This is a genomic window from Streptomyces fractus (assembly GCF_049844455.1).
GTDB lineage: Bacteria > Actinomycetota > Actinomycetes > Streptomycetales > Streptomycetaceae > Streptomyces > Streptomyces fractus.
In genome coordinates this window covers 7,104,554-7,160,906 of sequence record NZ_JBMYHI010000002.1, presented here as the reverse complement: position 1 = coordinate 7,160,906, position 56,353 = coordinate 7,104,554, and the positions used below count along the sequence as shown (strand labels likewise).

At 71.4% G+C, this 56,353-nt stretch carries 50 protein-coding genes and 2 rRNA genes (1 of these 52 only partly in view); 13 read left to right on the top strand and 39 right to left on the bottom strand.

The features are described 5' to 3' along the window. Positions 1-192 precede the first annotated feature (192 nt). Positions 193-1,878, top strand: coding sequence for an aa3-type cytochrome oxidase subunit I (gene ctaD / locus ACP4E5_RS34445; RefSeq protein ID WP_425835632.1), 1,686 nt, complete (start codon positions 193-195; stop codon positions 1,876-1,878). Here ctaD and ACP4E5_RS34440 read toward each other — a convergent pair. From ACP4E5_RS34440 to ACP4E5_RS34425, 4 genes are all read right to left on the bottom strand, one after another. Beyond that, positions 1,875-2,750: a hypothetical protein gene (locus tag ACP4E5_RS34440; RefSeq protein WP_425835630.1), complete on the bottom strand. Its 876-nt coding sequence runs from the start codon at positions 2,748-2,750 to the stop codon at positions 1,875-1,877. The genes ctaD and ACP4E5_RS34440 overlap by 4 nt on opposite strands. After that, the gene (locus ACP4E5_RS34435) at positions 2,747-3,994 is read right to left on the bottom strand and encodes a glycosyltransferase family 4 protein (RefSeq protein ID WP_425835628.1); all 1,248 of its coding nucleotides are present in this window, start codon (positions 3,992-3,994) and stop codon (positions 2,747-2,749) included. The genes ACP4E5_RS34440 and ACP4E5_RS34435 overlap by 4 nt, the downstream gene beginning before the upstream one ends. A 166-nt stretch (positions 3,995-4,160) precedes the next feature. Continuing rightward, entirely contained in the window at positions 4,161-5,441 is a 1,281-nt protein-coding gene (locus ACP4E5_RS34430; RefSeq protein ID WP_425835626.1) for an ABC transporter substrate-binding protein, read from the bottom strand. After that, on the bottom strand, positions 5,416-6,006 hold the full coding sequence (locus ACP4E5_RS34425; protein WP_425835624.1) for an MTB12 C-terminal domain-containing protein: 591 nt from the start codon (positions 6,004-6,006) through the stop codon (positions 5,416-5,418). Before ACP4E5_RS34425 ends, ACP4E5_RS34430 begins: the two co-directional genes overlap by 26 nt. Before the next feature lie 155 nt (positions 6,007-6,161). Between ACP4E5_RS34425 and ACP4E5_RS34420 the strand changes: the two genes are divergently transcribed. Genes ACP4E5_RS34420 through ACP4E5_RS34410 form a run of 3 tightly spaced genes read left to right on the top strand, consistent with a single transcriptional unit; the run spans position 6,162 to position 10,337 of the window. After that, positions 6,162-6,629: a hypothetical protein gene (locus ACP4E5_RS34420; protein ID WP_425835622.1), complete on the top strand. Its 468-nt coding sequence runs from the start codon at positions 6,162-6,164 to the stop codon at positions 6,627-6,629. Between the two features lie 13 nt (positions 6,630-6,642). Next, entirely contained in the window at positions 6,643-9,624 is a 2,982-nt protein-coding gene (locus ACP4E5_RS34415) for an ABC transporter permease subunit (RefSeq protein WP_425835620.1), read from the top strand. Beyond that, on the top strand, positions 9,621-10,337 hold the full coding sequence (locus tag ACP4E5_RS34410) for an ATP-binding cassette domain-containing protein (protein WP_425835618.1): 717 nt from the start codon (positions 9,621-9,623) through the stop codon (positions 10,335-10,337). The genes ACP4E5_RS34415 and ACP4E5_RS34410 overlap by 4 nt, the downstream gene beginning before the upstream one ends. Here the strand turns inward: ACP4E5_RS34410 and ACP4E5_RS34405 are convergent. Then, positions 10,306-10,872: a transglycosylase family protein gene (locus tag ACP4E5_RS34405; protein WP_425835616.1), complete on the bottom strand. Its 567-nt coding sequence runs from the start codon at positions 10,870-10,872 to the stop codon at positions 10,306-10,308. The two genes, ACP4E5_RS34410 and ACP4E5_RS34405, sit on opposite strands and share 32 nt — an antisense overlap. Before the next feature lie 110 nt (positions 10,873-10,982). Beyond that, positions 10,983-11,642, bottom strand: coding sequence for a LysM peptidoglycan-binding domain-containing protein (locus ACP4E5_RS34400; protein WP_425835614.1), 660 nt, complete (start codon positions 11,640-11,642; stop codon positions 10,983-10,985). Between the two features lie 399 nt (positions 11,643-12,041). On the opposite strand from ACP4E5_RS34400, the gene ACP4E5_RS34395 reads away from it, so the two are divergent. Both ACP4E5_RS34395 and ACP4E5_RS34390 read left to right on the top strand, forming a co-directional pair. Then, complete coding sequence (locus ACP4E5_RS34395) at positions 12,042-12,839, top strand: hypothetical protein (RefSeq protein WP_425835612.1); 798 nt, start codon at positions 12,042-12,044, stop codon at positions 12,837-12,839. A 205-nt stretch (positions 12,840-13,044) separates the two neighbouring features. Further along, positions 13,045-13,332, top strand: a complete 288-nt coding sequence (locus tag ACP4E5_RS34390) for a hypothetical protein (RefSeq protein ID WP_425835610.1) — start codon at positions 13,045-13,047, stop codon at positions 13,330-13,332. An 88-nt stretch (positions 13,333-13,420) separates the two neighbouring features. Here ACP4E5_RS34390 and der read toward each other — a convergent pair whose 3' ends face one another. The 5 genes from der to aroH all read right to left on the bottom strand — a co-directional run bounded on the left by der (position 13,421) and on the right by aroH (position 17,882). Further along, positions 13,421-14,896: a ribosome biogenesis GTPase Der gene (gene der, locus ACP4E5_RS34385; protein WP_425835608.1), complete on the bottom strand. Its 1,476-nt coding sequence runs from the start codon at positions 14,894-14,896 to the stop codon at positions 13,421-13,423. 79 nt (positions 14,897-14,975) lie between these two features. Continuing rightward, positions 14,976-15,623, bottom strand: a complete 648-nt coding sequence (locus ACP4E5_RS34380; protein ID WP_425835606.1) for a lysophospholipid acyltransferase family protein — start codon at positions 15,621-15,623, stop codon at positions 14,976-14,978. Beyond that, entirely contained in the window at positions 15,620-16,312 is a 693-nt protein-coding gene (gene cmk, locus ACP4E5_RS34375) for a (d)CMP kinase (RefSeq protein WP_425835604.1), read from the bottom strand. Before cmk ends, ACP4E5_RS34380 begins: the two co-directional genes overlap by 4 nt. A gap of 125 nt (positions 16,313-16,437) precedes the next feature. Further along, complete coding sequence (locus tag ACP4E5_RS34370) at positions 16,438-17,523, bottom strand: prephenate dehydrogenase (protein WP_425835602.1); 1,086 nt, start codon at positions 17,521-17,523, stop codon at positions 16,438-16,440. Continuing rightward, on the bottom strand, positions 17,520-17,882 hold the full coding sequence (gene aroH / locus ACP4E5_RS34365) for a chorismate mutase (protein WP_266721209.1): 363 nt from the start codon (positions 17,880-17,882) through the stop codon (positions 17,520-17,522). Before aroH ends, ACP4E5_RS34370 begins: the two co-directional genes overlap by 4 nt. 217 nt (positions 17,883-18,099) lie before the next feature. Between aroH and ACP4E5_RS34360 the strand changes: the two genes are divergently transcribed. Genes ACP4E5_RS34360 through ACP4E5_RS34350 form a run of 3 tightly spaced genes read left to right on the top strand, consistent with a single transcriptional unit; the run spans position 18,100 to position 19,857 of the window. Then, positions 18,100-18,780 (top strand): hypothetical protein, encoded by a 681-nt coding sequence (locus ACP4E5_RS34360; protein ID WP_425835600.1) that lies wholly within the window; start codon positions 18,100-18,102, stop codon positions 18,778-18,780. Positions 18,781-18,811: 31 nt separating this feature from the next. Further along, positions 18,812-19,390: a DUF6529 family protein gene (locus ACP4E5_RS34355; RefSeq protein WP_425835598.1), complete on the top strand. Its 579-nt coding sequence runs from the start codon at positions 18,812-18,814 to the stop codon at positions 19,388-19,390. Next, positions 19,387-19,857: a Rieske (2Fe-2S) protein gene (locus tag ACP4E5_RS34350; RefSeq protein ID WP_425835596.1), complete on the top strand. Its 471-nt coding sequence runs from the start codon at positions 19,387-19,389 to the stop codon at positions 19,855-19,857. The genes ACP4E5_RS34355 and ACP4E5_RS34350 overlap by 4 nt, the downstream gene beginning before the upstream one ends. 108 nt (positions 19,858-19,965) lie before the next feature. Here the strand turns inward: ACP4E5_RS34350 and ACP4E5_RS34345 are convergent, their stop codons facing one another. The 14 genes from ACP4E5_RS34345 to ACP4E5_RS34280 all read right to left on the bottom strand — a co-directional run bounded on the left by ACP4E5_RS34345 (position 19,966) and on the right by ACP4E5_RS34280 (position 36,213). Next, positions 19,966-20,976 carry an ADP-ribosylglycohydrolase family protein gene (locus ACP4E5_RS34345; protein ID WP_425835594.1) on the bottom strand — a complete coding sequence of 337 codons (1,011 nt, stop codon included), beginning with the start codon at positions 20,974-20,976 and terminating at the stop codon, positions 19,966-19,968. Further along, complete coding sequence (locus tag ACP4E5_RS34340; RefSeq protein ID WP_425835592.1) at positions 20,973-21,719, bottom strand: NUDIX hydrolase; 747 nt, start codon at positions 21,717-21,719, stop codon at positions 20,973-20,975. The genes ACP4E5_RS34345 and ACP4E5_RS34340 overlap by 4 nt, the downstream gene beginning before the upstream one ends. A gap of 146 nt (positions 21,720-21,865) precedes the next feature. Beyond that, the gene (locus tag ACP4E5_RS34335) at positions 21,866-23,308 is read right to left on the bottom strand and encodes an MFS transporter (protein WP_425835590.1); all 1,443 of its coding nucleotides are present in this window, start codon (positions 23,306-23,308) and stop codon (positions 21,866-21,868) included. A 132-nt stretch (positions 23,309-23,440) separates the two neighbouring features. Beyond that, the gene (locus ACP4E5_RS34330; RefSeq protein ID WP_425835588.1) at positions 23,441-24,037 is read right to left on the bottom strand and encodes a TIGR03086 family metal-binding protein; all 597 of its coding nucleotides are present in this window, start codon (positions 24,035-24,037) and stop codon (positions 23,441-23,443) included. Then, positions 24,034-24,999: a sigma-70 family RNA polymerase sigma factor gene (locus ACP4E5_RS34325; protein ID WP_425835586.1), complete on the bottom strand. Its 966-nt coding sequence runs from the start codon at positions 24,997-24,999 to the stop codon at positions 24,034-24,036. The genes ACP4E5_RS34330 and ACP4E5_RS34325 overlap by 4 nt, the downstream gene beginning before the upstream one ends. Positions 25,000-25,146: 147 nt before the next feature. Then, complete coding sequence (locus ACP4E5_RS34320; RefSeq protein ID WP_425835584.1) at positions 25,147-26,325, bottom strand: pseudouridine synthase; 1,179 nt, start codon at positions 26,323-26,325, stop codon at positions 25,147-25,149. Positions 26,326-26,335: 10 nt separating this feature from the next. Next, complete coding sequence (scpB, locus tag ACP4E5_RS34315; protein WP_425835582.1) at positions 26,336-26,968, bottom strand: SMC-Scp complex subunit ScpB; 633 nt, start codon at positions 26,966-26,968, stop codon at positions 26,336-26,338. Beyond that, positions 26,965-28,047 (bottom strand): segregation and condensation protein A, encoded by a 1,083-nt coding sequence (locus ACP4E5_RS34310; RefSeq protein ID WP_425835580.1) that lies wholly within the window; start codon positions 28,045-28,047, stop codon positions 26,965-26,967. The genes scpB and ACP4E5_RS34310 overlap by 4 nt, the downstream gene beginning before the upstream one ends. Before the next feature lie 27 nt (positions 28,048-28,074). After that, a complete protein-coding gene (locus ACP4E5_RS34305; RefSeq protein ID WP_425835578.1) occupies positions 28,075-28,656 on the bottom strand; it encodes a hypothetical protein in 582 nt (193 codons plus the stop codon). After that, complete coding sequence (locus tag ACP4E5_RS34300; RefSeq protein ID WP_425835576.1) at positions 28,641-29,819, bottom strand: ParA family protein; 1,179 nt, start codon at positions 29,817-29,819, stop codon at positions 28,641-28,643. Before ACP4E5_RS34300 ends, ACP4E5_RS34305 begins: the two co-directional genes overlap by 16 nt. A gap of 342 nt (positions 29,820-30,161) precedes the next feature. Next, a complete protein-coding gene (gene ald / locus ACP4E5_RS34295; protein WP_425835574.1) occupies positions 30,162-31,277 on the bottom strand; it encodes an alanine dehydrogenase in 1,116 nt (371 codons plus the stop codon). A 144-nt stretch (positions 31,278-31,421) separates the two neighbouring features. Further along, entirely contained in the window at positions 31,422-33,413 is a 1,992-nt protein-coding gene (locus ACP4E5_RS34290; protein WP_425841869.1) for a tetratricopeptide repeat protein, read from the bottom strand. A gap of 358 nt (positions 33,414-33,771) precedes the next feature. Continuing rightward, on the bottom strand, positions 33,772-34,410 hold the full coding sequence (locus ACP4E5_RS34285; RefSeq protein ID WP_425835572.1) for an NUDIX domain-containing protein: 639 nt from the start codon (positions 34,408-34,410) through the stop codon (positions 33,772-33,774). A gap of 117 nt (positions 34,411-34,527) precedes the next feature. Further along, entirely contained in the window at positions 34,528-36,213 is a 1,686-nt protein-coding gene (locus ACP4E5_RS34280; RefSeq protein WP_425835570.1) for a CTP synthase, read from the bottom strand. A gap of 522 nt (positions 36,214-36,735) precedes the next feature. On the opposite strand from ACP4E5_RS34280, the gene ACP4E5_RS34275 reads away from it, so the two are divergent. Both ACP4E5_RS34275 and ACP4E5_RS34270 read left to right on the top strand, forming a co-directional pair. Beyond that, positions 36,736-38,544 (top strand): glycoside hydrolase family 15 protein, encoded by a 1,809-nt coding sequence (locus ACP4E5_RS34275; RefSeq protein WP_425841867.1) that lies wholly within the window; start codon positions 36,736-36,738, stop codon positions 38,542-38,544. A gap of 55 nt (positions 38,545-38,599) precedes the next feature. Continuing rightward, complete coding sequence (locus ACP4E5_RS34270) at positions 38,600-40,276, top strand: PucR family transcriptional regulator (protein WP_425835568.1); 1,677 nt, start codon at positions 38,600-38,602, stop codon at positions 40,274-40,276. 9 nt (positions 40,277-40,285) lie between these two features. Here ACP4E5_RS34270 and ACP4E5_RS34265 read toward each other — a convergent pair whose 3' ends face one another. From ACP4E5_RS34265 to ACP4E5_RS34240, 6 genes are all read right to left on the bottom strand, one after another. Beyond that, on the bottom strand, positions 40,286-41,416 hold the full coding sequence (locus tag ACP4E5_RS34265) for a glycosyltransferase family 4 protein (RefSeq protein WP_425835566.1): 1,131 nt from the start codon (positions 41,414-41,416) through the stop codon (positions 40,286-40,288). 213 nt (positions 41,417-41,629) lie between these two features. Beyond that, positions 41,630-42,376 carry a hypothetical protein gene (locus tag ACP4E5_RS34260; RefSeq protein WP_425835564.1) on the bottom strand — a complete coding sequence of 249 codons (747 nt, stop codon included), beginning with the start codon at positions 42,374-42,376 and terminating at the stop codon, positions 41,630-41,632. A gap of 101 nt (positions 42,377-42,477) precedes the next feature. Next, positions 42,478-44,202 carry a DNA repair protein RecN gene (gene recN, locus ACP4E5_RS34255; protein ID WP_425841864.1) on the bottom strand — a complete coding sequence of 575 codons (1,725 nt, stop codon included), beginning with the start codon at positions 44,200-44,202 and terminating at the stop codon, positions 42,478-42,480. 136 nt (positions 44,203-44,338) lie between these two features. Next, a complete protein-coding gene (locus tag ACP4E5_RS34250) occupies positions 44,339-45,250 on the bottom strand; it encodes an NAD kinase (protein WP_425835562.1) in 912 nt (303 codons plus the stop codon). Further along, positions 45,247-46,062, bottom strand: coding sequence for a TlyA family RNA methyltransferase (locus tag ACP4E5_RS34245; RefSeq protein ID WP_425835560.1), 816 nt, complete (start codon positions 46,060-46,062; stop codon positions 45,247-45,249). The genes ACP4E5_RS34250 and ACP4E5_RS34245 overlap by 4 nt, the downstream gene beginning before the upstream one ends. A gap of 6 nt (positions 46,063-46,068) precedes the next feature. Beyond that, positions 46,069-46,359 carry a hypothetical protein gene (locus tag ACP4E5_RS34240; protein ID WP_425835559.1) on the bottom strand — a complete coding sequence of 97 codons (291 nt, stop codon included), beginning with the start codon at positions 46,357-46,359 and terminating at the stop codon, positions 46,069-46,071. 42 nt (positions 46,360-46,401) lie between these two features. Here ACP4E5_RS34240 and ACP4E5_RS34235 point away from each other — a divergent pair, with 42 nt between their 5' ends. Further along, positions 46,402-46,749 carry an SCP2 sterol-binding domain-containing protein gene (locus ACP4E5_RS34235; protein WP_425835557.1) on the top strand — a complete coding sequence of 116 codons (348 nt, stop codon included), beginning with the start codon at positions 46,402-46,404 and terminating at the stop codon, positions 46,747-46,749. Here ACP4E5_RS34235 and ACP4E5_RS34230 read toward each other — a convergent pair. From ACP4E5_RS34230 to ACP4E5_RS34215, 4 genes are all read right to left on the bottom strand, one after another. Beyond that, on the bottom strand, positions 46,733-47,599 hold the full coding sequence (locus ACP4E5_RS34230; RefSeq protein WP_425835555.1) for an ABC transporter ATP-binding protein: 867 nt from the start codon (positions 47,597-47,599) through the stop codon (positions 46,733-46,735). The genes ACP4E5_RS34235 and ACP4E5_RS34230 overlap by 17 nt on opposite strands. Next, a complete protein-coding gene (locus ACP4E5_RS34225; protein WP_425835553.1) occupies positions 47,596-48,663 on the bottom strand; it encodes a FecCD family ABC transporter permease in 1,068 nt (355 codons plus the stop codon). The genes ACP4E5_RS34230 and ACP4E5_RS34225 overlap by 4 nt, the downstream gene beginning before the upstream one ends. Next, the gene (locus ACP4E5_RS34220) at positions 48,660-49,706 is read right to left on the bottom strand and encodes a FecCD family ABC transporter permease (protein ID WP_425835551.1); all 1,047 of its coding nucleotides are present in this window, start codon (positions 49,704-49,706) and stop codon (positions 48,660-48,662) included. Before ACP4E5_RS34220 ends, ACP4E5_RS34225 begins: the two co-directional genes overlap by 4 nt. Before the next feature lie 193 nt (positions 49,707-49,899). Next, complete coding sequence (locus ACP4E5_RS34215) at positions 49,900-50,967, bottom strand: HAD hydrolase-like protein (RefSeq protein ID WP_425835549.1); 1,068 nt, start codon at positions 50,965-50,967, stop codon at positions 49,900-49,902. A gap of 72 nt (positions 50,968-51,039) precedes the next feature. Between ACP4E5_RS34215 and ACP4E5_RS34210 the strand changes: the two genes are divergently transcribed. After that, positions 51,040-52,341 (top strand): DUF1015 family protein, encoded by a 1,302-nt coding sequence (locus ACP4E5_RS34210; protein WP_425835547.1) that lies wholly within the window; start codon positions 51,040-51,042, stop codon positions 52,339-52,341. Between the two features lie 56 nt (positions 52,342-52,397). Here the strand turns inward: ACP4E5_RS34210 and ACP4E5_RS34205 are convergent, their stop codons facing one another. The 4 genes from ACP4E5_RS34205 to ACP4E5_RS34190 all read right to left on the bottom strand — a co-directional run. Then, entirely contained in the window at positions 52,398-53,102 is a 705-nt protein-coding gene (locus ACP4E5_RS34205) for a tetratricopeptide repeat protein (RefSeq protein WP_425835545.1), read from the bottom strand. After that, positions 53,054-54,103, bottom strand: coding sequence for a hypothetical protein (locus ACP4E5_RS34200; RefSeq protein ID WP_425835543.1), 1,050 nt, complete (start codon positions 54,101-54,103; stop codon positions 53,054-53,056). The genes ACP4E5_RS34205 and ACP4E5_RS34200 overlap by 49 nt, the downstream gene beginning before the upstream one ends. A gap of 157 nt (positions 54,104-54,260) precedes the next feature. Continuing rightward, a 5S ribosomal RNA gene (gene rrf, locus ACP4E5_RS34195) occupies positions 54,261-54,377 on the bottom strand. A gap of 134 nt (positions 54,378-54,511) precedes the next feature. After that, positions 54,512-56,353, bottom strand: a 23S ribosomal RNA gene (locus tag ACP4E5_RS34190) (it continues 1,281 nt past the right edge of the window).

Sequence of the window (56,353 nt, the reverse complement as noted above, 5' to 3'; positions counted from 1 at the left end):
GCAACCTATTCGCCAATTCCCCCGGCATTCCGAATCCGACGGCGGCGCGGGCGAGTTGAGGCCGACCGGGAATTGCCTGTCCATGCCAGAAACAGGGGTACGCCCTCTGTCGCGGCGGGCACCCGCGCGAGCATCATGGCCTGAGTCCGCAGCAGGCCCGAGGCGCGCAGCCGAGCAGCGAGGGGGCAAGCGATGGGTACGACCGGGGTGCAGGCCGGGCCTGGGACGGTGGAGGCGCCGCGCGAGCGGCGGCCCGGCCGGATCGTCGTGGACTGGCTGACCACGACCGACCACAAGAAGATCGGCCACCTCTACCTGATCACGTCGTTCGGCTTCTTCCTGATCGGCGGGGTCATGGCCCTGCTCATGCGGGCCGAACTCGCGCGCCCCGGCCTGCAGATGCTCTCCAACGAGGAGTACAACCAGCTGTTCACGATGCACGGCACGATCATGCTGCTGCTCTTCGCGACGCCGACGTTCGCCGGGTTCGCCAACGAGATCATGCCACTGCAGATCGGCTCGCCGGACGTCGCGTTCCCGCGGCTGAACATGTTCTCGTACTGGCTGTTCCTCTTCGGCGGCCTGATCGTGCTCGGCTCGCTCGTGGTGCCGGGCGGCGCCGCGGACTTCGGCTGGTTCGCGTACGCGCCGCTGAACAGCCTGACCCGCTCCCCCGGCGTCGGCGCCGACATGTGGATCATGGGGCTCGCGCTCGCCGGGTTCGGCACGATCCTCGGCTCGGTGAACTTCCTGACCACGATCATCGGGATGCGGGCGCCCGGCATGACGATGTTCCGGATGCCGATCTTCACGTGGAACACGCTGTTCACGTCGATCCTGGTGCTGCTCGCGTTCCCGGTGCTCGCGGCAGCGCTGCTCTGCCTGGAGGCGGACCGGAGGTTCGGGTCCGTGGTGTTCGAGGCGCAGTACGGGGGCGCGCTGCTGTGGCAGCACCTCTTCTGGTTCTTCGGGCATCCGGAGGTCTACATCATCGCGCTGCCCTTCTTCGGGATCATCAGCGAGATCCTGCCGGTCTTCAGCCGCAAGCCGATCTGGGGCTACACGATGCTGGTCGGCGCGACGATGGCGATCACGGGCCTGTCGGTGGTCGTGTGGGCGCACCACATGTTCGTGACGGGCGGCGTGCTGCTCCCGTTCTTCTCCTTCATGTCCTTCCTCATCGCGGTGCCGACCGGCGTGAAGTTCTTCAACTGGACCGGCACGATGCTGAAGGGTTCGCTGTCCTTCGAGACGCCGATGCTCTGGTCGGTCGGCTTCCTCGTCACGTTCCTGTTCGGCGGCCTGACCGGCGTCATCCTCGCCTCGCCGCCGATGGACTTCCACGTCTCCGACACGTACTTCGTGGTGGCGCACTTCCACTACGTGGTGTTCGGCACGGTCGTCTTCGCGACGTTCGCCGGCTTCTACTTCTGGTGGCCGAAGCTGACGGGGAAGATGCTCGACGAGCGGCTCGGCAAGATCCACTTCTGGACGCTCTTCGTCGGCTTCCACACGACGTTCCTGGTCCAGCACTGGCTGGGCGCGGAGGGCATGCCGCGCCGGTACGCGGACTATCTGGCGGCGGACGGATTCACGGCGCTCAACACCCTCTCGTCCATCGGCGCGTTCCTGCTCGGCCTCTCCACGCTGCCGTTCCTCTACAACATCTGGCGGACGGCGAAGTACGGGGTGAAGGTCGAGGTCGACGATCCGTGGGGGTACGGCAGGTCGCTGGAGTGGGCGACGGCCTGCCCGCCGCCGCGCCACAACTTCGTCACGCTGCCGAGGATCCGCTCGGAGTCCCCGGCGTTCGACCTGCACCACCCGGAGTTCGCGGCGTTCGAGGACCGGCCGCTGGAGCCCGGGCGCAAGGATTAGGGCCTGTCTGAGGTTGCGATCTGGACCGAACTCACCTGCACGGAAAGGTCGTTGGCCCCCGTGTAGTAGGCCTCCGCGGCCAGTTCGCCGCGGCCCGCGACGGTCACCCGGGCCACCGGGTACGTGAAGATCGGCTTCTTGTCGGCGATGTCGTCGAGCAGCCGGGCGAGCCGCACCCGCGGACCGTCGTCCCCCGCGGGCCGCAGCCACAGGTCCCAGCGGCCCTCGCGCAGCTCGTCGTAGCCGATGCGCAGCGTGAACTCCGGCCCGTCCCAGTCCAGTTCGCCACGGAGGACGGGGCCGCGCACCGCGCGGGAGCGGATCTCCGCGTACGCCTTCGCGGTGAACACTGCGCCGTACATCCGCCCGCGCACGCTCAACTCGCCGTCGGCGATGAGCAGTTCACCGGCCTCCGCGTGCGGCGCCCGCAGCCAGCTGCGCACGGTGAGGTTGCCGTTCTTCGTGACGTACGGGATGCGTACGGCGACGTAGCCGCGCGAGCCGCTCGGTGCCCGGTCCACCAGGGAGCGCAGATCGTTGACCCCCGGCATGAGCCGCACCGGCTCGTCCCCCGCGACCTGCGCGTACGCGTCCCAGCGCCCTTCCGCGAGGGAGACGCTTATGGGCAGCGACGCGCGCAGCCGCCCCTCGCCGGTCGGCGTCAGCGGCAGCCGCACCGTGTGCCCCGAGGCCCGGTCGACGAGCACCAGGTGGGCCGGGTCGGGCGACCCGTGGTCGGTGACGTCGAAGGTGAGCCCGCCGGCGGAGTCGGCGATGCAGTCGGCGCGGGGCGGCATGCGGACGCTCCTGTCGCTGTCTTCGGGGCAGCTGTCTTCGGGGCACGGCGGCGGCGGGGCCGTGGGGGCTGTCATGCGGGGTGTCCCTTCCGCTGCGGTCGCAGGGCGTCGCGCACCGCGTAGGCGCCGCCGAGGAGCGAGCCGCGGGCCCGGTGCAGCAGGCCGAGGGAGCCGCCGCGGCTGGTGAGCGAGCCGAACAGGTCCTCGTAGCGCTCGGCGATCCGCGCCGGGTCGAAGCGCGCGGAGCGGGTCAGGGCGCGGGCGCTCATCTCCTGGCGCAGCGTGTCGTTGTTGATGAGTTCGAGCAGGCCGCCGGAGATGGCGTCGACGCTGCCGACCTCGACGAGCCTGCCGTCGACGCCGTTGTCGATGATCTCTCCGGGTCCGTGCGGGCAGTCGGTGGCGACCACCGGCAGACCGCAGCGCATGGCCTCGACGATCGTCATGCCGAAGGACTCGAACCGCGATGTCACGGCGGCGAGGGATCCTTTCGCCCACTCCGGCTCTATGGGGTGGGCGGGCCCCATGAGGTACACGTGGTTGTAGAGGCCCAGCTCGTCGATGAGCGTGCGCAGCTTGTCCTTCTGCTTGCCGCCTCCGTAGATGCGCAGGCGCCAGTCGGGCCGCTCGGCGCGCACCTGGTCGAAGGCGCGCACCAGCAGGTCGTAGCGCTTCACGGGCGCGAGCCTGCCGGCCGCCACGACCCACTTGCCGCTGCCGTCGGCGGGCGCGATGCCGGGCTGCGGAACGGGGTTGGGCATCGCCTCGATGCGCACGCCGGGGAGCCGGAGCTGCTGCCGGTAGGCGTGCGCGTCGGCCTCCGTGGTCGTGGTCAGCGCGTCGAGGCGCGGGTAGACGGCGCGCAGGTCACGGCGGAGGGTGTTCGCGTGCGTGTCGAGCGTGAGGTGCTCCTGGCCGACGCGCAGCACTCCGCGCCGGGTGTCCCGGGCGAGGTGCACATTGAGTCCTGGCCGGGTGCCGACGACGACGTCGGCCTCCAGCGAGCCGAGGTGCTCGGCGATCCGCCGGTCGGTGAGCGCGCTGTACTGCTCGTAGCGCCCCTCGCTGCGCGGGAAGACCGCGGCGGGCCGCCGGAGCTCCGGGTCCTCGCCCTCGTACCCGGCGGTGCCCTTGCGCAGGTCGACCAGGTGGCGCACCCGTACGCGCGGGTCCGGCGCGAACACCGGCTCGTCCCGGTGTCGGAAGACGGAAACGACCTCCACGTCGTGGTGGTCGGCAAGCGCGCTGGCAAGGTTGTACGTGGTGCGGATCGTCCCTCCGATCCCGTACGCATTGTGAATCAGGAAAGAAATCTGCATGCGCCCTCGTATCTGTCTGAACAGTCCGTCTTCTCCGACTACCAGGTAGTTAGACGGAGATGACCTGTCGAGGGTTGTTCCTCATCGTCATGTTGTTCCTGAACAGATGCCGGATTGGTAGGCGTTTTCGGGAACCGACCCGCCAAATCCCCCATCGGGGGTCACGTCACGGCTGGTAGGAGAGCTGCGGAACGACAAAACAGGTCCGCGTCATGCCGCCGTTCTGGGTGACCCAGCCTTTTGCGTCCGTCCATCTCGCGACCGACAGGCATGTTTTTCGAGTTCTCGGCGGCTCGGCGTATCTCGCGAACGTCACGGGAAGCAGCAGGCCATCAGCCGAGTACCGTACGCGGCGCTGCATAAAACGGTCGACGCACGCGCGCGTGACGGTGTGGCAGGAGCGGGCGGCGTCGGTGAACCACATCGCGGCGGCCCAGCCCTCCAGCTGCCACTGCGAGTGCGTCTTCAGGTTCTTCGTGGCGGAGCGGAAGGCGCGGACGGCGGGGTGCCCGGTGTCCGCGTAGTTGCGGCTCGCGCCGGTGGCCCACAGGGAGGCGCGGCAGTGCGGCGCGTCCTTGTAGGCGGAGCGGACGGACGAGGTCCAGTTCTGTACGTTCGTGACCTTCGCGGTGACGCGGGCGCCGACCTGATCCATGGCCTCGCAGAGCCGTGCGTTGCCGTGCGCGTCGACGGCGTCGAAGACGAGGTCGGCCTTCTCGTCCTTCAGGTCGGCGGCCGCGGCCCGGAAGTTCGGCAGCGCGAAGTCGAGCTGCTCGGTGACGACGCGGTAGCCCTCGGCCCTGAGTCCGCGCGTCACCAGGCGGGCGTACGCGGCCGAAGCGGCCTGGTTGTAGGAGACGACGGCGGCGGTGCGGGCGCCGTGCTCGCGCTTGAAGTAGCGGTAGACCTCGGTGCCGCCATACAGCTTGCCGCCCCAGCCCGGCGTCCCGTCGCGCGGCGCGAGGCTGCCGTAGATCCCGTACAGGTGCGGGTACGTGTCGTAGGCGGCGCCGATGGGCTGGCCGCCGATGTCGGGCACGCGCGCGTGGGAGACGCGTTCCGCGCCCGCGTAGTCCAGCGATGTGGTGGCCACCAGGGCGACGACCTTCTGCTCGTCGACGAGCTTGTGCACGCAGGAGGTGTTGCCGACGCCGCTGCCGCCGTCGTCGCACAGGTGCACCTCGACGCGGCGCCCCTGGATGCCGCCTTTTCCGTTCAGGTTCCTGAAGTACGCCTGTGCGCCGTCGCGGGTGTCGGTGAAGGCGGCGCCGCCGACGGGGCTGGTGGCGCTGGTGATGATGCCGACGCGCAGGGGCGCGGTGGGGCGTGGCGCGGGCGCGGAGCGGTCCTCGAAGTCGCGCTCCGGCAGCCGGGACCCGCAGGCCGCGACGGCCACCAGGGCGAGGCCCGCGGCGAGGGCCTCAGCAGCCCGGGCCCGGCGACGCATTGCCGCTCAACTGCACCAGCGCGCACAGGGTGTTGACGGACACCTTCCAGGTTCCGCCCTGCTCGACGGAGGTCCCCTTGGCGTCGGGCAGCACCGTCGCACCCTTGAGGGCGAGGGCGTACGTCACGTCCGCCTCGGTCCCCGAGGTGAAGCCGACCTCGGTGACGGTGGCCTCGACCTGGCCGCCGCGCTTGTCGCCGCTGAAGCCCTTCAGGACCGGGCGCATCTTGGTGCCGTCCTCCAGGACGGCCTCCTTCTCCTTCATCGACACCTTCGGGTCGAAGAACTTCTTCCAGTTGGCCTTGATCTCCTTCTCGGCGGCGGCGCGGTCGGCGGGACCGCTCCCGCTGGGCGGCCGCGCCGACGAGGGCTCCTTGCTCGTGGGCTCCGCGTTCGTGGGCTCCTTGCTCGTGGCCGGCTTCGAGCTCGGTGTCGGTGGGGCGCTGTCGTCACCGCCGCTGTCGTCGCCGCAGGCCGCCAGGGCGGGGCCGAGAACCAGGGCCAGGGCGAGGGCGAGGGCCGCGCCCCGTCCGCGAGTCGCGCGAGGTGTGCTCCCGAGAACCATCAGGCTCACCGCCGGGTGTCGGTCCGGGGCGGGTCGGCGGGATCGAGGAGATCGGCCAACTGTCCCCGGAGCTTTCCGAGTTGGACTCCAGAAGGCATAGTGCAAGCGATCGGCGGACAAGGCCAGACACACGCGCACACCCGTGGGGGCCGGCGATGCGGACTGCCCGACTACGTTCTTCTGTGCACCCCGCTCTGTGGGCGGGGCTCGCGGCGCTCACCGTCGGTGCGGTGCTCTGCGTCGTCGGCTGGTACGGCATGTCGGGCGAACGCTTCGCCGAGCGCCAGCTCCCCTATCTGGCCTCCTGCACGGTGCCGGGCGCGGCCCTGATCGTCGCGGGCGCGGTACTCCTCACGTACGGCAGGGCCACGCTCGCCGCGACACGCATGGACGACCTCCACGGCCAGCTGATGACGGCCGCTCCGGCGCCCGACAACCCGGATCCCGCACCCCCGCCCGCCGTCAGCGACCGGCTGCTGATGGTGCCCGGCGGCACGCTGTGGCACCGCGCCGACTGCCCGCTCGTCGAGGGCAAGCCCCAGGCGCTGCCGGTGGACGGGGGCGCGATCACGGAGGTGGGACTGGGTCCGTGCCCCATCTGCGAACCGCCCACCGGCAGTTGAGGAGTCGGGGTCCGTGTCGTCCCTCAGTTACGACCTGACGCTCGCCGGCCTCTCGGTGGGAGCGGCGGCGGCGCTCACCGGGATCGGCCTGATCGTCACCTACCGGGCGACGGGCGTCCTCAACTTCGCGCACGGCGCGATCGCGATGCTCTGCGCTTATCTGCTGCGGCAGTTGGTGGTGGTGTGGGACGTGCCGCTGTGGGCGGCCGCGGCGCTGGTGCTCCTGGTGGTGGCGCCGGGGTTCGGACTCGCCCTGGAACGCTGGGTGTTCAGGCCGTCGGCCCTGTCGGGCGGCGACCCCGCACACACCTTGGTCGCCTCGATCGGCGTCTTCGTCCTCCTCGTCGGGGCGGCGGCGCTGCTGTGGGGCACGGGCGCGCAGGAGGACGCGCCGGTGCTGATCCCCGGGGAGCCGTGGGGGCAGCTCGCGGTGGCCTGCGCGATCGGGGGCGCGGTGTGGGCGGTGACGCGCTGGACGCGGTTCGGCGGGGAGCTGCGGGCGGTCGTCGACAACCGCCCGCTGGCCGTGCTCGGCGGGATCGACGCGGACCGGGTCGCGGCGGCGGGCTGGGCGTTCGGCACGTTCACCGCGGGCCTGACGGGGGTGCTCCTGGCGCCCTACGTACGCCTCGATCCGTACGGTCTGCCGTTGCTGGTGATGGAGGTCGTGGCGGTGGCGGTCGTGGCGGGGATGCGGCGGCTCGGGGTGGCGGTGGGGGCGGCGCTGGCGATCGGGGTCGCGCAGAGCCAGTTGACGCGGCTGCATCCGAGCGGGTGGGCCGAGCCGCTCGTCCAGGCGGTGGGGGCGAACCTGTTCGTGGTGGCGCTGCTGATCGCGGCGCTCGCCCTGCCGGGGGTCGGCGGGAAGGGGGCGTTGCCGACGACGGTGACGCGCCGTGCGCGGGCCGCTCCGCGGGAGGCGTGGCTGGTGGCGGGGGTGTTGTTCCTGCTGCCGCTCGGGTTCGCGGGTTCGGACCTGCGAACGTCGGTCCAGGTCCCGGCGCTGGCGTTGATCCTGCTGTCGCTGGTGGTAGTGACGGGACGGGCGGGCCAACTGGCCCTGGGTCAAGGCGCGTTCGCGGGCCTGGGCGCCCTGTTCGCAACACTGCTCACGACGGGCCACTTCCCGGGCCTCCCCCAACTCCCGGGCCTACCGGCCCTCTTGCTGGCGGTGACGATGGTGGCACCCCTGGGACTGCTGACCGCCGCACCCGCGATCCGGCGACACGGCCTCGCGCTGGCGCTGGCGACGTTCGCGGTGGGGGTCGGGGTGAGCCGATTCGTGTTCACGCAACCGTACGCGGCGTCGGCCCTCACACCGGCACGACCCACGGGCTTCACGGACGACCGGACGTTCTACGTCCTCGAACTCGCACTACTGGGCGGGGCGTTGCTGGTCGTGGCGGGCCTACGACGGGGCCGGATCGGCCGGGCGCTCGCGGCGGTCCGGGACCACGAGGCGGGGGCGTCGGCGGCGGGGGTCGGCGTGCCGGGCCTGAAGGTCACGGTGTTCGTGGTGGGCGCCGCACTCGCGGCACTGGGCGGCGGCCTACTGACATTCGGCCTGCGCTCCTTCGACCCGTCAGCATACGACCCGGTACGAGGCCTGCTGTGGTTCGCGACAGTAGTGGTCCTGGGCACGGACAGCCCGTTAGCCGCCCTGGCCGGAGCTGCCCTCCTGGTGGGCTTGGACGCAAGCACACAGGGCGGAGTGGCGGCACTGACGATCGGGGTACTGGCGGTCCTGGTGGGACGAGGCCCGGGACGGGCGGCTCAAGCCTCTCCGACGCGAGAGCAGCAGGGCCCGGGGCAGGCGCTACAAGCCCCTGCGACGCTTGAGGAACGGGGCCCGGGGCGGGCACTTCAAGCCCCTCCGGCGCGAGAGCAGCAGGGCCCGGGGCCGACAATTCAAACCCCTCCGGCGCGAGAGCAGCGGGACCCGGGGCGGACATTTCAAGCCCCTCCGACGCGAGAGCAGCAGGGCCCGGAGCCGACAATTCAAACCCCTACGGCGCGAGAGCAGCGGGACCCGGGGCGGGCATTTCAAGCCCCTCCGGCGCGAGAGCAGCAGGGCCCGGGGCCGACAATTCAAACCTCTCCGGCGCTTGAGGAGCGGGGCCCAGGGCGGGCATTTCAAGCCCCTGCGGCGATTGAGCAGCGGGGTCCGGGGCGGAGCCCCGAGACCGGGGGACGGTCGACCGCAACGGGACGAGAGGCTCCACCAAATCCAGCCCCTCCGGCGCTTGAGGAGCGGGGCCCGGGGCAGAGCCCCGCGACCGGCGGACGGTCGACCGCAACAAGGACGCCGCCACCCCCACCCGCCCTCACCGCCGAACACCTCACCGTCACCTACGACTCCCGCCCCGCCCTCCAGGACACCCACATCCGGATCCCCACCGGCAAGGTAACCGCCATCGTCGGCCCCAACGGAGCCGGAAAAAGCACCCTCTTCCACTGCCTCGCCGGAACGGTGCGCCCCGACACGGGCCGGGTCCGACTCGGAACCCGGGACGTGACCCGACTACCGGCGCACACCCGGACGAGGCTCGGCATCGCACGCACCTTCCAACAGCTCGCCGTCTTCCCCTCGTTGACGGTGGCCGAGAACATTCGGGTCGGCGCCGAGCAGGGCCGCGTAAGGGACCCGGATGCCACGGAACGCATGACGCGACTGTTCGGACTGCGAGGCGACCAGGAGACGGACGGGCTGCCCACGGGAACGTTGCGCCAGGTCGAACTGGGCCGCGCGCTCGCCGGCGACCCGCACGTACTGCTGCTCGACGAGCCGACCGCCGGACTCGACCCCGCGGAAGTCGCCGCCCTCGCCCGACTGCTGAGGGCACTCGCCGCCGACGGCGTCGCCGTGCTCGTCGTCGAGCACGATCTGGACCTCGTCGCCGAACTCGCGCACACCGTGCACGTGATGGCGGCGGGCCGCATCGTGCGCTCGGGCGCGCCGGACTCCGTCCTCGACCGCACCCCGGAGCCCTCATGACGCCCGGCCCCGGCGGCATCGAACTGCGCGACGCCCGCGTCCGCTACGGCCCCCTGGAAGCACTCCACGGCGTCACCCTCGCCGCCCCCGCCCGCGCGCTCACCGTGCTCCTCGGGCCGAACGGATCCGGGCGCACCACCGCCCTGCGCGCCCTCGCCGGCACCGTACGGCTCACCGCCGGGACCGTGGTGTGGGACGGCGTCGACGTCACCCGGCACACCGCCCGCACCCGCGCCGCCGCGGGCCTGCGCTTCGTACCCGACCGGCAGGCCGTCTTCGCCGGTCTCACGGTCACCGAGAACCTCCGACTGGCCGCGCCCGAACGGGACTTCGGCGCCGCCCTCGACGCCTACCCCGCGCTGCGCCCGCTGCTCCCCCGCCGCGCGGGCACGCTCTCCGGCGGTGAGCAGCGGATGCTCGCCGTCTCCCGCGCCCTGCTCGCCCCCGCCCGCGTCGTCCTGATCGACGAGCCCACCCAGGGCATGGCGCCGCCGGTCGCCACCCGCACGTACGCCCTCCTGCGCGCTCTCGACGCCTGCGTGGTCCTCGCCGAGCAGCGCCTGCCGCCCGGCCTGCGCGGAGCGCCGGGCGGCGCGACGGTGTTCGTGCACGAACTCGGGCGCGGCACGGTCGTGTTCCGCGGCGAGGCCACCGAGCATCCACTGGGCCCACCGGGCCCGGTCAGGCCGACGACTTCTCCGGGTCGGGAATGACAAGCGTCGCCCCCTCCTCGAGCCGGTCCGGGTGCGAACCGATCACGTCGCGGTTCGCCTTGTAGAGCGCCTGCGCGCCGCCCTGCACCTCGAAGCGCCGCGCGATGGACGCCAGCGTGTCGCCGTGCTGCACCACGTGGACGCGGCCCTCAAGGCCGTACCGCTTCGAGCAGACCGGCCACGCCTCCCAGCCCTGGGTGCGCAGCACCTCCTCGGCGACCTTGATCTGCTCGGCACGGGTCGCGAGGTCGGCGCGCGGCGCGTACTGCAGGCCGCCGTGCTCCTCCCAGGTGGACTGCTGGAACTGGAGCCCTCCGTAGAAGGAGTTGCCGGTGTTCTCGTCCCAGTTGCCGCCGCTCTCGCACTCCGCGAGGCAGGACCACGGCCATTCGGTCTTGGCGCAGTCGTGCGGCTCTGCGGCGTCCGCCCTGGCGGCGAGGCCCGGCAACGCTGCCAGCGCGAGCAGCACGCCCAGCAGGGCCGCCGCCCACCGCCGCGGGCCGTGCGCCTTCGGAAACGTAGCGGTCAGATCCATGGCGCGGACGTTAGGCAGCCGGTGCGCGGCCGCCGGTCGTGCCGCGCCGCGCCCGCCGCGTGGCCCCACCCGGTCGGCGGACCGGGCGGGGCCACGCGGCGCATGTGCGGTCAGGCGAGGCGCAGCCGCTGCCCCGGCAGGATCAGGTCCGGGTCACCGCCGATCACCGCCCGGTTCGCGGCGTACAGGTGCTGCCAGGTGGTGCCGTGGGCCGCGGCGATGCGGCCGAGGGTGTCGCCACTGCTGACGACGTAGCCACCACGGCGGGCGGCGCCGCGATCGGTGTGGCCTGAACCGCGCTGGTTCCGCGCGGACGGGGGCGCCGCCTTCGGCGCCGATTTCGGAGCGGCCTTCGGAGCCGCCTTGGGCGCCGCCTTGGGGACGACCCTGGGCGCCGACTGCGCGCCCGGCGCGCTGCCGTACGCCCCGGCCCGTGCCGCACATGTGGGCCATGCGCCCCATCCCTGCGCACGCTGCACCCTGGTGGCGACAGCGATCTGCTGCCCCCTGCTGGCCCGGTCGGCCGTCGCGGCATAGGCCCCACCGCCGTACGCGCGCCAGGTGCCTGCCGAGAACTGGAGCCCTCCGTAGTAGCCGTTCCCGGTGTTGATCTGCCAGTTGCCACCGCTCTCGCAGCGGGCGATGCGGTCCCAGACGCCGCCGTCCGCCGCCTGGGCGGGGCCGGCGAGGGCGAGGAGACCGAGCGGGGCGGCGAGGGCCACCCCGGTGAAGACCGCTGTCGTGCGAGCCATACGGTTCGGCGCGGACATGAGAATCCCTCTCGTGGACTGCTCGTTGCGGACGGCGCTGGAATCTAGGCAGCCCACGACGGCCGCGGCAACCAACGGCTCGTCCCGCCAGGCCAGTTCGCCGTTACCCGAGGTATCGACGATTTCAAGCCAACCGATACATACGACGATTTCAGTATTTGTCGACCTGTCGCCCCGACGATCTGTGACTCAGCTCACCGGCCCAACTTCCTTGGAAAACCTACAAGTTGGCGTGGAGTGACGGATTCCGGGCGGTCGTTCACGGTGTGCGCCGGATGAGGTGATTCCGATCCGATCCATGCGTGACCGAGGACACAGATCATCCGTTGTCCTTCATAAGCACTCGCCTGACCGTGACCGATCACCCCGATCGGCCCAACAGATCCCTGAGGAGTCCCCGTGCCTCGCTTGCTCGACGTCAGCAACGACGTACGCGCCGAGATCGGCGACGAAGAAGCCGACCGGCTGATGGCCGGCGACAACGCCCCCGGAAGCTACGACTGCACCTCCTGCCGCACGCCGGGCGACTCGCAGCACCAGCCGACCAGCACCGTCCTGTTCGTCGGCGACGAGACCGCCGTGCTCGCCTTCGCCCATGCCACCTGCCTGCCCTCGCAGGTCGTCCAGGTCGCGGAGGACCAGCTCCAGGGCGCCGTGCAGTCCATCGGCGGCGGGCAGGACGCCGCGGCCGCGCAGCCGGACGCCACCCCGGCCGCGCCCTCGCAGGCCGTGCTCGGCGTGACCAGCGGCCTCGTGCTGATCGGCGACACGACGCACCCCGCCCTCGTCGTCGAGCCGACGGGCCCCATCGCCCGCCCCGGCACGACCACGGACGGGGACGACTTCCTGCCGCTCCTGATCGAGCAGGGCTTCATGTCGGCCGCCACGCTCTCCGAGGTCCCCTCGGTCCTCGGCGGCTGGTCCGTGCTGCTCGCCATGGGCCAGCTGCACGCGATCCTGCAGCCCGGCACAGGCAACTCGCCGGCCCAGGTCGCCTGGTGGCAGGCGCACCAGCCGCTCCTGGTGACGGAGGGCTGGCGGACCGCGGCGAACAAGACGCAGACGGTGCTCGTCTTCGCCGCCTCCGCCGGCTCGATCGGCCACCAGCCGCGCGAGGACCTGCTCCGTCAGGCCCTCGACAAGGCCGCGGCGAGCGGACGTCTGGTGGCCGCCGCCATGCCGCTCGCCGGCACCTGAGCCACCCCGGCCGCACCCCACGGGCCCCCACGAATGCGCCGGTCACACCGCTGACAGCCCGCAACAGCGCAGGCCAAGGGCGCATCCGTCGGGGGCCCGGTTCGTTGGCACATACGTGCACCCATACGACCCCACCTCATCCGCCGCGTCCGCTTCCACCCCAACGCCTCGACGGCACCAGCCGTATCAGAACCCCATCCCCTCGATGCGTCCCGCGGAGGACCAGCCGGGCGGCCGCTCCGGAGGGCGCCACGCGGGGGCCGCCCCCTCGGTGACCCCCATCTACGACGCCCTGTACGCGGAGTGGCGCCGCTCCTTCCGGACGCTGCCCGGCGACCGCAGCGGCGAGGAGGACCTGGGGTTCAGCGGCTTCGACCCACTGCACGGCCCGCGCCCGCACCATCCGCCGCGCTGGCAGCCGTACCCGCAGCAGCACACCACGGGACGCCACTTCCCCGCGGCCCTGCCGCCGGGGCCGCGCCGGGAGCACTGACCTCCCGCGCCCCGCACAGCAGAACGCCGCCGAGTGGATGTCTCCACCGGCGGCGTTCGTGCGAGCTGCTTCTTGCTACTTCTTCCTGCTACTTCTTCTTGCCGCGCTTCTCGCGCACGCGTACGGAGATGTGGATCGGCGTGCCCTCGAAGCCGAACTCCTCGCGCAGCCGGCGCTCGATGAAGCGGCGGTAGCCGTGCTCGATGAAGCCGGAGGCGAAGAGCACGAACCGGGGCGGCTTGGAGGCGGCCTGCGTGCCGAACAGGATGCGGGGCTGCTTGCCGCCGCGCACCGGGTGCGGGTGGGAGGCGACGAGCTCACCGAGGAAGGCGTTGAGCCGGCCAGTCGGGATGCGCGTCTCCCAGCCCTCCAGGGCCGTCTCGATCGCGGGGACCAGCTTCTCCATGTGTCGGCCCGTACGCGCCGACACGTTCACCCGGGGCGCCCAGGCGACCTGGCCGAGCTCGGTCTCGATCTCGCGCTCCAGGTAGTAGCGGCGCTCCTCGTCGAGGGTGTCCCACTTGTTGAACGCGAGGACGATCGCGCGGCCGGCCTCGACCGCCATCGTCACGATCCGCTGGTCCTGGATGGAGATCGACTCGGAGGCGTCGATCAGGATGACCGAGACCTCCGCCTTCTCCACGGCGGCGGCGGTGCGCAGCGAGGCGTAGTAGTCGGCGCCCTGCTGCAGGTGGACGCGCTTGCGGATGCCCGCAGTGTCGACGAACTTCCAGGTGACGCCGCCGAGTTCGATCAGCTCGTCGACCGGGTCGCGGGTGGTGCCCGCCAGCTCGTTGACGACGACGCGGTCCTCGTCGGCCACCTTGTTCAGGAGCGAGGACTTGCCGACGTTCGGGCGGCCGATCAGCGCGATGCGGCGCGGACCGCCGAGGCCCGAGCCACCGAAGCTCTGCTGCGGGGCCTCCGGCAGCGCCTCCAGGACGGCGTCGAGCATGTCGCCGGTGCCGCGGCCGTGCAGCGAGGAGACCGGGTGCGGCTCGCCGATGCCGAGGGACCACAGGTACGCGGCGTCCGCCTCGCCGCTCGGGCCGTCGACCTTGTTGGCGCAGAGCACCACGGGCTTGTTCGCCTTGCGCAGCAGGCGCACGACGGCCTCGTCGGTGTCGGTGACGCCGACCTTGGCGTCGACGACGAAGACGACGGCGTCGGCGGCCTCGATCGCGTACTCGGCCTGCGCGGCCACGGACGCGTCGATGCCGAGCACGTCCTGCTCCCAGCCGCCGGTGTCGACGACCTTGAAGCGGCGGCCGGCCCACTCGGCCTCGTAGGTGACGCGGTCGCGGGTGACGCCCGGCTTGTCCTCGACGACGGCCTCGCGGCGCCCGATGATGCGGTTCACCAGGGTCGACTTGCCGACGTTCGGGCGGCCGACGACGGCGAGCACGGGCAGCGGGCCGTGGCCCGCGGCGTCGAGCGCGCCCTCGACGTCCTCGACGTCGAAGCCCTCCTCCGCGGCGAGCTCCATGAACTCCGCGTACTCAGCGTCGCCGAGCTCCCCGTGCTCGTGTTCCGGGGATCCCTCGGGCTGGATCTGGTCGTTCATGAAGTCCGTACCTCGTCGTTCATTCGTGGTGATCGGTGCGCGTACCCACAAGGGACACGGGCACTACTGAAAGTCTCGCTCAGCGCCCGGTCAGGCGCCTGGCATGGTCCAGGTGGCCGCTCAGCCGCTCCTGGATGCGCACGGTGGCCTCGTCGAGCGCCTTGCGGGTACGCCGCCCGCTCCCGTCGCCCGCCTCGAAGGCGTCGCCGAAGACGACGTCGACCCGGCTCCTGAGCGGGGGCAGCCTCTTTATCAACCGCCCGGACCGCTCCGTGCTTCCCAGCACGGCGACCGGCACGATCGGCGCCCCGCTGCGCACCGCGAAGTACGCGAGTCCGGCCCGCAGCGACGCGAAGTCGCCGTCGCCGCGCGTGCCCTCCGGGAAGATGCCGAGGACGCCGCCCTCCTTCAACACGTCGAGGGCGCGCGTGATGGCCGTACGGTCGGCGCTCGTGCGGTCGACCTTCACCTGGCCGATGCCGTCGAGGAAGGGGCCGAGCGGTCCGACGAACGCCTCCTGCTTGATGAGGAAGTGCGTCGGGCGCGGGGCGACGCCCATGACCATGGGGCCGTCGATGTTGTGGGAGTGGTTCACGGCGAGGATCACCGGGCCGGTCGCCGGGACCCGCCAGGATCCCAGGACCCGCGGCTTCCACAGCCCGTACATGAGGCCGACGCCGATGCGCCGACCTACTTCGGCGCCTCGCTCGGAGGGCGCTGGGGTCACTTGGCGGCCCGCTTCTCCTCGACCAGGGTGACGACGCACTCGATGACCTGCTGCAGCGTGAGGTCGCTGGTGTCGACCTCGACGGCGTCGCCGGCCTTGGCCAGCGGCGACGTCTTGCGGCTGGAGTCGGCCTTGTCGCGGGCGACGAGGGCCTCCTGCGTGGCCTTCACGTCGGAGCCCTTGAGCTCGCCGGAGCGGCGGGCGGCGCGGGCCTCGGGCGAGGCGGTGAGGAAGATCTTGAGGTCGGCGTCCGGCAGCACCGTCGTACCGATGTCACGGCCCTCGACGACGATGCCCTTCTCGGCGCCGAGCGCGATGGAGCGCTGCAGCTCGGTGATCCGGGCGCGCACCTCGGGGACGGCGCTGACGGCGCTGACCTTGGAGGTGACCTCGGCGGTGCGGATCGGGCCCGCGACGTCCGTGCCGTCCACCGTGATGGTGGGGGCGCCCGGGTCGGTGCCGGAGACGATGTCGGCCTTGCCGGCGACGGCGGCGATCGCGGAGGGGTCGTCCAGGTCGATGCCGTTGTTCACCATCCACCAGGTGATCGCCCGGTACTGGGCGCCGGTGTCCAGGTAGCTGAGGCCGAGCTGGGCGGCGACGGCCTTGGAGGTGCTCGACTTGCCCGTGCCGGAGGGTCCGTCGATGGCGACGATCACTGCTGCGGCGGCGGTCGCGGCGGTTTCCATAGGTGACGGACACCTTTCTCACTGCACGGGGGCATGGGTACGAAGCGCGGAAGCGCCCCGTACAAGGTTACTGGCTCCGGAGGCCCCCCTCTTACGTGCCTCCACCGGCGCCCCCACCCGCCTCACTACTGGCGCATCGCCCAGCCGCGCTCACGCAGCGCGGCGGTCAGCTTGGGCGCCTGCGCGGGCTGCACCATGAGCTGGACGAAACCGGCCTGCTGCCCGGTCGCGTGCTCGATCCGCACGTCCTCGATGTTGACGCCCGCGGCGCCCGCGTCGGCGAAGATCCGGGCCAGCTCGCCCGGCTGGTCGGAGATGAGGACGGCCACGATCTCGTACGCCGCCGGGGCCGCGCCGTGCTTGCCGGGGACCCGGGACTGGCCCGCGTTGCCGCGCCGCAGCATCGTCTCGACGCCGTCGGCGCCCTCGCGGCGCTTGGCGTCGTCGGAGGACTGGAGGGAGCGCAGGGCCTGGACCGTCTCCTCCAGGTCGCCCGCGACGGCGGAGAGCAGGTCGGCGACGGGGCCCGGGTTCGCGGAGAGGATGTCGATCCACATCCGCGGGTCGGAGGCGGCGATCCGGGTCACGTCGCGGATGCCCTGCCCGCACAGCCGTACGGCGGCCTCCTCGGCGTTCTCCAGGCGGGCCGCGACCATGCTGGAGACCAGGTGCGGCATGTGCGAGACGAGCGCGACGGCCCGGTCGTGGGCGTCGGAGTCCATCACGACCGGGACGGCCCGGCACAGGGCGACCAGTTCCAGGGCCAGGTTCAGGACCTCGGTGTCCGTGTCGCGGGTCGGCGTCAGGACCCACGGCCGCCCCTCGAAGAGGTCGGCGTCGGCGGCGAGCGGGCCGCTGCGCTCGCGGCCCGACATCGGGTGCGTACCGATGTACGGGGCGAGGTCGACGCCCCGCTCCTCGAGCTCGCGGCGCGGGCCGCCCTTGACGCTGGCGACGTCGATGTAGGCACGGGCCAGGCCCCGGCCCATCGCGTCGGCGAGCGAGGCCGCGACGTGCGCGGGCGGCACCGCGACGATGCACAGGTCGACGGGCCCCTCGGGCGCCTCGTCGGTCCCGGCGCCGAGCGCGGCGGCGGTGCGGGCCTGCCCCGGGTCGTGGTCGGCGAGGTGCACGGTGACGCCGCGCGAGGCCAGGGCCAGGGCGGCGGAGGTGCCGATCAGGCCGGTGCCGATGACGAGGGCGGTTCTCACTGGGCGATGTCCTTGCGGAGGGTGGCCGCGGCGCCGAGGTAGACGTGCGCGACCTCGGCCTTGGTCCGCTCGGTCTCGATGTGCGCGAGGATCCGGACGACGCGCGGCAGGGCGCCCGCGATGTCGAGTTCCTGCGCGCAGATCAGGGGCACGTCGACGATGCCGAGCTTGCGGGCGGCGGCCGCCGGGAAGTCGGAGTGCAGATCGGGCGTGGCCGTGAACCAGATGGAGATCAGGTCGTCGGCGGTCAGCTCGTTCCGCTCGAGGACGGCGGTGAGCAGCTCGCTCACCTGCTCGTCCATGTGCCCGGCCTCGTCCCGTTCGAGTTGGACGGCGCCCCGGACCGCTCGTACCGCCACGTCACTGCCCCTTTTCCACGTACGCGTCATTGGATGGAAGGCCAGCGTAATCAAGGTCGCCCGCACGGGTGAGCGGCGCCCGTCTGCCGAGACGCCTCCCGGGGATCTTCGGGGGCACCCGGATCATCTCAATGTCACCCGAACCGCCCCCTGTCGCCACCCGGCCGAAGCTGCTTGCATGGAGCGGTACCGCTGCCGCCTCGGGGGAGGCTCGGCCATGAAGCGCTCCGGGCCGCTGTTCACGCTGCTCGCCGGACTGGCCCTCGGCCTGTTCGTGCTGTCGCTCAACGCGACGACCGGCGAGGGCACTTCGTCGTACAGAGAGGCTCCCGCGGCGACGGCGTCTCCCGCGCCCTCGACCTCCGCCCCGGCCTCGTCGTCCACGTCACCGCCCACGTCGCCCTCGAAGGCGAGCCCGACGCGGACGGCCCGCGCGGGCAAGACGAGCTATGCGGGCCGCACCGACGACGACACGTCCGCGATCTCCATCTCCGTACGCGGCGACAAGGCGATCGCCTACTTCTGCGACGGCCGCTCCAAGGAGTCGTGGCTGAAGGGGAACGTCGAGGACAACGGCGAGATGAAGCTGTCCGGCAAGCACGGCGCGAAGCTGGACGGCAGGCTCACCGGCGACCGGGTGCGCGGCACCACGACCATCGAGAAGCACCCCTACGGCTTCACGGCGAAGAAGGCCGTCAAGCCGTCCGGCCTGTACCGGGCGACCACCGAGGTACGCGGCGCGAAGATCGACGGTGGCTGGATCGTGCTGCCCGACGGCCGCCAGGTCGGCATCGTGCGCCGTGACGACAAGCCGTCCGCCGCACCCCGCATCGACCCGGATTCGGGGGCGGTCACGGTCGACGGCACCCGCCTGACGGCCCGCCCGGTCGTCCCCTGAGCAGCACGCAGAGGGTTCAGAGAGGGTTCCCATGACCGCCGACCCGAACGCCGCCACCCAGAGCTTCCCGAACCCCGACCACCGCCGCCCGTCCGCCACCCGCTATCTGGTCCCCGCGATCGTCGCCGCGGTGGTGGCCGTGGCGCTCGGCGCGTACGGCAAGGTGCACGACCCGGCGGGCACGGCGTTCAACCTCGCCGGCTTCTCCAGCACGGGCGCCGTGAAGTCCTGGCTGGCGACGGCGGCCTTCACCTTCGCGCTCGTCCAGATCGTCTCGGCGTTCATGGTGTACGGGAAGCTGCGCGGCCCGTCCTGGGCGCCGGCGCTGCACCGCTGGTCGGGCCGGATCGCGTTCCTGCTCGCGGTGCCGGTGGCGGTGCACTGCCTCTACGCGCTCGGCTACCAGACGTACTCGACCCGCGTCATGTGGCACTCGCTCCTGGGCTGCTTCTTCTTCGGGGCGTTCAGCGCCAAGATGCTGCTGCTGCGCGCGGAGCGGCTGCCGGGCTGGCTGCTGCCGGTGGTGGGCGGTCTTGTGTTCGCGGTGCTGACGCTGCTGTGGTTGACGTCGGCACTGTGGTTCTTCCGGACGGTGGGAGTAACGACATGAGGCGCACCGCATCGCGCAGGAGCGTGCTGGTCGCGGGCGCGGCGGCGCTGGCGGCGGGGTGCAGCAAGTACGGGGACGAGAACCAGGGCGGAGGCGCGCCCGCGACCTCCGAGGCCCCGGCGTCGTCCGCGAAGAACCCGAAGAGCCCGAAGGGCTCCGGCTCCCAAAAGCCGCCCGCCGCCGACGAGTTGACGAAGACCTCCGACATCCCGGTCGGCGGCGGGAAGGTCTTTCCCGACGACAAGGTCGTGGTGACCCAGCCGGCCAAGGGCGACTTCAAGGCCTTCTCCGCGATCTGCACGCACCAGGGCTGCACGGTCAAGGACGTCTCCGGCGGCACCATCAACTGCCCCTGCCACGGCTCGAAATACAAGATCGCCGACGCCACGGTGGCAGGCGGCCCGGCCCCACGCCCCCTGGCCCCCCGCCAGATCAAGATCACAGGAACCTCGATCACGCTGGCTTGATTCAAGCCCTTGCGCCGATTGACCCATTCAAGCCCCTGCGGCGATTGAGCAGCGGGGTCCGGGGCAGAGCCCCGCGACGCCAACCCCGTCACGCCCCACACAAACGGGTCACCCCACATCCCACCCCTCCCCCACCCCCACCAACTCGCCCCGATGCTCGATACGCCCCACCCACTCCCCCGGCCACACATCCGCACCGAGATACGCCCCCGCGAACGCCCCACCCAACGCCGCGATCGAGTCCGAGTCACCGGAGGTGCACGCGGCGCGACGCAGCACGAGAACCGGCTCGTCGACGAACAGCAGAAAGCACAACAGCCCCGTGGCCAACGCCTCTTCGGCAACCCAGCCGGCCCCCGTGGCCAGGCAGGGGTCGGTCTCCCGGGACGGCACACGCAGCGCCTCCCGCACCCGGTCGAGCGCGCCGAGGCACTCGTCCCAGCCCCGCGCGATGAACCGCTGCGGCGTCGCCTCGTCGCCGCGCCGCCACAGGTCACCGAGCCAGGCCTCGTGGTACGTCTCCCGGTTCTCGTACGCGTAGGAGCGCAGCATCCCGACGAGGCCGGTCGGCTCGGCGCCGTCGGCGAGGAGGCGTACGGCGTGCGCGGTGAGGTCGGCGGCGGCGAGGCCGGTGGGGTGTCCGTGGGTGAGGCCCGCCTGCAACTGGGCGGCGCCCGCCCGCTGTTCGGCGCTGAGCCCGGGGACGAGCCCGATCGGAGTGACCCGCATATTGGCGCCGCAGCCCTTGCTCTGCACCTGGCTGGCCTCCTGCCAGGACCGGCTCTCCGTCTCCAGCAGCCCACACGCCCGCAGACACGTGTTGCCGGGCGCGCGGTTGTTGTCCGGGGACCGGTACCAGTCGACGAACTCCTGGCGCAGCGGCCCCTCGAAGCTGTCCGGCGCGACGGATCCGCTCCTGTTCAGCGCCCGCGCCACGGCGAGCGCCATCTGCGTGTCGTCGGTGACGTACGCGACGGGGTGGCCCGGCAGCTCCATCTCCCGCCAGGGCCCGTGCTGGTCGAGGATGGCGGGGACGTCGCTGAACTCGGTCGGGTAGCCGAGGGCGTCCCCGAGCGCGAGGCCGAGCAGTGATCCGGTGGCGGGGCGGTGGCCGGTCATCGGCGGGTTCCTTCCGAGGGCTCGTGCGCGGGCCGCAGCAGGGGCGGATGGAGCGAGTCGGCGCCCCCGGCCCGGTACAGCGCGGCGGGCTTGCCGCGTCCGCCGGTGAGCCGGGACGCGCCGGGGATCTGCTCGACGAAGCCGGGCGTCGCGAGCACCTTGCGCCGGAAGTTCGCCGGGTCGAGGTCGGTGCCCCACACCACCTCGTAGACCTGCCGCAGCTCGCCGAGGGTGAACTCGGGCGGGCAGAACGCGGTGGCGAGGCAGGTGTATTCGAGCTTCCCGCCGATCCGCTCATGGGCGTCGGCGAGGATCCGGTCGTGGTCGAAGGCGAGCGGCCCCTGCGTCCCGTACGGCATCCAGGCGGCCCGCGCCGCGTCCCCGCCGCTGTGCGCCTGCGGGGCGTCGGGGACAAGCGCGGCGAACGCGACGGACACCACGCGCATCCGGGGGTCGCGGCTCGGTTCGCTGTACGTACGCAGCTGTTCCAGGTGCAGCCCGGCGACGTCGGCGAGCCCGGTCTCCTCGGCGAGCTCGCGCCGCGCCGCGCTCTCCGCGGACTCGTGCGGCTCCAGGAACCCGCCGGGCAGCGCCCAGCGCCCCGCGTAGGGCGCGTGCCCGCGCTCGACGAGCAGGATCTGAAGCGTCCCGCCGCGCAGCGTGAAGACGGCGAGGTCGACGGTGACGGCGAAGGGCTCGTAGGCGTGCTTGTCGTATCCCGACACCCCCTGCGATTCCCGCATCCCCTGCGGTTCCCGCGTTTCCTGCTTTTCCCGCGCCCCCCGCGTTCCTTGCTCCGGCATGACCCACCCCTCTCTTTAATGTCTAGTTGACTATAAAGAGAGGGGTGGGGGCACGCAAGAGATCGCGGCGAACGAACCTCGATGCCTCAGCGGCCCGCCGGTTTCCCCGGTACGAGCACCGCGACCACCGCGCCCGCCGCCGCGGCCCCCGCCGACACCCACAGCGCGGGCACGAACCCGTCCATGAACGCCTCCGACGACCCGTACCCGCCGGCCCGCGCGAACACGACGGCCGCGATCGCCACGCCGAACACCCCGCCCAGCTCCCGCAGCGCCATGTTCACGCCCGAGGCCACGCCCGCGTCGGCGGGCGGCACGGCCGAGGTGACGGCGTTGGCGGCGGTCGGGAAGACCATGGAGATGCCGACCCCGGCGAGGACCAGCGGCAGCACGAGCGTCCCGTACGCGACCCCCGGCTCGGTGAGCACCGCCATCAGGCCCAGGCCGATCGCCTCCAGGACGAGTCCGGTGAACATGAAGAGCCGGTTGCCGTACCGGTCGGCGAGCGCGCCCGCGAGCGGGGCGACGATGAGCGGCATGCCCGTCCACACCAGGATCCGCACGCCCGCCTCGAACGGCGAGTTGCCGAGCCCCAGTTGGAACAGCTGGGAGATCATGAACAGCGCGCCCAGCAGCGACACGAGTTGCAGGAACAGCGCCCCGTTCGCGGCGGAGAACCCGCGCAGCCTGAAGTACGCGAGCGGCAGCATCGGGTACCTGGCCCGCCGCTCCCACCGCAGGAACGCCACGACGAACACGACGCCGCCGACCAGCGAACCGATCACCTCTGCGCTCCCCCACCCGGCCGCAGGCGCCCGCGCGGGAGCCCAGGTGAGCGCCCACATCCCGACGGCCGCCAACACGAGCCCCACCAGGTCGAGTTGCGGCCTCGGACCCCGGCTCTCACGCAGCTTGAGCAGCGCCAACGGGATCATGGCGAGCCCGATCGGCACGTTGATCCAGAAGATCCACTGCCAGGAGAGCCCCTCGGTGACGGCCCCGCCGAGCACAGGACCGGTCGCCACCCCGATCCCGGTGACCCCGCCCCACATCCCGATGGCCACGCCCCGCTTCTCCGCGGGGAACGCGTCACTGATGAGCGTGAGGGTCAGCGGCAGCACGAGCGCGCCGCCCGCGCCCTGCACGGCCCGCGCCGCGATGAGCAGCCCCGCTCCGGGGGCGAGCGCCGCGACGACGGAGGCCACGGCGAACAGGGCGAGCCCGGCGACGAACATCCGGCGCCGCCCGAACCGGTCCCCGAGCGCCGCGCCCGTCAGCGTGAGACAGGCGAAGACCAGGTTGTACGCGTTGATCGTCCACTCCAGCTGCGACAGGCTCGCCCCGAAGTCGGCCCGCAGGGCGGGCAGCGCGGTGGAGACGACGACCACGTCGAGCGATCCGAGCAGCGCGCCGAGCCCGGCGAGCGCCACGGTCCAGGCGCGGCGCACGGGCGGCGCCGCGGGGGTGGGTGCCGTGGGCCGCCGGGTCACTGGACCGGGCGGGCCGACGACGATTTCTGTGTCTGCCATGACGGTGACTGTCCTTCCGGACGTACGTGTACTGCGTCTTCCCGGGGGACAACCCCCGGACCCCCGGCCGAACAGGCAGGTCAGCGCGGTCGGCCGGACCGCCTTCACGAGGTGAATTTCAGTGATGCGCAGTCACGGAAGACAGACCGGGCCCGCCACGGAAAGGAATCGCGGCGGCCCCGGGCGGCGCCCCAGGAAGGCGACGAGCCGGTCCCCCGGGCAGGCGCCGGAGGCCACGCCGACGGGTTCGGCGAAGTTCACGCCCCGCTCCTCGCCGGTCACGAACAGGCGGGCCAGCGGCAGCAGTTCGGCCGCGAGCGCGGGCGGCACGGGCCGCCGCTCCCCGCGCGCCTGCGCCACGTCCCAGCCGTGCACGGCGATCTCCACGGCGCCGACGGCGGCCACGATCTCCACGGACAGCCCCCGGTCCGCGACGACCACGGGACGACCGCCGCGCACCGCCGTACCCAGCAGTCCCCGGGCCCGCTCCCGGAACCCCGCACCCGGGTCGCTCCCCGCCACCACGGGACAGGGCCCGCCGTCGAGCGCCACACAGCCGCTCCCGAGCCCCTCCCCGATCGCGTCGAGGGAGTCGTTGAAATGCGCGAGGAGCTCCCCGAGGTCCCACCGCGCGCAGGGAGTGGCCCGCGCCAGCTGACCGGGCCCCAGCCCCGCCAGGCTGCCGAGCGCGTACGCGAGGGCGCGCTCCAGCAGCTCGTCGGCGTTCACGGCAGCACCGGCGGCAGCCCGCAGCGCTCGACGAGCCCGGGGTCGAGGAACGCGGTGATGCGTGCCAGGCGCTCCTTGTCCGGCCCCGCCGTGAGCACGTGCACGGCGTGCGCCCGGTACACGCCGTCGGGCCCCGGCTCGTAAGCCCCCACCGCGGGCTGCCCGTTGGCGCGCGTCGGGACCATCCGGATCCGCCTGGCCCCGAACAGATCGAGCACCCGGGGCCCCAGGAAGGCCAGCACATCCTTCTTGCCGCTGAACCACACGGCGTACGGCGGCATCTCCAACTCGATCCCGTCGTACAGGAGTTGGGCGAGCGCGTCGGCGTCGCCCCGGTCGAAGGCGGCCATGTACCGCTCCACCAGGGCCCGTTCGTCGCCGCGCGCCGGTTCGGTGAGCAGGTCCTCGGCGGGCGCCACCTCGTCGAGCCTCGCCCGTGCGCGTTGGAGGGCGCTCTTGACCGCCGCCGTGCTGGTGCCGAGCGCCGCCGCGATCTCCGTGGCGCGCCAGGCGAGGACCTCCCGCAGGATCAGCACCGCCCGCTGCCGCGCGGGCAGCTCCTGGAGCGCGGCGACCAGGGCGAGCCGCAGGCTGCCGCGCGCGACGGCGAGCGCCGCCGGGTCGACCAGCGCGTCCGGCAGCGGCTGCAGCCACGGCACATCGCTCGCGGGCCGCCCCACCGGCTCCTCCGGGGCGTCCGACGGGGCGCCGATCCCCGACGGCAGCGGGCGCCTGCCCCGCGTCTCGATGGCCGTCAGACAGGTCCGGGTGGCGATCCGGTACAGCCACGTCCGCACGCTGGCCCGCCCCTCGAACCCGTCGTACGCGCGCCAGGCCCGCAGATACGTCTCCTGCACCAGGTCCTCGGCCTCGTCAACGGAGCCGAGCATCCGGTAGCAGTGCGCGAGCAGCTCCCGCCGCAGCGGCTCCGCCACCCGCACGAACTCCTCACGATCCGCCATGCCACCCACCCACCCCTTCGCCCATGTGCCCTTCCCGGTACTGACCGGCAGGCGCGCGAAAAGGAATCGGCCGGCCCCGGATTTCTCCGGAACCGGCCGACGTACCTACACCTGAGTACCTACGTACCCGTGGCGAGGGGTCGACGCCTAGAGGTCGACCTCCTGCATCAGCATGCCGACCTCGGTGTTCGACAGACGCCGCAGCCAGCCCGACTTCTGGTCGCCCAGCGTGATCGGACCGAAGGCGACCCGCACCAGCTTGTCGACCGGGAAGCCGGCCTCGGCCAGCATCCGCCGCACGATGTGCTTGCGGCCCTCGTGCAGGGTGACCTCGACCAGGTAGTTCTTGCCGGTCTGCTCGACGATGCGGAAGTGGTCCGCGCGCGCGTACCCGTCCTCCAGCTCGATGCCGTCCTTGAGCCGCTTGCCCAGGTCCCGCGGGATCGGGCCGACGAGGTGCGCGAGGTAGACCTTCTTCACGCCGTACTTCGGGTGCGTGAGGCGGTGGGCCAGCTCACCGTGGTTGGTGAGCAGGATGACGCCCTCGGTCTCGGTGTCGAGCCGACCGACGTGGAAGAGCCGCGTCTCACGGTTGTTCGTGTAGTCGCCGAGGCACTGCCGCCCCTCGTTGTCCTCCATGGTGGAGACGACACCGACCGGCTTGTTCAGCGCGAAGAACTGGTACGACTGCGTGGCCACGGTCAGCCCGTCGACCTTGATCTCGTCCTTCTCCGTGTCGACACGGAGGCCCTGCTCCATGACGATCTCGCCGTTGACCTCGACACGGGCCTCGTCGACCAGCTCCTCGCAGGCGCGCCGCGAACCGTAACCGGCGCGGGCGAGCACCTTCTGGAGCCGCTCGCCCTCCTGCTCGGCACCGGGGAACGTCTTCGGGAGCTTGACCTCCGGCTTGCCCGCGTACCGCTCGCGGTTGCGCTCCTCGGTCCGCGTCTCGTACTCACGCGACCGCGAGGGAGCCGTGCGGCGCCGCTGCCCGCCGGGCCCCTGGTGCTGGCCGCGCTTGGGGCCGCCCTTGGCGCCGCCGCGCGCGGAGGCGCCACGGCCCGACTTCGAACCGTCCTTCGTGGCGTTCGGGCCCACGTCGTAGAGCCGCTCCTCGGGACGCGGCCGCTTCGGGCGAGCGGGCTTGTCGTCACGCTTGTCGTCGCGCTTGTCGTCCCGCCTGACGTCACGCCTGTCGTCGCGGTTGTTGCCAGCGCCGCGCTGATTGCCGCGACCCCCGCTGTTCCCGCCGCGGCCGCTGCTGTTGCCACCACGGCTCCCGCCGTTGTTTCCGCTGCTGTTCCTGCCGCTGCTGCTTCGCATCAAATTTCCGTTAGTCGTCTACGTCCTCGGTACCCGGCGCATCGGGTGCGTCCGGGTCGAACGACGGGACCCCTTCCTGCGTATCGCCCTCGATCGCGTCCGCCTCGGGGAGGAAGGGCGCGAGTTCCGGCAGCTCGTCCAGGCCGCGCAGGCCCATCCGCTCCAGAAAGTAGTTCGTCGTCCTATACAGGATCGCACCTGTTTCGGGTTCCGCGCCCGCCTCCTCCACCAGACCCCGCTGCAACAGGGTCCTCATGACCCCGTCACAGTTCACTCCGCGCACCGCGGAGACCCGGGAACGGCTGACCGGCTGCCGGTACGCGACGACCGCGAGGGTCTCCAGGGCCGCCTGGGTGAGCCTCGCCACCTGCCCGTCCAGCACGAAGCCCTCGACGGCGGCGGCGTACTCGGGCCGGGTGTAGAAGCGCCAGCCGCCCGCCACGAGCCGCAGCTCGAAGCCGCGCCCCTGCACGCGGTACTCGTCGGCCAGCTCCCGCAGCGAGTCGCTCACGGCCCTCCTGGGCCGCTGCAGGATCTTCGCCAGATGCTCCTCGGTGGCGGGCTCGTCGACCACCATGAGTACGGCTTCCAGGGCGGGCTTGAGGTCAAGCTCCGCCACGCCGCCGGGGTCCTGCTCGCTCACGTGGCAGCCTCCTTCTGCTCGGGCACTTCGGGCGCCCGGTCGAACTCGTCCGTGACGACGGGCTCGGAATCACCGTCACCACCGGTCCAGCGCACGATCAGCTCCCCGAGGGCCGTCTCCTGCTCAAGCCCGACGGCCTTCTCCCGGTACAGCTCCAGCAGCGCCAGGAACCTGGCGACGACGGTGAGCGTGTCGTCCGTGTCGGCGACGAGCTCCCGGAACGGGGCCTCGCCGACCTCCTTCAGCCGGGCCACGACGTACTGCGCCTGCTCCTGCACGCTCACCAGCGGCGCGTGGATGTGCTCGACGTACACCTGCGGCTTGGGCTTGGGCTGCATCGCCTTCACGGCGAGCTTGGCGAACCCCTCGGCGCCGATGTTGATGACGACGTCGGGCAGCAGCGCGGCGTGGTGCGGCTCGAGGCCGACGGTCCGCGGGTAGCGCCGCGCCTCGTCCTCCATCCGCCCGCTGAAGATGTCGGCGATCTGTTTGTACGCGCGGTACTGGAGCAGGCGCGCGAACAGCAGGTCCCGCGCCTCCAGGAGGGCCAGGTCGGCCTCGTCCTCCACCTCGGCGGCGGGCAGCAGGCGGGCGGCCTTCAGGTCGAGCAGCGTCGCGGCGACGACGAGGAACTCCGTCGTCTGGTCGAGGTCCCAGTCGGCGCCCATGGCCCGGATGTGGGCCATGAACTCATCGGTGACCCTCGACAGGGCGACCTCGGTGACGTCGAGCTTGTGCTTGGAGATCAGCTGCAACAGAAGATCGAACGGCCCCTCGAAATTATCGAGCCGAACCTTGAACTTCCCGTCATCAACCTCAGCACCCTTCTCCCCGGCGCCAACTCCCGCCTCCGGCTCCGCCGCCTGGGCTCCCCCGCCCACTTCGGCCGCCCTCTGCGGCTCCGGCTCCGCCGCCTTGGGCAATCTGCCGCCTTGGGCGGCAGGGTGGGCAAGGCGGCCCCCGGTTCCGGCCGAAGGCTCCGACGGCTCGGGCCCCGGCTCCGGTTCGGAGAGCGCACCACGACCCAACGCACGCCGACGACCAGCCGGCGGCGGACCAGAGGATTCGTTAACGGACATCAACGCAGGACGCTACCCGCCCAGCGCCTAGCGCCCCCGCAGCCGGCGTACAAGAATGCTCGCGTCCCCACGGGACTCCAGGTCGGCCAGGACCACGGCGACCGCCTCACGCACGATGCGCCCCCGGTCGACAGCCAGCCCGTGCTCACCGCGCAGCACCAGCCGCGCGTGCTCGAGGTCCATCAGCTCCTCGGCGGACACGTACACGGTGATCTTCTCGTCGTGCCGCTCACGCCCACTGGGCCGCCGGTTCGCCGCACGCGACCGCTTCCGCGCCGCCGCGGTGGAACCCCGCCCCCCGGAACCTTCCTGCGCCCCGCCGGAGGCCCTGCGTCCCGCCTTCTCCGCGCCCTCCGCGGCGGCGGCCCGGGTCCGCGACCCGGCGTCCGACTCCGCCTCGGCGGCGGAGTGCTCGCCGGAACCGGAGGAGGCGGGAGCCGCCTCCGCGTCACCGTCGGAGGCGGCGGCCGCCTCGTCGCTCTCACCGGCGGGCGGGGGGACCCGCGCCTCGCCGTTCGCCGGGCGTCTCGGCGACGACGCCTGCAGCCCCATGCCCCCGGTCGTACGGAACAGTTCGTCGGCCCCCGGCAGACTCACTCGGCGTGACACCGGGCGAGCACCTCCCTGGCAAGCTGACGATAGGCCGCGGCACCGACCGAGTTCGAGGCGTACGTGGTGATCGGCTCACCGGCGACCGTGGTCTCCGGGAAGCGAACGGTTCTGCCGATCACCGTGTGGTAGACGTTGTTGTCGAACGCCTCGACCACGCGCGCGAGCACCTCACGGCTGTGCACGGTCCGCGAGTCGTACATCGTGGCGAGGATCCCGTCGAGCTCCAGGTCCGGGTTGAGCCGCTCCTGGACCTTCTCGATCGTCTCGGTCAGCAGGGCCACACCACGCAGCGCGAAGAACTCGCACTCCAGCGGAACGATGACCTTGTGAGCCGCCGTCAGCGCGTTCACGGTCAGCAGGCCGAGCGAGGGCTGACAGTCGATCACGATGTAGTCGTAGTCGGCCATCAGCGGCTTGAGCGCCCGCTGAAGCGTGGACTCGCGCGCCACCTCGCTGACCAACTGCACCTCGGCAGCGGACAAGTCGATATTGCTGGGGAGCAGGTCCATGTTCGGAACGGCGGTCTTCAGCAGGACCTCGTCCGCGGCCATCCCCCGCTCCATGAGCAGGTTGTAGACCGTGAGGTCGAGCTCCATCGGGTTCACGCCGAGGCCGACCGACAGGGCACCCTGCGGGTCGAAGTCGACGAGCAGGACCCGGCGCCCGTACTCGGCGAGCGCGGCACCCAGGTTGATGGTCGACGTGGTCTTGCCGACGCCACCCTTCTGGTTGCACATCGCGATGATCTTCGCCGGGCCGTGGTCGGTCAGCGGTCCTGGAATCGGGAAGTACGGCAACGGACGCCCGGTGGGACCGACGCGCTCGCGGCGCTGGCGGGCAGCGTCGGGGGCGAGCGTGGCCGCGTACTCGGGATCGGGCTCGTACTCGGCGTCGGGGTCGTAGAACGACCCCTCGGGCAGGGTGTCGTAGTCGGCGAAGTGACTTTGTGTGTCGCCGCTTCGGTCGCCGGCCATGGCGTTCACGTGATGGCCATCCATGCTCTGGTCTGCTGTCTGCGTCGGACTCTGCTGGGGGATGCCCTGATAACTGCTCTGATGGGCAGCGAAGGTACGCACAGCGACGGGGCCGACAGCCTGAAGCCCCGCGGGAACCTGTCCGCCTGGCTGGCCACCTCCGGGAGTAAATGTCGACTCATTCACAAGTCGTCTTACCTCCTTGGATATGGCCAGGAACATTTATCGATAGGTCAGCGTGGCACCATGCCGACGGTTGGCGACTCTATGGCGTGTCACCGGTCCGCAGCAACACAATCCGCCGGACCCGGCCCGATGTGTCGGTAACGAAACACCCTCATGTCAAGGGCGTACGACGGCTCTTCGGTGCATTTCGTCGCCTCGCGAATCGGGTAAAGGGTTACGTTCAAGGCGAGTTGACCATGTCCGGACCCGTACCGTTCCCCTACACGTACGGCCGGACCCCTGACAAGGTCCGGCCGTAGGCGTGAGATTGACGACTTTCGTTGACGTCGCCCTCGATGTGGGTCAGCCGAGGAGGCTCTCGAGGTCGAGGTGCTCGAGGCCGTGCGCCTCGGCGACCTCCTTGTAAACGACCTTGCCGTCATGGGTGTTGAGACCCAGGGCGAGGGCCGCGTCGCGGCGCAGGGCCTCGGCCCAGCCGCGGTTCGCGAGCTCCACGATGTACGGGAGCGTGGCGTTGGTCAGCGCGTACGTCGAGGTGTTGGGCACCGCGCCGGGCATGTTGGCGACGCAGTAGAAGACCGAATTGTGCACCTTGAAGGTGGGCTCGGCGTGCGTGGTCGCGTGCGAGTCCTCGAAGCAGCCGCCCTGGTCGATCGCGATGTCGACAAGGACACTTCCGGGCTTCATGCGGGACACGAGCTCGTTGGTGACCAGCTTCGGCGCCTTGGCGCCGGGGATCAGGACGGCGCCGATGACGAGGTCGGCCTCCAGGCAGGCCTTCTCCAGCTCGAAGGCGTTGGAGACGACGGTCTGGATCTTCGTGCCGAAGACCTTGTCGGCTTCCTTCAGCTTGTTGATGTCCTTGTCGAGCAGGGTCACGTGGAAGCCCATGCCGATGGCGATCGTCGCGGCGTTCCAGCCGGAGACGCCACCGCCGATGACGACGGCCTTGCCCGCGTGCACACCGGGGACACCGCCGGGCAGCACACCGCGACCGCCGTTGGCGGCCAGCAGGTGGTAGGCGCCGACCTGCGGGGCGAGGCGGCCCGCGACCTCGGACATCGGGGCGAGCAGCGGCAGCTGGCGGTTCGCGGTCTCGACCGTCTCGTACGCGATGGCGGTCGTGCCCGACTCCAGGAGCGCGTCGGTGCACTCCTTGGACGCGGCCAGGTGCAGGTACGTGAAGAGCGTCTGGTCCTTGCGGAGGCGGTGGTACTCCTCCGCGATCGGCTCCTTGACCTTCAGCAGCAGGTCCGCGGTGGCCCAGACCTCGTCGGCGGCGCCGAGGATCTTCGCGCCGGCCGAGACGTACTCGGCGTCCGTGATCGAGGAGCCCACACCGGCGTTCTGCTCGACGAAGACCTGGTGGCCGTGGCGCACCAGCTCGTGCACGCCGGCAGGGGTGATGGCCACCCGGAACTCGTTGTTCTTGACCTCGCGGGGGATGCCGACCTTCATCGTCGATCACGGTCCTTGGCTCAGGGATTAAACGGGCAATGCACTACATACCGGCACACCACGGGACGCACCGGGAGACGCCACGAATGACCGCGGCAGAGCCAGTCTAATGAAGGTTATTGAGCTGTCTAGCCTTTCGATGCATCAATCTTCTGCGGATGCGCTACGGATTTCGCAGGTGTTAGCGGCTTGTTCCGAAGGGTTTGCTTCCGCTGGGTCCCCTGCCGGTCCACCTGCGAGTTCCTCTCCCAGCATGCGCTCGGCCGCACCCCGGTGCAGCTTGGCCGCGGCGGGGTCGCCGAGCCGGTCGAGCGTGTCGGCGAGGCGCAGCTGGAGCGCGGCCTGGAGCCGCGCGTCCTGCGCCTGGCGCGCCCACTCGATCGCCTCCTGGCAGGTGTGCAGCGACTCCTCGGGCCGGCCGGCGTATTCGAGCACCCGCGCCAATTCGCTCAACGCCCGCGCCTGCGCGGGCACATCGCCCTCCTTGCGGTACCCGGCGACGGCCGAGCGCCAGCAGCGCAGCGCCTCGCCGTAACGGCCCGCGTACGTGTGGACTCCCGCGATACGTCCATGGAGGCGCGCGGCGTCGGCCCGCTCGCCGCGCGTGAGCCGCTGGGCGAGGGCCCGCCCGTACCAGTCGGCGGCCCGCTGCCAGTCCCCCAGCGACTGGTGGGCGCCGCCTACGGATTCCATCGCGCGGCCCGTCGCGTACGGGTCCTGCGCGGCGCGTCCCGCGTCGAGCGCGGCCCGGTAGCGGGCCAGCGCCTCGTGCGTGCGGCCGGTCCTGGCGTCGAGGTCGGCGAGGTTGAGGAGGGCGGCGGCCTGCTCCCTCGGCAGGTTCCGGCGCTCGGCGACATCGAGCACGAGCCGGTGGATCCCGTACAGCTCGGGCGCGGCGTCCTCGGTCCCCCGGTGCGCCACGATCGCCCGTACGAGAGCGGCCATGAGGCGGCGCGCGAGCGTGTCCAACTCCCCGTCGGCCACGGCCAGTCGGGCCGCGGCGAGGAGCGCGGGCTGCCGCACGCGCAGCCACTCGGCGGCCGCCTCGCGGTCGGCGAAGCGCAGGGCGCTCGGCAGCCCGGCCAGCTTCTTGCGGGCCGGCGAGTCGAAGGGTTCGGTGACGGCTCGGCACGAGGTCAGCAGCCGCACGGTCCGCTCCAGCATCCGGGCCCGGGCCAGCTGCACCTCCCCGGGCCGGTCGACCGTCTCGGTGAGCCCGCGCAGGAACGGCGCGAGGCAGCCGGGCACCTCGTACTGCGGCAGCTCGGAGTCGACGCCGCGGACCAGGCCGAGGGTGACGAAGGCGTCGAGGGTGGAGTGGGCCGCCGCGACCGAGCAGCCGGCGAGCGCCGACGCGGTGTGCGGGTCGACGTGTCCCTCGGGGGCGAGGCACAGGTAGCGCAGTATCCGGGCGGCGGGCCCGGGCAACGATTCGTAGGCGAACCGGAAGACGCGCGCGAGGGCGGACCCGTCGGGCTCAAGGGCATGCAACTGCTTGGCCAGGTCGGCGACGGATTCCTTGGGGCGCGCGGCGAGCCAGCCGCCCGCGATGTCCAGGGCGGCGGGTTCGGCGCCGCACAGCTCGACCAGGGACTCGGCCGAGCGCGGGTCGCAGGTGACACGGACCGAACCGGTGTGCCGGGTGAGGAGTTCGAGCGCGGCCTTGGTGTCGAGGCCGCCGAGCGTGCACGGCCGCACGTCCGGGATCCCGGTCAGCGGGCCCTCGGCGACGGCCACGGCGAGGCAGTCCGGGGTGTCGGGGAGCAGCGGGTCGACCTGCTCGGCGCTGCCCGCGTCGTCGAGCAGCAGCACCACGCGGCGCACCGCGAGGCCCTCGCGCAGCCGCTCGGCTAGGTCGTCCGCGCCTTCACCGGGCGGGGCGGGGAGCCCGAGCGCGTCCAGCAGTCCGCGCAGGACGCGTTCGGTGGGGACGGGGGTGCCGTCGGGGGCGGTCAGCCGGGTCCGCAGGGTGCCGTCGGGGTACTGGTCGGCGACGGTGCGCAGCAGCTCTTCGGCGAGGGCGGTACGCCCCGTGCCCGGGCGCCCGGCGATCAGGAGCACCCGGGCACGGGGCGCCTTGCGCCCCGAGAGCGTGTCGAGCCCGGCCCGCTCGATGTCGGACCGAAGCTGCGACAACTCCCGCTTGCGCCCCAGGAACTGACGCTCCGCCACCTCTTGCCCCCGACGGGTGCGACGCCTCTTGCGGGACCGTTCGGGGGCCGACTCGGCCTCCGTCACGTCGTCCGACTCGACCGCCTGATCCGTCACGGGCCACGCTCCGTCTCACCCATCCCCTCCGGGGGTCGGCAGGGGGCGTTCCCGAGCCTAGTTGAGGAGGTGAGGCCGCCCTTGGCACACGGCGCGCCCAAGTCGCCTGATCGGATCAGCGGATCGTGTGATCTAAAACAGGACCGCGAATCCAGCCCCTCCGGCGCTTGAGGAGCGGGGTCCGGGGCAGAGCCCCGAGGCCGCAACGCCGCAGGGGCTCAATCGGTTACGCCTCGAACGGCCGCGCGGGCCACTCCGCGTCGGCCGGACGCAGCGAGTCCACACCGTCCCCCGCAAGCACAGCGCTCAGCGAAAGCGCGCCCACCACAAGGCAGTTGTTGTGCAGCTCGCCCGCGAGGACACCCCGGACGAGCTCCGCCAGAGGCACCCGCGCGAACTCCATGTCCGCCTCTTCCTCCTCCACCTCGAACCGCTCGCCCTCCGCCTCGGAGAGGTCCCGCGCGAGGAAGATGCGGACGGCCTCGGAGCAGCCGCCCGGCGTCGTGTAGACGTCCGTGAGGACCCGCCAGTCCTCGGCCTTGACGTGCGCCTCTTCGTACAGCTCGCGCTGCGCCGCGTGCAGCGGGTTCTCGCCGGGGATGTCCAGCAGGCCCGCCGGGATCTCCCAGAGCTTCATGCTCACCGGGTGCCGGTACTGCTTGAGGAGGAGCACCCGGTCCTGGTCGTCGAGGGCCACCACGGCCACCGAGCCGGGGTGCACCTGGTAGTCGCGCCGGGCGACGGAGCCGTCCGGCATCACGACGTCGTCCGTGCGCACGGAGGTCTTGTTCCCGACGAAGGGGGTGTCGGTCGCCCGGACCTCCCACTCCTCGGCGGTGTCCACGAGCGGCGTGCTGGCCGTCATACCGAAAGCCCTCCTACGTACGCATGAGCTGTACTCATAAGAAACCGGGGCGCACGCCGCAAAAGGCGTACACCCCGGTAACCGTACATCGCTTGTGTTACAAGCCCCGCAGAGCCCTTACTTGGCCTTCTTGGCCCCCGCGGAACCGCCCTGCGCGGCCTTCACCTTGCGCTCGACCGCGGCCTTCACCAGACCGGCGAACAGCGGGTGCGGACGCGTCGGACGCGAGCGCAGCTCCGGGTGCGCCTGCGTGGCGACCAGGTAGGGGTGGACCTCGCGCGGGTACTCGACGTACTCGACGAGCTTGCCGTCCGGGGAGAGGCCGGAGAACTGCAGACCGGCCTTCTTCTCCAGCTCGGCGCGGTACGCATTGTTCACCTCGTAGCGGTGACGGTGGCGCTCCTCGACGTACTCCTTGTTGTCGTACACCTCGCGCACGATGGAGCCCTCGGCGAGCTTCGCCGGGTACATGCCGAGCCGCATCGTGCCGCCCATGTCGCCCTCACCGGCGACGATGTCGAGCTGCTCGGCCATGGTCGAGATGACCGGGTGGGCGGTCGCGGCGTCGAACTCCGTCGAGTTGGCGTCCGGGATGTCGGCCAGGTTCCGCGCGGCCTCGATCACCGTGCACTGCAGGCCCAGGCAGAGGCCGAGCAGCGGGATCTTGTTCTCGCGGGCGAACTGGATCGCGCCGACCTTGCCGGACACGCCGCGGTCGCCGAAGCCACCGGGGATGCAGATCGCGTCGACGTCGCCGAGCGTCTTCTTGGCGCCGGCCGGCGTCTTGCAGTCGTCCGACGTGACCCACTTGATCTTGACCTTGGCCCGGTTGGCGAAGCCACCGGCGCGCAGCGCCTCGGTCACCGACAGGTAGGCGTCGGGCAGGTCGATGTACTTGCCGACCAGCGCCATGACGATCTCGTGGTCCGGCTTGTGGACGCGGCCGAGCAGGTCGTCCCACTGCGTCCAGTCCACGTCACGGAACGGCAGGTCCAGCTTGCGGACGGCGTACGCGTCCAGGCCCTCGCCGTGCACGACCTTCGGGATGTCGTAGATCGAGGGGGCGTCGGGGCAGGCGACGACCGCGGCCTCGTCGACGTCGCACATCAGGCTGATCTTGCGCTTGATGGCGGTCGGGACCTCGCGGTCGCAGCGCAGCACGATGGCGTCCGGCTGGATACCGATGTTGCGCAGCGCCGCGACCGAGTGCTGCGTCGGCTTCGTCTTCAGCTCACCCGACGGGCCGATGTAGGGCAGGAGGGAGATGTGGACGACCAGCACGTTGTCCCGGCCGACCTCGTGGCGGACCTGGCGGACGGTCTCCAGGAACGGCAGCGACTCGATGTCGCCGACGGTGCCGCCGACCTCGGTGATCACGACGTCGACCTCGTCCGTCGCCATGCGGCGGATGCGGTGCTTGATCTCGTTCGTGATGTGCGGGATGACCTGGACGGTGTCGCCCAGGTACTCGCCGCGCCGCTCCTTGGCGATGACCTGCGAGTACACCTGGCCGGTGGTCACGTTGGCCGAGCCGTCGAAGTCGATGTCGAGGAAGCGCTCGTAGTGGCCGATGTCCAGGTCGGTCTCGGCGCCGTCGTTGGTGACGAACACCTCGCCGTGCTGGAAGGGGTTCATCGTGCCCGGGTCGACGTTCAGGTACGGGTCGAGCTTCTGCATGACGACACGGAGGCCACGGGCCTTGAGCAGCATGCCGAGGCTGGAGGCGGTGAGGCCCTTACCGAGGGACGAGGCGACACCCCCAGTGACGAAGATGTGCTTGGTCGTCGAAGATTTCGGCTGCATGGCCAAGAGGGGGCTCCCGTGGTCGCGGTCGTGGGGTGCGTGCCGACGCGCTCGTCCGAGTTTTCGGGAGGCGCCGTCGCTGCGGTTCGGGGGTTCGATGACCACCGGCTCACGGGCTACCAGGGTATCAGCGACGAGAGGAGGCTGCTTCCGGCCACGCTCCGCGCACAGCTCACCACGCAGGTGGGACACGGCCTGGGCACTCACCCGTACGGCCCAGACGCGTTGTACTGAGCAGCACGCGGATCACTTGAGCGCGTCGTATCCTGCTCGGACACTCGGCAGGCGAGTCACAACGGAAAACGGCGTCACGACGGCAACACCCCCGCCCGTACCCCACCGTTCATCGGAGCACTCCGTCCGTTCGCCGCGGTCCCCAACCGGAACAACCGACTCGTCAGTTCGTTTGACAACGACGTATCCGGACGGCGTATCAACGGAACTACACGATCCGTCGTCCCATCCCCCACCCCCAACCCCTCGCTCCACCTTTTCCCTCCACCCGTGGCCGTTCGACTGGAGATGCACGTGGCCGGGCGCATCGAGGATTACGCACTCATCGGAGACATGCAGACCGCCGCCCTGGTCTGCCGGGACGGCACAGTGGACTGGCTGTGCCTGCCCCGCTTCGACTCGCACGCCATTTTCGCCGGGCTGCTCGGCACCGAGGACCACGGCTTCTGGCGCCTGGGTCCCGCCCATGCGTCCGATGCCGAGCCACCGAGAGCGGCGCGGCGCGGATACCGCGGCGATTCGCTGGTCCTGGAGTCGGAGTGGGACACGCCACGCGGCACGGTCCGCGTCACCGACTTCATGCCGCCGCGCGACGGCGCACCCCAACTGACCCGGATCGTGGAGGGCGTGAGCGGGCGCGTGCCGATGCGCTCGACGCTGCGCATGCGCTTCAGCTACGGCCGGATCACCCCGTGGGTGCACAAGGTGGACGGCCGTACGGTCGCCGTGGCCGGGCCCGATTCCGTCTGGCTGGACTCGCAGACGGAGACGTACGGCAAGGACCTGACGACGTACTCGGACTTCACGGTGGCGCCCGGTGACCGGGTCGCCTTCAGCATCCAGTGGCAGCCCTCGCACAAGGGGCAGCCGTCGGTGCCGGACCCGGAGAGCTCCCTGGTGGCGACGGAGCAGTTCTGGCGGGAGTGGGTGGAGCACTGCACTTACCACGGCCCGTACCGCGAGGCCGTCGTCCGCTCGCTCATCACCCTGAAGGCCCTGACCTACGCGCCGACCGGCGGCATCGTCGCCGCGCCGACGACCTCGCTGCCCGAGGAGATCGGCGGCGTACGGAACTGGGACTACCGGTACACGTGGCTGCGGGACGCCGCCATCACCCTGTCGTCGCTGCTGCGCACGGGGTACCGGGAGGAGGCGCGTGCCTGGCGCGAGTGGCTGCTGCGGGCGGTCGCGGGCGACCCGGAGAACCTCCAGATCATGTACGGCATCGCGGGCGAGCGGGAGCTCGGCGAGGCGGAGCTGGACTGGCTGCCCGGGTACGAGAACTCGGGGCCCGTACGCGTGGGCAACGGAGCGGCGCACCAGCTCCAGCTCGACGTGTACGGCGAGGTCACCGAGGCGCTGCACCTCGCGCACATGACGGGTCTCGCGAGGAACGACTACGCCTCGCTGCTCCAGCTCAAGCTCATCCGGTACCTGGAGCGTCACTGGGACGAGCCGGACGAGGGCATCTGGGAGGTGCGCGGTCCGCGCCGGCACTTCGTGCACTCGAAGGTCATGGCGTGGGTGGCCGTGGACCGCACCATCAAGCTCATCGAGTCCGGGGACGCGGACGGCCCGCTGGAGAAGTGGCGCGACCTGCGCGACGACATCCACCGGGACGTCTGCGAGAAGGGCTACGACAAGGAGCGCAACACCTTCACGCAGTCGTACGGCAGCAAGGAGCTGGACGCGTCGCTGCTGCTGATTCCGCAGATGGGCTTCCTGCCGCCCGACGACAAGCGCGTCATCGGCACCATCGAGGCGATCCAGCGGGAGCTGTCGACACCGGACGGCTTCATCCTGCGCTACCCGACGGACAGCGAGGACGGCAGCGTCGACGGACTGCCCGGTGACGAGGGGGCGTTCCTCGCCTGCTCGTTCTGGATGGCGGACGACCTCGCGATGATCGGCCGGGTCGACGAGGCCCGCAAGCTCTTCGAGAAGCTGCTGTCCCTGAGGAACGATCTGGGCCTGCTCGCCGAGGAGTGGGACCCGCGGCTCCAGCGCCAGGTCGGCAACTTCCCGCAGGCGTTCAGCCACGTGCCGCTGATCGACACGGCGCTGCGGCTGACGGCTTCGGGCGCGTACGGAGGTTAGCGAGGGGCGGGGGCGGAGATGTTGCGCGGGCGTGCGCGCCGGTAGCGTCCGTGTCATGGACAGCACCTCGCCCGAGTTCACCGCGCCCTCCCCGTACCCCTCCCCCAGCGGCATCACGGTGCGGCGCGCCCTGGAGCTTCCCGGGCTGCGCAGTGGGCTTCCCGAGGTGGTGGCGGGCGGGGAGCGGTTGCAGCGGACCGTGCGCTGGGTGCACGCCGGCGAGGTGCCGAACATCGCGTCGCTGCTCAAGGGCGGCGAACTGCTGCTGACGACGGGCTACGGGGTCGGGACGCGCCCCGCCGAACAGCGCGCCTTCGTGCGCAAGCTCGCCGAGCGGGGCATCGCGGCGCTCGTCATCGAGCTGGGCCAGCGGTTCGCCCGGCTGCCCGCGGCCCTCGTGGAGACGGCGCGGGCGGCGGGGCTCCCGCTGGTGCAGCTGCACCGCGAGGTGCCGTTCGTGACGGTGACGGAGGAGATCCACACCGAGATCGTCAACGGGCACTACGCGCTGTTGCAGCGAGCGGAGGAGGTGCACCGGCGCTGCACGGACGCCTTGCTGGGCGGCGGCGGAATCCCCCAAGTCCTGCGCATTCTCGCCGAGTTCAGCGGTAACCCGGTCTTCCTGGAGACGGCCGACGGTCAGCTGCTCTACGCGGCCGGCGCCGAGGACGACATCACCGATCCGCTCCAGGTGTGGGAGGGCATGCGCGCCACCCACAAGGACGAACCGCCCGGCGGGGCCGTTCTCGTGGACGTGCCGGGCGGCGGCCCCGGAGCCGGGTCCGTGCGGGCCAGGCTCGTGCTGCTGCCCGTGTCGGGAACGCTCGCGCCCGTGCACCGGATCGCCGCCGAGCGGGCCGCCGGGTCGCTCGCCGTGGTGCTCATGCAGGCCCGCCAGGAGGAGGAGCTGGCCGCGCGCGGGCGCGGCGACTTCCTCACCGACCTCGCGGAGGGCCGGATCACGCCGGACGACGCGCCCGCGCAGGCCCGCGTCCTCGGCTTCAAGCCGACCGGGAGCGGGCCGCTGCTGCCCGTCGTGATGAGGCTGCCGGGCACGCCGGAGACGCCGATGGGCCTGTCGCCGGGCGGCGGCTGGGCGGTGCTCGCGCGGGCCGTGTCCGAGGAGCTGGCCTCGGTCGGGGTGCCGGTGCTGCTGGGCGTGCGGCCCGTGGAGGGGCGGGTGCCGCTGCTGCTCGGGCTTCGCTCGGAATCGGAGCGGGCGGCGGTCGCGGACCGGGTCGCGGCGGCGCTGCGGGCGGGCGCGGCGCGAGCCGGGATGCAGCGGGCGGGCGCGCAGCCGCCGGTCGTGGTGGTGGGCGGGGCGGGCGGCTGGGCCGCGGCTGCGGCTGGGCTGCGGCACGCGGCGGAGACGGCGACGGCGGCGCAGGGCCTGGACGACCGGCCGTGGTTCGACGCGCGGCGCCTGGACATCGACCTGCTGCTGTGGCGGCTGCGGGACCATCCGGACCTGGCGGCGTTCGTGGAGCGGGCGATCGGCCCGCTCCAGGAGCACGACAGGCGGGCGAAGCCGCCGCTGCTGCCCACCCTCCAGACCTATCTGGCGCACGCGGGCCGCAAGGCGGAGACGGCGCGCGAACTGCACCTGAACCGACAGACGCTCTACAACCGCCTCGCACGGATAGGCGAGTTGCTCGGCACGGACCTGGACGATCCGCAGACGGTGCTCGCGCTGAGCCTGGCGCTGCGTGCGCGGCGGCACGCGTCAGCCTGAGACGTGCGCTCAGTGAAAGCCGGTCAACTCGTCGTAGACGCTCAGGACTTGGGCGACGGTGGCGTCCTCCGTCGGCCAGCTCGCCGCCTGCGCGGCGCCCCGCTCCTTGAGCTGCTCGCGCCGCAGGGGGTCGGCGAGCAGCGCCTCCACGGCGCGGGCGAGCGCGGGGGCGTCTCCGTAGGGGACCAACTCGGCGCCGTCTCCGACCAGTTCGGGGATGCCGCCGACGTCCGTCGCCACGAGGGGTACGCGCGCGTGCAGCGCCTCCTGCGCGAGCAGCGAGCGGGACTCCCAGCTGCTGGGCAGCACCGCGACATCGGCGGCGTGCAGCAGTTCGGCGACGTCGTCGCGGCGCCCCGCGAGCCGCACCGGCAGGCCCTCGGTCTCGATGCGCCGCTGGAGCGCGGGCCGCTCGGGCCCCTCCCCCGCGATCACCAGCAGTGGCACGGGGTCGAGCCCGAGCAGCGCGTGCGCGGCGTCGAGCAGCACGTCGTAGCCGCGGTGCCGCTCCAGGCTGCCGACGGCCATCAGTAACGGCCGGTCCACGCAGCCGAGTTCGGCCCGCGTCTTGTTGCGGGTGCGCTCGGCCTCCTCGCCCTCCGGGAGCGGCCCGCGCGGCGCGGGGAAGGACACCGCGGCGAGCCGGGCGTCCCGCGCGCCGCGCGCCCGCGCCCGGTCGACCAGGTCGGAGGAGGTGCCGAGGACGACGGCCGCCGCCCTGGCCACGCGCCGCTCAAGGAGGCGCAGCAGGCGGGCGCGGGCCCCCTCGGCGTACGAGCGGGTGTGCCAGGTGACGACGAGCGGGACGCGGCGGCCGCTGAGCGCGAGGGAGGCGCGCAGCGCGGCGTGCAGTCCGTGCGCGTGCACGAGGTCGGCGTCGATGCAGGCGACGCGGAGCGCGGCGACGGACGCCGGGTCGCCGCGGCGGGGCACCGGAAGGTGGTGGGCGCCCGCGTCCGCGAACCCGTACGCCCGCTCGGCCTGCATCGGCGCGCACACCGTGACGCGCACCCCGCGGGCCACCAACCCCGCGGTCAGGGACCGGACATGGGCGCTGCTGCCCGCACTGCCGCCGCCCAGCACCTGCACGGTGCGCAGCGTCGGCTGTCCGTGCGCTGACGGGCGGCTGGGGTGGCTCACGCGGCCGGGCTCCTGAAGGGTGTCGGCGAACTCGGTAGGTACGGAAGGGGTTAGGTATACGGAGAGTACGGGCTCAGGGATACGTATACCGTCGGTCTCCCAGGATGCCAGCCCGTACCGACGTTCCGGCACCGGCCGCCGTCCCCCACCGCCCGGGCCTGGGCAACACGGCACAGCGGACCACCCGCATGGGTGAGTTGAGGGGACCGAGACTTACGCAAGCGGGTTCTGGGCCAGCGCGCTCACCCGGTCCCCGTACGCGGCCGCCGCGACGAGCCCGGCGGCGTGCGCCACCAGGCCGGGCCGCCCGTTCCCCGCGACGATGGCGACACCGACGGCGGCACCGAGCGCGTGCGCGCCCGCGTCGCCGAGCATCCCGCGCTCGGCGAGGTCGTCGGGCAGCACGGCAGCGGCGGCGCCCATCGAAGCGGCGGCGAGCGAGCCGCGCAACAGGCCCGGAACGCCGAGCGCCAGGGCGACTTGGGCCGCGCGCCCCGGCCGCACGTCGACGAGGTTGACGAAGTGCGCGGTGCCCGCGATGACGACACCGGCGAGCGCCTTGTCGAGCGGCCGCCGCTTGAGCAGGGCGCCCGCGGCGAGCCCCGCCGCCGAGATGCCGAACAACTTCACGGCGCCGCTGGTGAGTTCGCCGCCTCGCAGCGCGCCCAGATGCGCCCGGAACCCGCGGCGCGGATCGCCGGCCCCCGCCACGTCGTCGTACGCGCCGCAGGCCCCGGCCGCGAGCGTGGCGAGCAGCGCGGCGCCTCTCACCTCGAGCACCTCGGGCTCGGCGAGGAGGGCGCCCGCCGCGACGCCGACCGTGACGGCAGGCCCCGGGCACAGGTCGACGGTGCGGCCCGCGTAGTTCTTGCGCTCCCCGACACCTTCCGGCTTCACACGCCGCAGCAGCGCGAGCGCGCCACGGGTGACACCGGCGGCCACGATCAGCCCGGCCGCCATATCATTCAGCCCGGCCGCCATATTCAGCCCCTCCGGCGATTGAGGAGCGGGGTCCGGGGCAGAGCCCCGCGACCGGCGGACGCCCGACCGCAACGGAAACATCACGCGTCCGCCCTCGCGGTCGCCAACAACTCCTCCGCATGCGCCCGCGCCGTCTCCGAATCCTCCTGCCCGGCCAACATCCGCGACAACTCCCGCACCCGCTCCTCCCCTTCGAGCACCGTCACACCGGAACTCGTCACGGACCCGTCATGCGTCTTCTCGACCAGAAGCTGCCGGTCGGCGAACGCCGCGACCTGCGGCAGGTGCGTGACGACCACGACCTGCGCCGACCTGGCGAGCTTGGCGAGGCGCCGGCCGATCTCGACTGCGGCCTTGCCGCCCACGCCCGCGTCGACCTCGTCGAAGAGATACGTAGGTACCGGGTCGTTGCCCGCGAAGACGACCTCCACGGCGAGCATCACGCGCGACAGCTCACCGCCGGACGCGCCCTTCGCGATGGGCCGGGGCGGCGCGCCGGGGTGCGGGGCGAGCAGCAGCTCGACCTCGTCGACGCCGGAGGGGCCACAGGTCACGTTCCTGCCGTCGACCTCGACGCCGTCGGGCGCGTCGGTCTCGGTCTGGCGGATGTCGAAGGAGACCCGCGCGTGCGGCATCGCGAGCGAGGAGAGTTCCTCGGTCACGGCGGCCGCGAAGCGGTCGGCCGCCTCCACGCGCGCGTGCGTGAGTTCCTGTGCCAGTACGCCCAGTTCGCCGCGGAGCGACTCGCGCTCCGCGGTCAGCTCGCCGATCCGCTCGTCGTCGCCGTCGAGTTCGAGGAGGCGCGCGGCGCTCGTCTCGGCCCAGGCCAGCACGGCCGTCACGTCCTCGCCGTACTTGCGGGTGAGCGCCGTGAGCGCGGCCCGCCGCTCCTCCACCGCGGACAGCCGCAGCGGGTCGGCGTCCAAGTCGTCCGCGTAGCCCGCGAGTTCGGCGGCGACATCGGTGAGCAGGATCTGCACCTCGCCGATCCGCTCCGCGAGCGTGCCGAGCGCCGAGTCGTGGGAGCGCACGGCCTCAAGGGCCCGGTGCGCGCCGCCGACCAGGGTCTGCGCGTCGACGCCCTCCGGGTCCTCGGGGTTCCCGGCGAGCGCGGCATGCGCGGCGGCCGCCGCGGAGGCCAGCGCCTCCGCGTGGCCCAGCCGGGAGGCCTCCTCGGCCAGCTCCACGTCCTCGCCCGCCCGGGGCTCCACGGCGCCGATCTCGTCGAGCCCGAAGCGCAGCAGATCCGCCTCCTGGGCCCGCTCACGGGCGCGCGTGGTGATCTCGTCGAGTTCCGTGCCGACGGCCCTCAGCCGCTTGTACACGGCCCCGTACTTGGCGAGCGGCGCCGCGACGGCGTCCCCCGCGTACCGGTCGAGCGCCTGCCGTTGCCGGCCGAGCTTCAGCAGTCCCTGCTGGTCGGTCTGGCCGTGCACGGCGACCAGTTCGTCGGCCAGCTCGCTCAGCACGCCCACCGGCACGGACCGCCCGCCCAGGTGCGCCCGCGAGCGGCCCTCGGCGGACACGGTGCGGCTGAGCAGCAGCACCCCGTCCTCGAGCTCGGCCCCGGCCTCCTCGGCCCGTTCGCGCGCGCCGGAGTCGGCGGGCACGGCGATGCGCCCCTCGACCACGGCGTTCTTCGCCCCGATCCGTACGAGCGCGGCGTCGGCGCGCCCGCCGAGCAGCAAGCCGAGACTGGTGACGACCATGGTCTTGCCCGCGCCCGTCTCACCGGTGACCGCCGTGAAGCCGGGCGAAAGCTCGACCACGGCGTCGTCGATGACTCCGAGCGACCGTATCCGCATCTCCTCCAACACGCCTCTGACCTTACGAGGTCGAAGGCGGTCCGTGCGACGGACCCCGGCTCCCTCCCCCGATTCCGCAGGTGGAAGAGCCGTTACGGCGACAAACCTTCACGCCGCCGTCACTCGAACGTGCCGCTCAGTGCGGGGCGCCGCGCCACCCGGCGACCGGGAGCGCAAACTTCGCCACGAGCCGGTCGGTGAACACCGCGTGGTGCAGCCGGGCCAGCCGGACCGGCACCCCGCCCCTGCGCACCTCGATCCGCGCGCCCGGCGGCAGCTCCACGGTCCGCCGCCCGTCGCACCACAGCACGCCGTGCGGCGTGTGCTGCTGCACCTCGACGGCGAGCACCGAGTCCGGCGACGTGATGAGCGGCTTGGCGAACAGGGCGTGCGCGCTGATCGGCACCATGAGCAGCGCCTCGACCTCGGGCCACACCACCGGGCCACCGGCGGAGAACGCGTAGGCGGTGGACCCGGTGGGCGTCGCGCACACGATCCCGTCGCAGCCGAAGCCGGTGACCGGACGCCCGTCGATCTCCAGCACGACCTCGAGCATCCGCTCGGGCTCGATCTTCTGGACGGCCGCCTCGTTGAGCGCCCAGTCCCGGTGCACGACGTCGCCGTTGCGGTGCACGGCGACGTCGATCGTCATGCGCTCCTCGACCTCGTACTCCTTGGTGACGACGCGGTCGACGACCTTGTCCAGGTCGTCGCGCTCCGCCTCCGCGAGGAAGCCGACGCGGCCCAGGTTCACCCCGAGCATCGGCACCCCCGACGCCCGCGCGAACTCGGCGCCGCGCAGCAGCGTCCCGTCCCCGCCGAGCACGATGAGCAGCTCACAGCCGTCGAGACAGGCCGGGGTCGCCTCCGACTCCTTCACCAGCTCCACGGTGTCGGGCAGCGGCAGGTCCAGCGCCTCCGTCTCCAGGACCCGCACGCCGAGGCCGCTGCGCAGGAGCCCCTGCACGACGAGTTCGGCGCTGCGGATCGCGGCGGGCCGCCCCGTGTGGGCGAGCAGGAAAACCGTACGAGCTCGGGTCTGTGTCAACGCGGTCCCTCCGCCACTGCGCGATCTACGTCGGCCGGGTCGAGCTGATCCGCCCCGGCACGCAGCCACAGAAAGTACTCGACGTTCCCGGACGGTCCCGGCAGGGGGCTCGCGGTTACCCCGCGCACGCCGTACCCGAGCTTCCACGCCTGCGCGGCGACCCCGCGCACCGCCTCCGCACGCAGTTCGGGGCTGCGTACGACGCCCCCGCTGCCGAGCCGCTCCTTGCCCACCTCGAACTGCGGCTTCACCATCAGCACGAGATCCGCCTCCGGCGCCGCGCAGCGCGTGAGGGCGGGCAGCACAAGGCCGAGCGGGATGAAGGACAGGTCCCCCACCACGATGTCCACGGGTACGTCATCGATCGCCTCCAGCGTCAATTCGCGTACGTTCGTACGGTCCTTGACGGTGACGCGTTCATCGCTCTGAAGTGACCACGCGAGTTGCCCGTAGCCGACGTCGACGGCGACGACGTGCGCAACGCCGGCCCGCAGCAGCACATCGGTGAAGCCGCCGGTGGACGCGCCCGCGTCCAGCGCCCTGCGCCCCTTGACCTCGAGCCCCTGCGGACCGAACGCCTCCAGCGCGCCCGCGAGCTTGTGCCCGCCGCGCGAGACGTAGTCGGGATCGCTGCCGTCCTCGATGACGACGATCGCGGCGGCCGTCTCCACCTGCGTCGCGGCTTTCGTCGCGACGGTCTTGCCGACGGTGACCCGGCCCGCGGCGATCAGCTGGCTCGCGTGCTCGCGCGAGCGGGCCAGCTTACGGCGGACGAGTTCGGCGTCGAGGCGGCGACGTGCCACACCTGCCACGGTGGTTCAGCTCCTGTGGTCGTACGGGGACGGAGACGGGGACGGGGTTTGGGCATCCAGCGCGGTCAGCGCGTTCCGCAGCCCCTGATGTACATCCTCGTACACCTCGGCGTGCCCGTCCGCGGCGAGGTGGTCCACATCGGCGAGCCGCTCCAGCTGCGCGTCCACCTCGGCGTTGCCCGTGGGGGTGCGCTCGATGCCGAGCGGGGCGGGGGCCGCAGGGTCGTACGAGGGTTCCGCTGCGGGTTCCTCGACGGGTTCCGGCACGTCGGTGGCCTCGGTGGGCGTCTCGCTCATGCCCCGACGCTACCCCGAAGCGCCGGTGTACCGTCGATCACGATGGCGACGATGGAGGAGTGCCGGGCGGCGCTCGACAAACTCTCGGACAACATGGCGGGCGCCGGCGGGGACGTGCGCACGGCCGCGGCCCTGGACCGCTCGCTGAGCTGCCGCATCACCGACCTCGACGTGACGTTTTCCGGCCGACTCAAGGACGGCCGGATCGAGGTCCTCGACACCCGCCCGGGGCCGCCCGCCGAGAAGGCGCAGATCCGGCTCGCGATGGCCGGGGACGACCTGGTGGCGATGGTGGACGGCGAGCTGAACTTCGCGAAGGCGTGGGCCGCCGGCCGGGTCCGCCTTGAGGCCTCGTTCCGCGACCTGCTGCGGCTCAGGACGCTGCTGTAGCGACCTCCTTGCGGCGCGCCTTGCGGGCGGCCGGCACCACCAGCGGGGTCCCCGTCTCCGGGTCGTCGATGACCTGGCACTTCATCCCGAAGAGCTGCTCGACGAGTTCGGCGGTGACGATGTCCTTGGGCGCGCCCTCGGCGATCACCGCGCCGTCGCGCAGGGCGATGAGGTGGGTGGCGTAGCGGGCCGCGTGGTTGAGGTCGTGCAGGACGGCGACGAGCGTGCGCCCCTGCTCCTCGTGCAGCTCGGCGCAGAGGTCGAGGACGTCGATCTGGTGCTGGATGTCGAGGTACGTCGTCGGCTCGTCGAGCAGCAGCAGCGGCGTCTGCTGGGCGAGCGCCATCGCGATCCACACGCGCTGGCGCTGGCCGCCGGAGAGCTCGTCCACGTACCGCTCGGCGAGTTCGGCGACGCCGGTCGACGCCATCGACTCCTGGACGATCCGCTCGTCGTCGGGCGACCACTGGCGCAGCAGCCCCTGGTGCGGGTAGCGGCCGCGGGCGACGAGGTCGCCGACGGTGATGCCGTCGGGCGCCACGGACGACTGCGGCAGCAGGCCGAGCGTCCTGGCGACCTTCTTCGCGGGCATCGACTGGATGACGCTGCCGTCGAGCAGCACCCGGCCCGCGCTCGGCTTGAGCATCCGCGACAGGGCGCGCAGCAGCGTGGACTTGCCGCAGGCGTTCGGGCCGACGATCACCGTGAAGGAGTTGTCGGGTATCTCCACCGACAACTTCTCGGCGATGACGCGCTGGTCGTATCCGAGGGTCACGTCATCGGCTGCCAGCCTGTTCACTGCGGTGCTCCTTTGGTTGGTCCGGGAGGGGCGGGGCGTGCGCTCGCTCATATCCGGCCTGCCTTGCGCTCGGTGACAAGCAGCCAGAGCAGATAGACACCGCCGACGACGCCGGTGACCACGCCCACCGGCAGCTGGTCGGCGCCGAACGCCCGCTGCGAGACCAGGTCGGCGACGATCAGCAGGGCCGCGCCCAGGATCGTCGACGCCGCCAGGTTCGGCCCCGGTGACTTGGTGAGCCGCCGGGCGATCTGCGGCGCGGTCAGCGCCACGAAGGTGACCGGGCCCGCGGCCGCGGTGGCGGCGGCCGTCAGCACGACGGAGGCCGTGAGCAGCAGCAGCCTGGTCCGCTCGACGCGCACGCCGAGGCCGCCCGCCGCGTCGTCGCCCATCTCCAGCATCCGCAGCGGACGCGCGGCCGCGGCGACGAGCGGGATCAGCACGACGAACATGATCAGCAGCGGCCAGACCTGCGTCCAGTCGCGGCCGTTGAGCGAGCCGGTCATCCACACGGTGGCGCGGGCGGCGTCCACGAAGTCGGCCTTGGTGAGCAGATAGCCGTTGATCGCGGTCACGAAGGCGGAGACGCCGATGCCGACGAGGACGAGCCGGTAGCCGTGCACGCCCCGCTTCCACGCGAGGACGTAGATCGCGAACCCGGTGACGAGGCCGCCGACGAGCGCGCCGATCGCGACCTGACCTGCGCTGCCCCCGAAGATCACGATCATCACGAGCGCGCCCGCGGTCGAGCCCTGGCCGAGGCCGAGCACGTCGGGGCTGCCGAGCGGGTTGCGGGAGACGGACTGGAAGAGCGCGCCGGACAGGCCGAGCGAGGCGCCGACCAGCAGGCCGACGAGGACCCGCGGCAGGCGCAGGTCGTTGATGATGAATTCCTGGCCCGCGTTGCCGTTGCCCACGAGGGTGCGCAGCACGTCGGGGACCGGGATCGGGAAGTCGCCGGTGCCGATGAGGAAGACGCTCGCGGCGAGCGCGGCCACGAGGAGGACGGCGACGACGAGGAGCGAGCGGACGTCGAGCCGGACGGACAGCCCGCCCGGCGTGCGTATCGCCTTGGTCCTGGCCTTCTTCTGGTTGCGGGTCTCGGTCGCGGTCACAGCTGGGCCATCCTTCGGCGACGTACGAGCACGATGAAGACCGGCGCGCCGATGACGGCCGTGACGATGCCGACCTGGAGCTCGGACGGGCGGGCCACGATCCGGCCGATGACGTCGGCGCCGAGCAGCAGGACGGGCGAGAGGACCGCCGCGTACGGCATGATCCAGCGCATGTCGGGGCCGGTGAACGAGCGCACCATGTGCGGCACCATCAGGCCGACGAAGGCGATCGGGCCGCAGGCCGCGGTGGCCGCGCCGCACAGCAGCGTCGCGGCGACCATGCTCAGGGCGCGGGTGCGGCCGAGGTGGGCGCCGAGCGCGCGGGCGGTGTCGTCGCCCATGGCCATGGCGTTGAGCGGGCGGGAGAGCAGCAGCGCGAGGACGGCGCCGACGGCGATGAACGGCCACACCTGCTCGATGGTGTGCATCGTGGACGTGGCCAGCGAGCCGACCTGCCAGAACCGCATCCGGTTGAGCGCCATGTCGTCGGTGATCATCACCGCGTAGAGATAGCCGGAGAGCGCCGCGTTGATCGCGGTGCCGGCGAGCGCGAGCCGCACGGGCGTCGCGTTGCGCGTGCCGCCGAGCGCGTAGACGAGGACGCCCACGGCGGCGGCGCCCGCGAAGGCGAACCATACGTAGCCGGTGAGCGACGTCACCCCGAAGAAGCTGATGGCGGAGACGACGGCGGCCGACGCCCCCATGTTGATGCCGAGGATGCCGGGGTCGGCGAGGGGGTTGCGCGTCAGGGCCTGGAGCACCGCGCCGGCGAGCCCGAGCGCGACTCCGGCCAGCAGCCCGAGCAGGGTGCGCGACACACGCTCACCGACGACCACGTCCGCGTAGTTCCCGGTGTCCTGGAAGAGGCCGTGCCAGACCTGGTCCAGGGAGAGCGGTTTGGCGCCCACGGCGATGCTCGCCACAAGGACGGCCACCAGCACCAGGACAGACGCGAGCAGCCCGACCGTGCGTATCACCGCACGACGGTCGGGGGGCGCGGGAGCGGTCACCGCGCTGGCTTCGGGAGGACTGTCGACCAACACGAGGTTAGGTTAGCCTACCCTGCCGATTTGCCACATCAGGCCCCACCCACCTCGGGCGATCTGCCGCCTGGGGCGGCAGAGGCGGGCACGGATGGGCAGGGCAGCCCCCTGCGCGGAACAGCACACTGCCTGCCGGACCCGACCCCGGTGCCGCGCCCCGCGCGCGACGCGGACGGGAGTTTGCAGACAGGTCCTACAGCCCCAGCCGTGCCACGGCCTTCCCCGTATCCAGCTCGCACACACCTTCCCCGGCCGCACTCCACGCCGCCCCGCACAGCGCCCGCAGCCCGTCGATCGCCTCGCCGTCCCCCTCAAGACGCAACTCCCCGTCCCCGGCGCGCGCGGTCCAGCCCCCGCACCGGAACCCGCCATCCTCACCGCCGAGTTCCTCGACCTCCGGCTGCCCGGTGAGCATCCCCCGCAGGTCAACATCCACGTACGTGGGCCGGTGCTGCGGCGGCGCGGCGAGCAGCTGCGCGGCGTCGGTGACACCGGTCAGGACGAGCAGCGAATCCACGCCCCCGTTGAACGCCCCCTCGATGTCCGTGTCGAGCCGGTCCCCCACCACCAGCGGGGTCTTCGCGCCGGTCCGCAGAATCGTCTCGCGGTGCATCGGGGGCAACGGCTTGCCCGCGATCTGCGGCTCGGCACCCGTCGCGATCCGGACGACCTCCACCGCCGCCCCGTTCCCCGGCGCGATCCCGCGCGCGCTCGGGATCGTCAGGTCGGTATTGGAGGCGAACCACGGCACACCGCGCGCGATCCCGTAACAAGCCTCGGCGAACCGCCCCCACGCCATGTCGGGCCCGCCGTACCCCTGCGCCACGGCGGCCGGGTCCTCGTCGGCCGAGTCCACCGGCACGAGCCCGCGCTCCCGCAGCGCCACCCGCAGCCCTTCGCCCCCGATCACCAACACCCGTGCCCCGCTCGGCACTTGCTCACTGATGAGCCGCGCGACGGCCTGCGCCGACGTGATGACATCGGCGGCCCCGGTCGGGATCCCGAGCTCGGTCAGATGCTCGGCCACGGCGTCCGGCGTGCGCAGCGCGTTGTTCGTCACGTACGCGAGCCCCATGCCACCACCGCGCGCCACGGCCAGCGACTCGACGGCATGCGCGATGGCCTGCCCGCCCGCGTACACGACCCCGTCGAGATCAAGCAGCGCCGTGTCGTACGCCTCGCTCAACGCCCGCGCACTGTCACCGGGGCGCACCCGGGCCCCACCGTCGGCCGTCCCGCTCGCACTGTGGCCCTGGCTCATTCCGCATCTCTCCTCGCTCGATCCCACTCCCCCGATCATCCCCCACGGCACTGACACTCGTACGATGCGGGGATGAACACTGCAGGTCGCACGGCACAGTCGGGCAACAACGGCCTGGACCTCATCCCGTTCAGGGGCATCCGCTACGTCCCCGAGCAGGTCGGCAGCCTCGCCGCCGTGACCTCGCCCCCGTACGACGTGGTCGTACGGCCGGACGGACTGCTCCACCTGGAGAACGCCGACCCGCACAACATCGTCCGCCTGATCCTGCCGCAGGCCGTGGAGCCCCGGACCCGCAACGATCTGGCGGCCGCCACCCTGCACCGCTGGCTCGCCGAGGGCGTCCTCGCCCCCGACCTCGAACCCGCCTTCTACGTATACGAACAGCGAAAAGGCGACATGCTGCAGCGCGGCATCATCGGCGCCCTCCACCTCTCCGAGGCCTCAGAAGGTGTGGTCCTCCCCCATGAGGACGTCATGCCGCATGTGGTCGAGGACCGGGCAGGGCTGATGCGCACGACGGCCGCGAACCTCGAACCGCTGCTGCTGACCTACCGGGGCAACGGCAACGCGACCGGCGCCACCGCCGTCATCGAGCGCACGGTGCGGCGCGCCCCGCTCCTCGCCACGACCACGGAGGACGGCTACAGCCACCGCCTCTGGGCCCTCACCGACCCCGCCGACCAGCGCCAGGTCCAGGACGGTCTCGCCGCCCACCAGGCACTGATCGCGGACGGCCACCACCGCTGGGCCACCTACCTGCGCCTGCGCACCGAACACACGTCGCCGGGCCGCACCCCCTGGGACTACGGCCTGGTGCTCCTGGTCGACACGGCCCGCTACCCCCTCCAGGTCCGCGCCATCCACCGCCTGCTGGGCCGCCTCCCCCTCGACCGGGCGCTGGCGGCTGCCCGCCCCCACTTCCGCGTACGCGAGGTCACCGGGCCCCTCCCGCAGGCGATGGAGGCCCTGGCACAGGCGGCGTCCCACGGCAACGCCTTCCTCCTCACCGGCACCGAGGACACGTACCACCTCGTGGACCGCCCCGACCCGGCGATCCTGGACCGCACGATTCCGGCCGATCGCCCCGAGGCCTGGCGCACCCTCGACGCCACGGTGCTGCACTCCACGCTCCTCGGTGACATCTGGGGCATCCCTGAGGACTCCCCCGCCGATGTCGCGTACATCCACGACACACAGGCGACGGTCGACAAGGCGCGCCGGGACGGCGGCACGGCGGTCCTGATGCACCCGGTCCGCGAGGAAGTCGTCCGCGAGCTGGCCCGCCAGGGCGTGACGATGCCGCGCAAGTCCACATCGTTCGGCCCGAAGCCGGCCACGGGCCTGGTCCTGCGCACACTGACGGACGACTGAGAAGTGACGAACGGGCGGGCTCCCAGAGGGAACCCGCCCGTTCGTCAATTCACGACCTACTGCTCGTCGCGCCCTTCGCGCTCGGCGCCGTCGCTCTCAGGCGCCGGAGCGCCGTCGTCGTCACTCTCGTCGAAGGCGTCCACGAACTCGACGCCGTCCAGCTCGGCGAGCCGGTCGGACGCGTCCGTGCTGCCGTCCTTGTCGGACTCGACGGCCTTGGCGAACCACTCCCGCGCGTCGTCCTCACGCCCGGCCTCCAACAGCGCGTCGGCGTACGCGTAGCGCAGACGCGCGGTCCACGGCTGCGTGGAGTTCGAGGCCAACTCGGGGCTCTGCAGCGTCACGATGGCGGCGTCCAGCTGCCCCATGTCGCGCCGCGCGCCGGCGGCCACGAGCCGCATCTCGACCTGCCCGGCCTTGTCCAGCTTCGACACCTCGGGGGCGCCGGCCATGTCGAGCGCCTTCTCGGGACGCCCGAGCCCACGCTCGCAGTCGGCCATGAGCGGCCACAGCTCCGCGCTGCCGGTCATCCGACGCGCGGCCCGGAACTCGGCGAGCGCCTCGCTGTACTTCTGGTTCGCGTACGCGGCGAACCCGGCGGCCTCCCGCACGGCGGCGACCCGCGACGCGAGACGCAGCGCGATCCGGGAGTACGCGTACGCGCGCTCCGGGTCCTCGTCGATCAGCCGGGCCACCATCACCAGGTTCATGGCTACATCCTCGGCGAGCCCCCTCGGCAGGGACTGAAGCTCCTGCTGCACGCTCTTGTCGAGCTCGGCACCGGAGACATCCTCCGGAATCGGCAGCCGCTTGATCGGCTCACGATCCCGCTCCCGGTCGTCCCGACGCGGCCCACCACGCCGATCGTCCCGCCGGTCGTCACGGCGGTCATCCCGCCGGGCGTCCCGCCCACGGAACCCACCGGAACGCCCACCCCGGTCATCACGCCGCGGCCCACGATCCCGATCGTCCCGCCGGAACCCACCACCGCGGTTGTCGTCGCGACGGGGCCCACGGTCGCGGTCATCGCGCCGGTCGTCTCGGCGGAACCCGCCACCACGGTTGTCGTCACGACGGTCGTCCCGCCGGAAGCCACCACCACGGTTGTCATCGCGCCGATCGTCCCGACGCGGGCCACGGTCGCGGTCACCGTACGAGCGGTCATCACGCCGGTCGTCACGACGGAACCCGCCACCACGGTTGTCATCACGGCGGTCATCACGACGCGGCCCACGGTCGCGGTCGTCGCGCCGGAACCCACCACCACGGTTGTCGTCACGACGGTCATCACGACGCGGCCCACGGTCACGATCGTCACGCCGGTCATCGCGGCGGAACCCACCACCACGATTGTCATCGCGCCGGAAACCGCCGCCACGGTTGTCGTCACGACGGTCATCACGACGCGGCCCACGATCACGGTCACCGTACGAACGGTCATCCCGCCGGTCGTCGCGACGGAAACCGCCACCACGGTTGTCGTCACGACGGTCATCACGACGCGGCCCACGGTCACGGTCATCACGCCGATCGTCGCGACGGAAGCCACCACCGCGGTTGTCGTCACGGCGGTCGTCCCGACGCGGCCCACGGTCGCGGTCGTCGCGCCGGTCATCGCGGCGGTCGTCCCGGCGGAAGGGAGGACGCTCCCGGTCGCCATCCCGACGGTCCCGACGCGGGGCGCCGCTGTTGCCGCGGAACCCGCCCCGATCCCCCCGGTCACCACTGTCCCGTCGGCGCTGATCGCGCTCCGGACGCTCATCGGGAGAGTTGGTGGCCATCGGTTGACTCCTGTCTTCGGTACCGCAGTCATTCTCGCGCAACCGGGGTGCCGGCGCGCTCCGAGAAAAGCTCTGGAAATACAAAAAGGACCCTTGGTCCCAGCATGTGTGCCGGGACCAAAGGTCCTCTCAAAAATAGTTCGGCGGCGTCCTACTCTCCCACAGGGTCCCCCCTGCAGTACCATCGGCGCTGTGAGGCTTAGCTTCCGGGTTCGGAATGTAACCGGGCGTTTCCCTCACGCTATGACCACCGAAACCCTTTCAGACGTCCCTCGAGAGGGACATGTGAACAGGGCGGCGAACTAGCACACTCTTCAATTGATAAGTGAAACTGTTCAGCCAGCACAACTGTTCGTTGTCTGGGAACAACACAGTGGACGCGAGCAACTGAGGACAAGCCCTCGGCCTATTAGTACCGGTCACCTCCACACCTTACGGTGCTTCCAGATCCGGCCTATCAACCCAGTCGTCTACTGGGAGCCTTAACCCCTCAAAGGGGGTGGGAATACTCATCTCGAAGCAGGCTTCCCGCTTAGATGCTTTCAGCGGTTATCCTTTCCGAACGTAGCCAACCAGCCATGCCCTTGGCAGGACAACTGGCACACCAGAGGTTCGTCCGTCCCGGTCCTCTCGTACTAGGGACAGCCCTTCTCAATATTCCTACGCGCACAGAGGATAGGGACCGAACTGTCTCACGACGTTCTAAACCCAGCTCGCGTACCGCTTTAATGGGCGAACAGCCCAACCCTTGGGACCGACTCCAGCCCCAGGATGCGACGAGCCGACATCGAGGTGCCAAACCATCCCGTCGATATGGACTCTTGGGGAAGATCAGCCTGTTATCCCCGGGGTACCTTTTATCCGTTGAGCGACGGCGCTTCCACAAGCCACCGCCGGATCACTAGTCCCGACTTTCGTCCCTGCTCGACCCGTCGGTCTCACAGTCAAGCTCCCTTGTGCACTTACACTCAACACCTGATTACCAACCAGGCTGAGGGAACCTTTGGGCGCCTCCGTTACTCTTTGGGAGGCAACCGCCCCAGTTAAACTACCCATCAGACACTGTCCCTGATCCGGATCACGGACCCAGGTTAGACATCCAGCACGACCAGAGTGGTATTTCAACGACGACTCCCCCTGAACTGGCGTCCAAGGTTCACAGTCTCCCACCTATCCTACACAAGCCGAACCGAACACCAATATCAAACTATAGTAAAGGTCCCGGGGTCTTTCCGTCCTTCTGCGCGAAACGAGCATCTTTACTCGTAGTGCAATTTCACCGGGCCTATGGTTGAGACAGTCGAGAAGTCGTTACGCCATTCGTGCAGGTCGGAACTTACCCGACAAGGAATTTCGCTACCTTAGGATGGTTATAGTTACCACCGCCGTTTACTGGCGCTTAAGTTCTCAGCTTCGCCACACCGAAATGTGACTAACCGGTCCCCTTAACGTTCCAGCACCGGGCAGGCGTCAGTCCGTATACATCGCCTTACGGCTTCGCACGGACCTGTGTTTTTAGTAAACAGTCGCTTCTCGCTGGTCTCTGCGGCCACCCCCAGCTCAGACAGTAAATGTCATCACCAGGAATGGCCCCCCTTCTCCCGAAGTTACGGGGGCATTTTGCCGAGTTCCTTAACCATAGTTCACCCGAACGCCTCGGTATTCTCTACCTGACCACCTGAGTCGGTTTAGGGTACGGGCCGCCATGAAACTCGCTAGAGGCTTTTCTCGACAGCATAGGATCATCCACTTCACCACAATCGGCTCGGCATCAGGTCTCAGCCTCGTGTGCGACGGATTTACCTACCGCACGGCCTACACCCTTACCCCGGGACTACCATCGCCCGGGCTGGACTACCTTCCTGCGTCACCCCATCGCTCACCTACTACCAGCTTGGACCGGCGGCTCCACCACTTTCCATTCCCCGAAGGGTCCGGAACGGCTTCACGGCCTTAGCATCACTGGATTCGATGTCTTTCGCGTCACAGCGGGTACCGGAATATCAACCGGTTATCCATCGACTACGCCTGTCGGCCTCGCCTTAGGTCCCGACTTACCCTGGGCAGATCAGCTTGACCCAGGAACCCTTAGTCAATCGGCGCACACGTTTCTCACGTGTGTATCGCTACTCATGCCTGCATTCTCACTCGTGAACCGTCCACAACTACCTTCCGGTGCTGCTTCACCCGGCACACGACGCTCCCCTACCCATCCACACACCCGTTGGGGC

Excerpts from the sequence above, each read along its gene's own strand:
- ACP4E5_RS34430 (WP_425835626.1), bottom strand. The coding sequence starts at position 5,441 with ATGCGTCGCCGGGCCCGGGCTGCTGAGGCCCTCGCCGCGGGCCTCGCC.
- ACP4E5_RS34390 (WP_425835610.1), top strand. The coding sequence starts at position 13,045 with ATGCGTCCCGCGGAGGACCAGCCGGGCGGCCGCTCCGGAGGGCGCCAC.
- ACP4E5_RS34230 (WP_425835555.1), bottom strand. The coding sequence starts at position 47,599 with ATGAGCGAGCGCACGCCCCGCCCCTCCCGGACCAACCAAAGGAGCACC.
- ctaD (WP_425835632.1), top strand. The coding sequence starts at position 193 with ATGGGTACGACCGGGGTGCAGGCCGGGCCTGGGACGGTGGAGGCGCCG.
- ACP4E5_RS34355 (WP_425835598.1), top strand. The coding sequence starts at position 18,812 with ATGACCGCCGACCCGAACGCCGCCACCCAGAGCTTCCCGAACCCCGAC.
- ACP4E5_RS34280 (WP_425835570.1), bottom strand. The coding sequence starts at position 36,213 with ATGCAGCCGAAATCTTCGACGACCAAGCACATCTTCGTCACTGGGGGT.
- ACP4E5_RS34310 (WP_425835580.1), bottom strand. The coding sequence starts at position 28,047 with ATGTCCGTTAACGAATCCTCTGGTCCGCCGCCGGCTGGTCGTCGGCGT.
- ACP4E5_RS34340 (WP_425835592.1), bottom strand. The coding sequence starts at position 21,719 with ATGCGGGAATCGCAGGGGGTGTCGGGATACGACAAGCACGCCTACGAG.
- ACP4E5_RS34270 (WP_425835568.1), top strand. The coding sequence starts at position 38,600 with ATGGACAGCACCTCGCCCGAGTTCACCGCGCCCTCCCCGTACCCCTCC.
- ACP4E5_RS34350 (WP_425835596.1), top strand. The coding sequence starts at position 19,387 with ATGAGGCGCACCGCATCGCGCAGGAGCGTGCTGGTCGCGGGCGCGGCG.
- ACP4E5_RS34410 (WP_425835618.1), top strand. The coding sequence starts at position 9,621 with ATGACGCCCGGCCCCGGCGGCATCGAACTGCGCGACGCCCGCGTCCGC.
- ACP4E5_RS34440 (WP_425835630.1), bottom strand. The coding sequence starts at position 2,750 with ATGACAGCCCCCACGGCCCCGCCGCCGCCGTGCCCCGAAGACAGCTGC.
- ACP4E5_RS34425 (WP_425835624.1), bottom strand. The coding sequence starts at position 6,006 with ATGGTTCTCGGGAGCACACCTCGCGCGACTCGCGGACGGGGCGCGGCC.
- ACP4E5_RS34260 (WP_425835564.1), bottom strand. The coding sequence starts at position 42,376 with ATGGCGGCCGGGCTGATCGTGGCCGCCGGTGTCACCCGTGGCGCGCTC.
- ACP4E5_RS34400 (WP_425835614.1), bottom strand. The coding sequence starts at position 11,642 with ATGTCCGCGCCGAACCGTATGGCTCGCACGACAGCGGTCTTCACCGGG.
- ACP4E5_RS34405 (WP_425835616.1), bottom strand. The coding sequence starts at position 10,872 with ATGGATCTGACCGCTACGTTTCCGAAGGCGCACGGCCCGCGGCGGTGG.
- ACP4E5_RS34325 (WP_425835586.1), bottom strand. The coding sequence starts at position 24,999 with ATGGCGGATCGTGAGGAGTTCGTGCGGGTGGCGGAGCCGCTGCGGCGG.
- ACP4E5_RS34285 (WP_425835572.1), bottom strand. The coding sequence starts at position 34,410 with ATGACGGCCAGCACGCCGCTCGTGGACACCGCCGAGGAGTGGGAGGTC.
- ACP4E5_RS34240 (WP_425835559.1), bottom strand. The coding sequence starts at position 46,359 with ATGAGCGAGACGCCCACCGAGGCCACCGACGTGCCGGAACCCGTCGAG.
- der (WP_425835608.1), bottom strand. The coding sequence starts at position 14,896 with ATGAACGACCAGATCCAGCCCGAGGGATCCCCGGAACACGAGCACGGG.
- ACP4E5_RS34200 (WP_425835543.1), bottom strand. The coding sequence starts at position 54,103 with ATGAGCGTCCGGAGCGCGATCAGCGCCGACGGGACAGTGGTGACCGGG.
- ACP4E5_RS34210 (WP_425835547.1), top strand. The coding sequence starts at position 51,040 with ATGAACACTGCAGGTCGCACGGCACAGTCGGGCAACAACGGCCTGGAC.
- ACP4E5_RS34435 (WP_425835628.1), bottom strand. The coding sequence starts at position 3,994 with ATGCAGATTTCTTTCCTGATTCACAATGCGTACGGGATCGGAGGGACG.
- ald (WP_425835574.1), bottom strand. The coding sequence starts at position 31,277 with ATGAAGGTCGGCATCCCCCGCGAGGTCAAGAACAACGAGTTCCGGGTG.
- ACP4E5_RS34235 (WP_425835557.1), top strand. The coding sequence starts at position 46,402 with ATGGCGACGATGGAGGAGTGCCGGGCGGCGCTCGACAAACTCTCGGAC.
- ACP4E5_RS34420 (WP_425835622.1), top strand. The coding sequence starts at position 6,162 with ATGCGGACTGCCCGACTACGTTCTTCTGTGCACCCCGCTCTGTGGGCG.
- cmk (WP_425835604.1), bottom strand. The coding sequence starts at position 16,312 with ATGGAAACCGCCGCGACCGCCGCCGCAGCAGTGATCGTCGCCATCGAC.
- ACP4E5_RS34215 (WP_425835549.1), bottom strand. The coding sequence starts at position 50,967 with ATGAGCCAGGGCCACAGTGCGAGCGGGACGGCCGACGGTGGGGCCCGG.
- ACP4E5_RS34335 (WP_425835590.1), bottom strand. The coding sequence starts at position 23,308 with ATGGCAGACACAGAAATCGTCGTCGGCCCGCCCGGTCCAGTGACCCGG.
- ACP4E5_RS34360 (WP_425835600.1), top strand. The coding sequence starts at position 18,100 with ATGAAGCGCTCCGGGCCGCTGTTCACGCTGCTCGCCGGACTGGCCCTC.
- ACP4E5_RS34275 (WP_425841867.1), top strand. The coding sequence starts at position 36,736 with ATGCACGTGGCCGGGCGCATCGAGGATTACGCACTCATCGGAGACATG.
- ACP4E5_RS34320 (WP_425835584.1), bottom strand. The coding sequence starts at position 26,325 with ATGCGAAGCAGCAGCGGCAGGAACAGCAGCGGAAACAACGGCGGGAGC.
- recN (WP_425841864.1), bottom strand. The coding sequence starts at position 44,202 with ATGCGGATACGGTCGCTCGGAGTCATCGACGACGCCGTGGTCGAGCTT.
- ACP4E5_RS34345 (WP_425835594.1), bottom strand. The coding sequence starts at position 20,976 with ATGACCGGCCACCGCCCCGCCACCGGATCACTGCTCGGCCTCGCGCTC.